Source organism: Agrobacterium sp. a22-2 (assembly GCF_012276985.1).
Lineage (GTDB): Bacteria > Pseudomonadota > Alphaproteobacteria > Rhizobiales > Rhizobiaceae > Allorhizobium.
The window spans coordinates 452457-507601 of the sequence record NZ_JAAXMM010000001.1 but is presented as its reverse complement, the minus strand read 5'-3'; the positions used below and the strand labels follow the sequence as shown (position 1 = coordinate 507601).

Genomic DNA, 55145 nt, shown 5'->3' with positions numbered 1-55145 from the left:
TTGCGCGCGAGCTCGACATGACCCCCGCAGCCGTCACGCGGGCGATTGCGGCTCTTGAAGAAGATCTCGGGGTACAACTCTTCGTGCGGACCACGCGCCAGGTATCGCTGACAACCGACGGCGCGATCTTCGCCGCACAGATCCAGCCGGCGGTGCTGGCGCTCGACAATGCGCGCAAGGATGTGATGAATGCCCATAAGGCGGATCATGGCCGCCTGCGGATCAGTGCGCCCACCTGGTTCGGCCAGCAGGTCCTGCCGCCAATCCTCTCGGCATTCAAGGAGCGCTACCCGAAGATCAGCTTCGAGATCTCGCTCGCCGATGGTCTCGTGAACATCATCGACGACGACTATGATCTGGCGATCCGCATTTCCGCGGCACCCTCGGACAAGTTCACGATATGGCGCAAGATCAGCGTCGTTCACCGTATCCTCGTCGCAGCGCCGGGCAGCCGGTTTTCCGACATGAAGCACCCGAATGAACTCATTCCTGACGATTGCCTGGCCTATAGCGGCGAGAGCAAGCGGGAGACCTGGGCACTGTCGGACGGCAGCGGCAGCGTCACGATCTCTGCAGGCCGCGCATTTAGCGCCAATAGCGGAGAGGTGCTGGCGAGCATGGCGGCCGACGGCGTCGGGGTCGCCATGCTGCCCAGGTTCCACGTGGCCGAGCAGCTGCGGACCGGACGGCTTGTCCACGTTCTGCGCGACTGGTCACCGCCGGACTTGTGGCTGACTCTCTATTATCCCCCGTACCAGGCGCTGCCGCCGCGCATCGCCTCGTTCTCGAAGTTCTTCGAACAGCAGGTCCCGGCGTTCATGTCGGCAATCGAATGAAGTGTGTTTGTTTTTAAAAGGTTTTCGAAAGGGCTATTGCTGCAGCCGACGGATCTGGCTTTCAACAGCTTCTATTGTCCAACAAAGGGGGGGCTATTCAGATCGCTGATCCGACACCGTCCGGTTTTGATGGCCATCGGTGGTGCCGGACACCTCGTGCAATGGAGCGCCACCAACAGGAGCTCCACCTTCGCTGCTCCAAATCGAGGTTCGGTGATGACGCTTCTCCAGACCGGCACCGTTTCTTCTGCCGATTGGTGACGTCTTGAACGCCGGAGTACCGCCAACAGAGCCGGACGATTGTGTCCGTTCCGGTTCTGCTGCCTTATCCACCGCATCAGTTCAATAGCTGACAGCGTGGCCTCCGCCACGCATGCCAAGACCGTACTGAGCCGCCCCCCAAGCCTTGCGTGAGGGGCATTACCCACCCCTCAATGCAATCCGAACAACCCCAAAAGTTCCTCGCGCTGCCGAACGAAGCCGGGTGCGCTGCGGTCGCGCGGACGCGGCAGGTCGATGTCGATCAGCCTTGGCTCGCCACCCTTTTCCCGCGGCAGGATCAGGATCCGGTCGGCCAGGAAGATCGCCTCTTCGAGATCATGGGTGACCAGCACGGTCGTCACGTCCTCGTCCCTCCAGATCCGCGCCAGTTCCTGCTGCATGCCGATCTTCGTCATGGCATCAAGAGCACCCAGAGGTTCGTCGAGCAGGAGAATTTCCGGCTGGACGGCGAGCGCGCGGGCGATTCCGACGCGCTGCGCCATGCCGCCCGACAGCTGGCGTGGATAGGCCATCTCGAAGCCCTTCAGGCCGACCAGATCGACATATCGCTGCGCGATCGCCTGAGCCTCACCGCGCGAAAGTCCTCTCGTCTCCAGTCCAAACCCGACATTGTCGATCACCGTCAGCCACGGCAAGAGCCGCGGTTCCTGAAAGATGACGGCCCGCTCGGTGCCGACACCACGGACACGCCTTCCGTCAATCAGCACATCGCCGCCGTCGGCCTCTTCCAGGCCTGCCAGGATACGCAGCAGCGTCGTCTTGCCGGAGCCGCTCGCCCCGACAATGGCAAGGCTTTCGCCCGAGCGGATGGTGAGATTGAGGTCTTTCAGGATCGGCAGAGGCTGACCGTTGAGGGTGAAGGTCTTGGAGAGGTGACGAACCGTCACCTCTCCGCGGATGCTGCTTGAAAGAGCCATGTCAACGCCTCAGTTGCTTGCCGTATCGGCGGTGTAGAGAATGTCCTTGGCGGCCAGTTGGTCCTGTTTCAGCTTGCCTTCGCGCACCAGGACGTCGATCCAGAACTGCAGGTCACGGTCGACGGCCTGACCGCCGGGACGCACGCCGTAACCACGGAAGAACTTGGCGATCTCGGGGTTTTCGCCGCGCTCGGCCAGTGCCTTGGCAAAAATTTCCTTGGTTTCCTCCGGATGCTCGCGGGCATAGTCGAGGGCGCGCTGCGACTGCTCGACGAAGATCTTGGCGGCCTCCGGGTGCGCCGCGATGAAGTCACGGCGCAGGACAATGAAGCCTCCGGCGATTTCACCCAGAATGTCGGTATCGTCGAAGATCGCTCGCAGGCCGCCATTCTGCTTGGCAACGCCCTCGAAAGTCGTCTGCCAATAGCCGAAGGCCGAAACGTCGACCTGGCCGGAGCGCAGCACCTGCTCAAGCTGCGGTCCGGGAACAACGATCTGGTTGGCGGCGTCGGTCGGCAGGCCGACGGAATGCAGCGCCTCGCGGATCGTATAGTCGAGATGGGCGCCGAGCGTGTTCACGGCAATGCTCTTGCCGGCGATGTCCTTGATCTCCTTGATCGGGCTGTCTTCGAGCACATAGAAGATCGACTGGACCTCGTTGTTGATGCCGTTCGATGGATAGGCGGCGACGAAGTCGTTGCCGCCGACGATCGAGTTCAAGACCGCCGATGTCGCGGCACTGCCGATCTCGACGTCGCCGGAGGCGAGCGCGATCAAGGATGCCGGGCCGCCGGTGGCGTAGCCGACATTCTCGATGGTGATGCCTGTGCCGTCGAAATAGCCAAGTTCGGCCGCGAATTCGTGAGCGGACAGTCCGCCCTGGCTGGCGAGATAGCGGAATTTGACCTCGTCGGCGGACAAGGCCGAACCGGAGAGACCAATGGCGATGGCGGCAGAGAGGAAGAGTTTGCGGGCGTGATGGGTCATGGGACGTATCCTTTCAAGGTTGATGTCGCGTCAGGTGGCAGGTCTTATTGGGGCAGCGCCCAGCGGCAGAGCTTGCGCTGCAGCAGAACGAGAGCGGCGTTGGCGGCGAGACCCATCAGCGCCAGAAGCAGGATGGCGGCGAACATCAGCGGGATCTGGAAATTGTACTGGGCGTTCATCACCTGGAAGCCGATGCCCTTGTTGGCACCGATCATCTCGGCGGCAATCAGCAGCAGCAGCGCCGTGGTCGCAGACAGCCGCAAGCCGACGAAGATGGCGGGAACGGAGGCCGGCAGGACGACGCGACGGAAGATGGCAAGGGAACCGGCGCCATAGGTGCGCGCCATCTCGATGAGCTTGGCATCGACCTCCTTCACCCCGCCGATCGTCGACAGCAGGATGGGGAAGAGGGTGGCCCAGAAGATGACAAACACCTTCGACGCCTCGCCGAGGCCCAGCAACAGGATGAAGACGGGATACAGGGCCAGGGCGGAGGTCTGGCGGAAGAACTGCAGCAGCGGGTCGAGCGCCTGCTCTATGGCGCGTATCTGCCCCATGAACAGGCCGAGCGGAATGCCAATGGCCACCGCAGCGAGGAAGGCAATTCCTGACCTTTGCAGGCTGATCGCAATGTCGTCGACCAGCGCGCCGGTGGCGATGCCCTTCCACAGGGCACCGACAATTTGGTCGAGCGGCGGAAAAACCGATGCATTGACCCAGCCGAGTGTGGTCGACACCTGCCAGACGACCAGGAAGCCGACGACCAGACCGTAGCGCGACAGAATCGGAGCGGCGATCGCGGCCGTCGGTGCCAACCAGCGTGGTACTCGGTTTTCCGGGCGAGAGAGGCTGATCCCGTAGGGGCGGCCGTGTTGGATCTCTTCAAAAGACATGGGAGATCCTCACTCTGCTGCCTGGACGGCCGAGGTTTCAGCAGTCCAGCGGTTGAGGGGGAAAGGCAGACCGAGGTTTTCCCGCAAGGTACGGCCCTCGTAGGCGGTGCGGAACAGTCCGCGGCGCTGCAGTTCCGGGATGACCAGATCGACGAAGTCATTCAAGCCGGTCGGCAGCCATGGCGGCAGGATGTTGAAACCATCGGCTGCCTCGTTCTCGAACCATTCCTGCAGCGTGTCGGCGATCTGCCCGGCCGTTCCAACGATGGTGAAGTGACCGCGGGCCGAGGCGACCCATTGGTAGAGCTGGCGGATGGAGAAATTGTTCTCGTCGGCGATCTGGCGGATCAGGGCCTGACGGCTCTTCATGCCTTCGGTTGGCGGTGCCGGCGGCAGCGGGCCGTCCAGATCGTAGCCGCGCAGATCCAGCGTACCGCCGGTCAGGCCATTGAGGAGACCGACACCGTCTTCCTCAAGGATAAGCGAGGTCAGACGGTCATATTTCTCCTGCGCTTCCGCCTCGGTGCGACCGATGAAAGGCGAGACGCCGGGCATAACGAGAACATGATCGGGGTTGCGACCCAAGCCGCGGGCGCGGTTCTTGATGTCTCGATAAAATTCCTGCGCCGTCTCGATATGCTGATGGGCGGTGAAGATCACCTCGGCTGTGGCGGCTGCCAGCCCGCGTCCGTCGTCGGATTGGCCCGCCTGGACGATGACCGGATGACCCTGGCGCGAACGCGACACGTTCAGAGGACCCTTGACCTTGAAGTGCTCGCCCTTGTGGTTCGTATCGTGAAGCTTTGTCGGATCAAAGAAGACGCCGGTGCCTTTGTCTCGGATAAAGGCATCGTCCTCGAAGCTGTCCCACAGCTTTTTCACCACCTCGACATGTTCGGCGGCGCGTTTGTAACGATCGGCATGGGGCAGCTGCGTGTCGCGGTTGAAATTCTGGGCGGTGGCATCGCCCGTCGTGGTAACGACGTTCCAGCCGGCGCGACCATCGGAGATGAGATCGAGCGACGCGAACTTGCGGGCGGTGGTGTAGGGCTCTTCATAGGTCGTCGACGCTGTCGCGATAAAGCCGAGATGGGTGGTGAAGGGTGCGAGCGCGGAAAAGAGCGTCACCGGCTCGAAGCCTGCCACCCGCGCATTGCCGCCTTCCCGCGCGCCACCGAAGCCGACAGCGAGACCGTCGGCAAGGAAATAGGCGTCGAACAGGCCGCGCTCGGCCGTTTGCGCCAGTTGCTTGTGAAATTCGAAACTGACAGCCCCCTCGACCGGCTGGTCGGGATGACGCCAGGATGCGATGTGCTGTCCGCCGCCGGGCAGGAATGCTCCAAGTCTGATCTTGCGTGTCATGGCTGGTCCTCTCTCTCAGATGATCGAATGACAATAGACTATATTATCCATAATTTTTATAGAGAAATAAAATCGCTAAGATTCCTGCTGCTGGCGAATTGATTTCCGAGGAGCGTCAACAAAACGAACAAACTTGCCGCGAGCCGCGAAAGGTCGCTCATCGTCGGTCAGAAGCGAAAGAGCGGGCTTGAACGATTAATTTAGGAAAACTATGTAATTTAGTAGAAATCCAATCTTGATGGCCAATGGCCGGAACTCCCAGCGATGCTCACCAACAAAGGCAAATATGGTCTGAAGGCACTGGTCGACCTGGCAGGTTTGGAACCGGGCAAAACGGCATTCGTCACCGATATCGCCACGCGCAACAATATCCCGAAGAAATTCCTGGACACGATCCTTCTGGAACTGCGCAACAATGGCATCCTGCGTTCCAAAAAGGGGCCGAACGGCGGTTACTCGCTTTCGAAGTCTGCCGATGAAATCATGATCGGTGAAGTCATCCGGGCGCTCGATGGGCCACTCGCACCGATCCGCTGTGCCAGCCGCACGGCCTTCGAAGCATGCGATGATTGCCGCGATCCATCCGGCTGCCAGGTCCGTATTTCGATGACCCAGGTGAGGGACGCCATCGCATTGATCCTCGACAACATGACGCTTTCGCAATTCGTCGCGCGCGACAACCCCTCAAAGGAGCTTATCGCGGGGGAGTGATCTGGCTGGAGCAGCGCTGGCACGCCATCTGCAACGCGTGACACAGGCGATCGATACGCCCGAGGTCGAGGTTTGGCAATTCCACCTGAATGCCGTCGATGATCGAAGCGACCTTCAGGACGATCGCATCGAGAAGCTCAAGCTCGACGGTCGACGTCGGTGCATTCCCGAGACTATCGGGCAATAGCGCGGCATCACCGGTCCCTCTGCAAATTGCACCTTGAAGGAAGGCCTGCATGAGCGCGGCAAGCTGGAGAGCATCCGGCCCCAATTCGAGAACGTTGTCAGGAGACACCGCAGCCTCCACCGGCAGAGCACAGCCATCCGGTGACTGTCGATCCTCCCATGCAAGGATCGCCGCAACGTCACCCATGCCGAGTGCCGATGCGATCAGGACGTGCCAGTCGGCTCCACGCAGTGCCGCTATCGAAGATCCAGGCTCGACCACGAAGGAGAGACCGGACTGTCCCAGGTGCGGCCTCGGGTGAGAGGATGGATCGGCAGAGAAATTGAAGATCTCGCCTACAATCACCCGGCGGTACACGGCTCTTCGCTGTTCCGTCGTGCCGCTGGTGCGCAAAAGCTCAAGGGCTGTCAGGTGGTGAGCGAAAAGTTCGGCTGCTCTCCTGTTCCAGATCGACAGCCTGCTGATTGCCTCGGCAACCACGACGTTGGAAATGTCCGCGCCATCGAAGACCGACGGGATCGATATCGCCAAGAGGCCCGACTGTGCCAAGATGCGAGCAATCTCCTGCGCATCCGATCCCGGTTTTTGAACGATCGATTCCGTCGCGGCGAGGACTTGGCCCTCGGTTGAGAGGATAGCGGGCACCGGGCGCAATCGATCGGACACCGACGTCATGGTTCAGGCCCTCCAGACAGGAGACTGTGTGTCATTAATCGACAGAATGATATCTCCCGTTCTGATACAATAGCGAACGTCCCTGGCCGAGACGAATGGCGAGAACCCTGCCAATGACGATCACATGGCTGTGTCTCTCGATTGCTTCCTCGACCTCGCAGTCCAGAGCGGCAACCGCATCTACCAACACCGGTGCGCCGCTTGCAAGCCTGGTCCATTCAGCACCCAGGTAGCGCTCGGCTCCCTTCAAACCACCGATTCCGGCAAAACGGTTTGCAAGGTCCTGGTGTTCCGAGCCCACGACATTGACGGCAAAATGGCGGAAGCGCTCCACGACGGGCCATGTCGAGGATGCCCTGTTGAGGGATACAAGCATGCGCGGCGGATCGACCGACAACGCCGTGGCAGACGTGACCGTCGCGCCCGAGCGCACATCGCCTTCGCCGGCTGTCACAACGCTGACGCCGCCGCCCAGGGTTCTCATGGCGTCTTTTAGACTGGCAGCATCGGCGGGCCGCTCAAAGACCGGAGGAGCCAGCGGCTCGGCCCATTCTGTCGCGATCAAACTGCTCATGGTTCCACTCCATTTTGGTTCATCGGGAGCAAAAAATATCAGCGAAGGATCCGACATGGTAGACAAGCGTTTTTATTCTACATATAATTTATAGAAAATATGTCTAACTCCGCCCATAGCTAACCTGAAGGAAGACTGCCATGTTGAAGATCAGGATGTCGTCTCCCCGGATCCGGTCCCGCGAATGCGCAACGGGATCACGGGTGATTGTCATTGGAGGGGGGTATACGGGCGCGACGGTCGCCAAGCTTCTCGTCGACAGAGGCTTCCGACACATTGAAGAGGTCGCCGTCTTTGAACCTCGCGAGCATCTCGGCAGTGGCCTGGCTTACGACACCCGCGACGCCGATGTTCGTCTCAATGTCGCAGCCCATCGCATGCGGGCCGTTCCCGGAGCCCCCTCGGCATTTGCGGATTGGTTGCAGTCGAGCGGTACTCTGTCCGTGGATCCCGCCGCCATCACACCGGAAGGGGTGTTTGCATGTCGACGCGACTTCGGGCGCTTCATGCAGCAGCAATTGGCACCGCTGGTCGAGGCCGGTTCGGTTCGCCATATTCGCGAGACTGTATCTGCCGTTTCCAGGCTGAACGACCGGTGGCATGTCACCGGTGCCGGCGGCACGACCCTCATGGCCGATATGCTTGTTATCGCGACGGGTCATCCTGCGGCATCGACACCACGGGCGTTGGAAAAGCTGGATCGGCGGACCGCCATGATGGTGAGGGATGCCATGGCTCCGGACGCCCTGACAGGTGTCTGTCGAAACAGCGATATTCTGATCATCGGCAGCGGGCTGACCGCCCTAGATGCGCTGTCTCGGCTCAAGGCCCGGGGGCATCACGGCAAGATCTCACTTCTCTCTCGCTCAGGGCTTCTGCCGCGTCCTCACGCCAGCGACGGCTTCACACCTTATGGGAATTTTGAGGACGCCACTCTGACCAGCGCCCGGCAGGTCCTGGCAAAGGTGCGCGCCACGATATCGGCCGCGGGAGCGCAGGGCATCCCTTGGCAGTCGGTTTTCGATGCTTTGCGGCAACAGACCCAGACGGTCTGGCAGCGTCTTCCGGAAAGCGAGCGTCGGAAACTGCTTCGTCGTCTGCGCCGATGGTACGACGTTCACCGGTACCGGATGCCGCCACAGGTATCCGCCCTTCTCAGACAAGGATTGGCCACCGGTCAGGTTGAAACCCATGTCGGGGAGTTGGCCGCGGTACGGCTGGATGAGCAAGGCCTGGTTGCCAGGATCAACACGCGAGACGACTGCGACACCGTTCATCGCTGCGGCCACATCCTGCTCGCGACTGGCCCCGATTTCCGGGACTACTGTGCTCACCAAAAATTCCTGCTCGCCCTTCACCGAGATGGGTTCGTTCAATCCGACCCGCTGGGCCTGGGAGTGGTCTGCGATACAGCAGGTCGCACAATCGCGGTCGACGGCTCCCCGAACAGCCGTCTCTTCGTCGCGGGTCCTCCCGCACGTCCGGCATTTGGCGAGTTGACCGGTGTCCCGGAGATCGCGGCTCAGGCGGCAAATCTGGTGGACGTGGTGCTGAAGACCCTGGCGAGGCGGAACCGCACATTCTATATCGGTCGGCAGGACTAAGAACGGTCCCATACTTTTCTTGTTCTCCCTCGCGAAGAGTATGGCAGCAGCTGAACGAGGGCGGTTTTGAGGATTGTTCTCAGCCATTTGTACTCGCGGAACGAACGCACACTGCTCTTGCGCGCATACCCGGAGCGGCCAATCCACTTCCGGCTACAAATCGGTCATTCATTCAAGCGAAGTTCCATACCCGGTTGCTGTTGTGACAAACAGGTTGCTAACAGAAGGGTTGCAGGTTCATCTCCCCTCAAGGCGAAGACAAGTCTGCTTTTCTCGGTGCGGGACGCAACTGGCCAGAGTCTCTGTCGGTAGTCGCCACGTTTTTTCGGGCGTTGAAGGAGGGGATGAAGCCGGTCCATCAAAAGTTCGTCTGACCCCATCGGGAGAACCCTCGTGTTACGGAAGAAGGCAGTTGAAGCCGACCCCGACAGTCCGGGGCGCGGTGCAGTCATTCCGAAGTACCGGGCGCGCTTATGGATCTGTCGAAAATCAAAACTCTGATCGATTTTGTCGGAGGATCGAACGTTACCGAACTGACGGTGACCGAAAAGGACGTGACCGTCCGCATCTTCCGTAACTCCAAGCCCGGTTCGGAGGCAGTATTAGGCTCCCCGAACTCGCAAGACGTGTTCTCTGGGCAAGGCGATGCTGCGGTCGCTGCGCAACCTGCCGCCTTTCCAGTCACGGCCCCCGTCTTTGGCGTGTTGCACCGCTCGCCAGCACCTGGGCAGGCGCCGTTCGTCAGGCTCGGCGACGCGGTGGAGGAAGGCCAGACCCTGTTCGTCATCGAAGCCATGAAGGTGTTCAACGCGATCGCGGCGCCGCGCGCTGGGCGCATTGCCCGCCTCACCGATATCGACGGCGGCGAGGTCGAGACCGGCGACGTGCTGGCGGAGATCGCGTGATGGCGTCACCGCTCGGCGAGACCTCTGTATCCGGCATGCGCTTCGATACGGTCCTGATCGCCAACCGAGGCGAGATCGCCACGCGCATCCAGCGCGCGTGCCGCGATCTTGGTCTCAAAACGGTGTGTATATGTTCCGAGGCCGATCGTGAGGCCCCCTACGGCAAGACCGCCGACAGTTTTGTCTGCATCGGTCCTTCCAGCGCTGCGAAAAGCTACCTGAACCAGGACGCCATTCTTCTGGCCGCGCGCCTCACAGGTGCTGGGGCCATTCATCCGGGCTACGGCTTCCTGTCGGAGAATGCGGCCTTCGCCGAGGCGGTGGAGAAGGCGGGGCTGGTTTTCATTGGCCCTGATTCCAGGTCGATCGCAATCATGGGTGACAAGATCTCGGCAAAGCGGGCGATGATCGCGGCCGGCGTCCCTTGCGTTCCGGGTCCCGACACGGCACTTCCCGACGATCCTGCAGCGGTTGAACAGATCGCGCTGGAAATCGGCTATCCCGTGATCATCAAGGCGGCCGGCGGAGGCGGCGGGCGCGGCATGCGTGTCGTGCCGGAGGCTGGACTGCTGCACGATGCCGTCACACTGACACGCGAAGAAGCCCGGCAGGCCTTCGGTTCGCCAGCCCTCTACATGGAAAAGTTTCTCCAACATCCTCGCCATATCGAAATCCAGGTGCTTTGCGATCACCACGGCAATGCGGTCTGGCTGGGCCATCGCGACTGCTCCATGCAGCGGCGCCATCAGAAGGTTGTCGAAGAAGCGCCGGCACCCGGCATTGCGCCCGAGATCATCGGACCGGTCGGGGCGGCCTGCGTGAAAGCCTGCCAGCAGATCGGATATCGCGGTGTCGGCACCTTTGAATTTCTCTATGAGGACGAGGCGTTCTACTTCATCGAGATGAACACGCGGCTGCAGGTCGAGCATCCCGTCACGGAGTTGACGAGTGGATTCGATATCGTCCAGGAGCAGATCAAGGCCGCGCAAGGCATTCCCCTCGTCATGACCCAGGAGGATGTGACATGCGAAGGCCATTCGTTCGAATGCCGTATCAACGCCGAAGATCCCGAGAGCTTCATGTCGTCGGCCGGCATCATCACCGGTCTTACACTTCCGGAAGGCGAAGGTATCCGGGTCGATACCCATATCCACGCGGGCTACAAGGTGTCGCCCTACTACGACTCGCTGATCGCCAAGGTGATCGTCCATGCGCCGACGCGTGCGCAGGCCATGGAGAAAATGCGTGAAGCGCTGGCCGACACCTGCGTCGAGGGGATCTCCACCAACATTCCCTTCCTGCGCGCCCTGTTCGAAGACAGAGTCTTTGCGCAAGGCGAGACGGACATCCATTATCTGGAACAATGGCTGAAATTGCGGAGCAAGCCATGAGCGCGATCGATTTCAGCGATCCGGAAACCATCGCCTTCCTGACCGAGGCCCTGACGGCGGCCGGTGTCGATGGCCTGGAAATCTCCGACGCTTCAGGACAGGTTCGCATCGTCATCTCGGCTGAGAGTGAAAGCCGGACCGCGGTGATGCCACCCGCTCGGGCTTTCGTGGTCAAAGCGGCGATGACAGGCATTTTCTGTTTGCAACGGCCAGGCTGCACGGCCGTATCGGCAAACCTGCCGCGTCCGGTCACGGCCACCGAGGTGCTGGGCTTCCTTCGGATCGGCCCTGTTCTCATTCCTCTCACGGCCGGCCGAACCGGTCTTTTGACCAGAAGGGTCGTCCAGCCGGATGCGCTGGTTGGTTTTGGCGACGCCCTGTTCGAGATCGAGGCACAACAATGACAGCCACGCCGAACAAACAGAACCTGCCCTACGAGATCATTCCGGCTGGCAAGAGCCGTGCCCGCATCTCCTTGATCGGCACGAGATCCTTCTTGCTGGAGGCGCCCGGCGACTTCGATCTGGCGGCGCAACGCCGGATCTGGGCTTTGACGCAGACGCTTAAAGGTTGGACGGATGTGGCCGAAATCATTCCCGGCATGACCAACCTGCTGGCCATCTTCAGGGAAACGCCGGAGGATCCGGACGGGGTCGTCGGCCGACTGCTTTCGGCATGGGACACTTCCCAGAGTATCGACCTCGTCGGCAAGACCATCGAGATACCCGTCCACTATGGCGGAGAGTTCGCCACGGATCTGGCGGCGTTGTGCGACCTTTCCGGGCTCACCGACCGGGAGGTCGTACGGATCCATCATCAGGCGACCTACCGGGTCTTCGCGCTCGGCAGTGCACCGGGCTTCGGTTATTTGCATGGCCTCGATCCGCGGCTCTACATGCCGCGCAAGACAGTGCCATCGCTGAAGATGGCAAAGGGCTGCGTGACCATTGGCGGCATGCAGACGGGGGTCGCCATGCTGACCGGTCCCAACGGCTGGAATTCCATAGGCTTTGCCGAGTTGCAGATGTTTGATCCGTTGTCGCCGACGCCGGCCATGATGGCGCCCGGCGATGCGGTGCGGTTCGTGCCGGAGAGGATCGAGCTATGATCGAAATCATCGAAACCGGTCTTTTCAACACCGTGCAGGATCTCGGGCGCCCGGGCTACCGCGACATCGGCGTTTCGGCCAGTGGCGCCATGGACCCGCTGGCCGTGAGGATCGGCAACAGTCTCGCCGGCAATGACGAGAGCGCAGCGGTTCTGGAAATCCAGACCTTCCCGTTCCGCCTGCGTTTTAAGCAGCGCACGGTCTTCGTCGTCTCCGGCACCGATGGAAATCCACTTCTGGACGGGATCGAACTCATGTCGTGGTGTGCCTATGGCGCCGAAGCGGGGCAGGTTCTGGAGTTGAGGCAGCCGCCGAAACTGGCGCGTGCCTATGTCTGCATCGCCGGCGGCCTCGATGTGCCGCCGGTCATGGGCTCGCGCAGCACCTCGCTGCGTGGCGGCTTCGGTGGCCATGCCGGACGGCCGTTGGAAAAGGGCGACCGGATCGCGGTCGGAGAGAACCCCGATATTCTTCCGGTGCCGGCCTCCGGCATCGCGGTGGTTGATCCGGTGGCGGCATTAAGCGATGTCTTTCCGCAATCTTCCGATGGAGCCTTGCTGATCCGCGCCCTGCCGGCCGGCGAACATGGGCTTTTTGCCGATGACGGTGCCGCTTTCTGGAACCAGACCTGGCGGATTTCGTCGCGCAGCGACCGCACCGGCTACCGCCTGTCCGGAGATCCCATCTTGCCGACGGAAAACGTCGAGATGCGCTCCCATGGCGTCGTGCCGGGTGTGATCCAGGTTCCGCCCGGCGGCGAACCGATCGTGCAGATGAGCGATGCCAACACGGCCGGCGGCTATCCAAAAATTGCCGGTGTTATCGAATGCGATCTGTGGCGCCTCGGCCAGGCCCGGATCGGCAGCCGGTTGCGCTTCGTGCGATCCACGCATGCAGAGGCGCGCGCCGTGGAGCGGGCCGTCACCCGATACGTCGAGGATGTCAGGGCCACATCCCAAATGGTCAAACGCGCCCTGAAGGCGATGGCCTGAAACACTCACTGTCCACAGGAGAGCGCGATGAAGATCGATCTGAATTCCGACATGGGCGAAGGATTTGGTCCTTACCGCTTGTGCGATGACGAGGCGATGATGAAAATCGTGTCGTCGGCCAATATTGCCTGCGGTTTTCACGGCGGCGATCCCGAGACGATGGCGCGCATGGTTCGGCTGGCCAAGCAGAATGGCGTCGGCATTGGGGCACATCCCGGATTGCCGGATCGCCTGGGGTTCGGCCGTCGCGAAATACCGTTCCAGCCGGACGAATTGCGCCAGCAGATGCTCTACCAGCTCGGTGCCCTGATGGCGATTGCCCGGAGCGAGGGCGTTGAGGTGGGGCATTTCAGCTTCCATGCGGCCATGGGCAACATGGTCAACCGCGACCCCGCCCTTGCCGACCTGATGATGGATGCCATTGCGGCCGTCGATTCCCGCATCGTCGTTTTCGTGACGGCCCGTAGCGAGATCGAAAAGGCGGCAAAACGCGCCAAACTCAAGACGTTGGCGCTGTTCCTGGCCGATCGCGCCTATGATGCAAGTGGAGCGCTCGTTGCCCGTGGTTTGCCGGGCGCGCTGGTCAAGGATGAAACCTCCGTGCGCACACGCGTGCGCCGCTTTCTTGTCGATGGAACCGTCGAGGCGATCGACGGAAGCGTCATCGCCATGCCGGCACGCTCGATTCTCGTCCACAGCGACACGCCCGGCGCGCTCGAGCTTGCGCGGATCGTTCGCAGCGAGATCGAAGCGGCTGGCGCTACTCTCTCACCGGCCAGCGAACTCGCCAGCTGAAACAAATCAGGTCGTCCCACGGCGACCTCATTACAATCTTCCATCGAAAGATCACACCGATGTCCATTACCGCCGACCGCCTGAAGAATGTATCCATCTCCGCCTCCGCCGCCATGACCCAGCGTGCCAGGGAACTGGCTGCCCAGGGCATCAAGGTGGTCAGCCTGTCTTCCGGGGAGCCGGACTTTCCGACGCCGACCCATGCCATCGAGGCGGCCCATGCGGCCGCACTGAAGGGTGATACCAAATATCCGCCGATGGACGGCACGGCGACGCTTAAGGCGGCAATCAGCCGGAAGTTCAAGCGCGACAACAATCTCGACTATGATGCCAGCCAGATCGTCGTATCGGGCGGCGGCAAGCAGGTGATCTTCAATGCGATGCTCGCCACCTGCAACCCCGGTGACGAGGTCGTCATCCCTACGCCATCCTGGGTCAGCTATGCCGATATCGTCAAATTCGCCGGCGGCGTCCCGGTTGCTGTACCCTGCTACGAGCAGGCAGGATTCAAGCTGCAACCGGAGGACCTGGAAGCCGCGATCACGCCGCGCACCAAGTGGCTGTTCCTGAACTTTCCCAACAATCCGACGGGGGCCGCCTGCTCGCGCGCGGAAATGGCAGCGATTGCGCAGGTGATGCTGCGCCATCCGCATGTGTTTATCCTGACGGACGATATCTACGAACATCTGGTCTATAATGATTTCGAGTTCTGCACGATTGCAGAGGTCGAACCTCGGCTCTACGACCGCGTGCTGACCATGAACGGGGTCTCCAAGGCCTATGCCATGACCGGCTGGCGGCTTGGTTTCTGCGCCAGCGGCTCCAAGGAACTGATGGCGGCGATCAGCAATGTGAACGGCCAGAACGGCGGCGGGATATCCACTCTCACCCAGGCAGCAGCTATCGCCGCACTCGACGGCCCGCAGGACCTGCTCAAGGAGCGCGCGGCGATCTACCGGGAGAGGCGCGATTTCGTCATCGAAAATCTCTCGAACGTGGAAGGCCTGTGCTGCCACAAGCCGGAAGGTGCCTTCTACCTTTATCCAAACATCTCGGGCCTGATCGGCAGGACCAGCAAGGGCGGGCGCAAGATCGGCACCGATGTGGATTTCGTCATGGCCCTGGTTGAAGAACACCATGTCGCCACCGTCCAGGGTGCCGCCTATGGCATGAGCCCCTATTTTCGCATTTCCTATGCGACGAGCATGGAGATGCTGACCGAGGGCTGCGCCCGCATCGCAGAATTCTGCCGGGACATGCGCTGAAACTGCGATCGGGCGAACAACCTAGTATTTCAAACCTTCTGTCAGCTCGACCAGAATGTCCCTGACCGCAAGGGCAGGCTCCGACAGCGGGTTCTGGTCGGAGACGCACAACGACAGCGTCTCCTCGATCCGCGGGGAGATGATCCGGCAGATCAGCGGTTCGCTGGTTTCCGTCACGATGCGGTCGGCAATGGCCTTCGGCATGATGGTGGCGCCAAGACCGGCCGCGACTGCGCGGGCCAGGGTCCGGACGATCTCGACCTCCGCCACCACTTTCATAGTATTACGCGTCCGGGTGAAAGCGGTATCCACCGCACGGCGGACGAAATTGTAAGCCGGCGGCAACAGAAGTGGCATGCCATCGAGCGCGGCCAGCGGCACCGGCTTACTGTCGGCTTCGATGCCGAAGTCGCGATGTGCAACCAGATAGAATTCCTCGCTCAGAATCGGATCGAACCGCACGCCCTTGATCGGTCCGGTCCCGTGGATAAGAGCCATTTCCAACCGGCCGTTCATGATCATCTGACTATAGGTCTGGCCGACGCTTTCGGTGAGATGCAGCAGGATACCGGGATGGCGTCGGCGCGTCTCAGCCAGGAGCTCGACGGACAGGGTGGCGGCACTGCTGAACGGGACAAGCCCGACGGAAACGCGGCCGGCCAGCGAATTGCCGGCGGCGGATGCATCCGCTTGCGCCTGTTCCATCTGGCGAAGAATGATCTGGGAATGGCGGTAAACCGCATGACCGGCATCCGTCATGCTGACGCCCTGCTGGCTGCGGATCAGCAGTTTCTGGCCGAAATGCTCCTCCAGTGCTGCCAATTGCTGGCTAAGCGCCGGCTGGGCGATATGCAACAGATCGGCGGCGCGCGTTATGCTGCCGCTATCCACGATCACGATGAAAGATTTGAGACGTCTGATGTCCATGAGGATCGGGTACTTTTCAATCTGCGCAAGCGCATATTTACAGACCCGCCCGCCTTTTGCAAAGCGACCCGACGGCAACTGAATCCGTTGGGAGGCCGTGGGTTTCGGCCCTCCATACAAGTTGCTTATTGCTCCAGAGATAATCGGTCTTAGGCAAGGAATTAAAGCTTCGCTAGTGTCTCACGCAACAACAAGGGGTTCAGAATGCCTTTCTCCGATTACAAGACCGCATTGGTGACCGGCGCATCCTCCGGGATCGGCGCTGCCGTCGTGGAGCGGTTTCGGCGCGAGAATATCGAAGTTCATGCCATCGCCCGCAGCGGCGATGCCCTTCAGCAACTGGCGTCCCGCACCGGCTGCATCCCTCATGTCATCGACGTCACGGATCGCGCGTCAATTGCCGAGCTGGCAAGCCGTGTTCAGTTCGACATTCTCGTCAACAATGCCGGCGTCGATCGGCCAAAGAAATTCCTCGAGGCCGACGAAGGCGATATCGACCTGCTCGTCGACGTCAATCTTCGTGCCGTGCTGCATATCTGCCGCCTGATCGTGCCGGGCATGGTGGCGCGTGATCGCGGTCATGTCATCAATATCTCCTCCATCGCCGGAAACTATAATTTCGGCGGCAATTCGACCTATCACGCGGTCAAGGCCGGCGTAGCCATGTTGTCGAACCAGTTGCGGCTCGATGCTTTCGGCAAGCGCGTGCGTGTGACGGAGATCTGCCCCGGACGGGTCGCCACCGACATTTTCAACCATGTCCACGGCAACGACCCCAGCATCCGCGAACGGTTCATCGACGGTTTCGAACTGCCTCAGGCATCCGACATCGCCGAGGCGATCGCCTTTGCGATTGCGGCGCCGGTATCGATGAACATTGGGCACATGGAGATCACGCCGACGCTTCAGGTCATGGGCGGCTTGCAGACGGCGCGGCCGCAGCCGGCTCGGGAGGAGCCGGTCGATGGTGGGGAGCGCAAGCCGTGAAAGGGTTCGATCTCTCGGCAATCCTGACCAATCCGGACTATACCGCGATGCTGCTGCACGGCATCGAAATGACCTTCGTGATCTTTTTCGGCTCGTGGCTGCTGGCGATGGCGCTGGCCTTCACCTTGCTTTGCATCCGGTTTTCCCCGTTCCGCTTCGGCGACAGGATTGTCGCCGTCTATGTCTCCTATCATCGCAACGTGCCGACGCTCGTGCAGCTGATGCTGTGGTATTTCGGCATATTCACGCTTCTGCCGGATTGGCTGACCGCCTGGCTGGTGGCCCACAACGCTGAAACCATCTTTGCCGTCCTCGGCCTCGGCCTGTGCCAGGCGGCCTATTTCAGCGAAGATCTGCGCTCCGGCCTGCGCTCCGTGAGCCCCGGGCAGATGGAGGCGGCCAAGGCGCTCGGCCATGGTTATCTCTCGGCGATGCGCTTCGTCATCCTGCCGCAAGGGGTGCGCAATGCCTTGCCGCCGCTGATCAATCACAGCGTTTCCCTGTTCAAGAACAGCAGCCTCGCCATCGTCATCGGCGCGCCGGAACTGACCCATGCCGTGAAGGAAGTCGAGAACCTGAGCTTTCGCACCTTCGAGATCTACCTGATCGGCACGGTACTCTACCTGTTCTTCTCCCTGTTGATCATGGGGGCCGGCGCCTATCTGTCGATGCGCGCGGATCCGGTACGGGGAGCGCGCGCGTGATCAACGATATCCTCGCGATCATCAGGGACTATTGGCTTCTACTGTTGATCGGCCAATATCCGAACGGCCCCCTCGGCGGCCTTGCCAACACGCTCATCCTCTCGGCGCTCAGCATCGCCTTGGCCTTCCCTGTCAGCATACTGTTTGCGCTGGCGCGGCTGTCGAAGTGGCGGCTCTTGCGGTGGCCGGTCACGGCATTGGTCTACGTCACCCGCGGCGTGCCGCTGCTCATGCTCATCCTCTGGAGCTATTTCCTGGTGCCGCTTTGGACCGGGGCGGACGTTCCAAGCTTCGTGACGATGCTGACGACGCTGGTCGTCTATCAGGGCGCCTTTCTCAGCGAGGTGGTGCGCGGCGGTATCGTGGCGCTCGGTCATGGCCAGATGGAAGCGGCCAAGGCGCTGGGACACAGCTATCTCGGCGCCATGCGGTTCATCATCCTGCCGCAGGCACTCTACAACATGATCCCGAGCATCATCTCCACCTTTGTCTCGACGATCAAGGACACGACGCTGGGCTATGTCATCAATGTGCCGGACCTCACGTTCGCGGCAAGCCAGGTCAACAACCAGCTGCTGACCCAGCCGTTCCAGGTCTTCCTCATCCTGGCCGTCGTCTACTACGCGATCTGCTGGAGCCTGACGCATGTCGCCAATGTCATCGAGCAACGGATCACGCGCAGGCGCGCCGGCATGACCAATCGCGCGGCACCTGTGTCGCTGGCGCCGTCCAAAATCGTATCGGAGCAGCCATGACCTTGTCAGCACCCCCGAGCCAAGATCTTCAGGCCATTCGCCTTTCGAATGTCTACAAGAGCTATGGCGACTACCCAGTCCTGAAGAACATCGATGCGGAGGTGGCTCGCGGCGAGGTGGTGGTGATCTGCGGACCGTCCGGCTCCGGCAAATCCACCCTGATCCGCACCATCAACCGCCTGGAGGAGATCAGCGCCGGTTCGATCAGCTTCGACGGTCAGAACATCCATGCGCCGATGCGGACTCGGGAGCTCAACCTGCTGCGCAGTCGCATCGGCTTCGTGTTCCAGAATTTCAACCTGTTTCCGCATCTGTCTGTCGTTGAAAACGTGTCGATGTCGCCCATCCGCGTGAAGGGTGTGGCGCCGGATGTCGCCTATGACAAGGCGCTGAAGCTGCTCGACCGCGTCGGGCTAGCCGACAAGGCGCAAGCCTATCCGGCCCAGCTTTCCGGCGGGCAGCAGCAGCGGGTGGCGATCGCGCGGGCGCTTGCCATGGAACCGCCTGTCATGCTGTTCGACGAGCCGACCAGCGCGCTTGATCCGGAAATGGTCGGAGAGGTTCTGGCCGTGATGAAGAGCCTGGCGGCGGAAGGCATGACCATGCTCTGCGTCACCCATGAAATGGGTTTCGCCCGCGAAGTCGCCGACCGCATCTGGTTCATCGATGCCGGTGAAATCCTCGAAACGGCCCCGCCCGACGAGTTCTTTAAAAATCCCCGCCATCCCCGTGCCCAGCGGTTTCTCGCCGACCTGCGTCACTGAGGTTCATGATCAATAACAAAGGAGAACAGCAATGAACTGGAAATGCATGACGCTTACCGCGGCTCTCGCCGGCGCTGCGGTCATCTCGCCGGCCAAGGCGGATCAACTCGACACCATCATGTCGGCGAAAACCCTGCGTTGCGCGACGTTTGCCGACGTACCGCCATTCGCCGCGCCCGATCCGAAGACCCGCGAAATGGCTGGCTTCGACGTCGACCTGTGCAATGCGATTGCCAAGGAACTTGGCGTCAAGGCCGAGGTCAAGCCGGTTTCGGTCGAAGCGCGCGTGCCGGAGGTAAAGCTCGGTCGTGTCGACATCACGGTTGCCAATCTTGCCTACACCCTCAGCCGGGCCGAGCAGATCCAGTTCAGCGATCCCTATTACCTCGCCAAGGAAATGCTGATCGTTCCGGCTGACGACGCAGGCCAGAAGAAGTCGGACTATGAGGGCCAGCGCATCGCATCGACCAAGGGTTCGACCTCGGAAATGTCGATCAAGCTCAACAAGTCGGAGCCGCTGACCTTCCAGGATACGGCGTCTGCCTATCTGGCCGTCCAGCAGGGCAAGGCCCGCGGCATGGTGGCCAACACCATGACGACGACCAAGTTCGTCAACGAATCCAAGACCAAGGGCAAGGAAATGCGGATGATCATGGATCCGATGCTGTTCCAGCCGATCGGCATCGGCATGGCCAAGGACAATCCGGCGCTGACCGCCAAGATCAACGAAGTGCTGCGCAAGCTCGACACCTCAGGCGAAATCAACAAGATCTGGGACAAGTGGCTTGGCCCGGATACCGAATACAAGATGACCCGCGCCGACAAGGTCGTTCCGCTCTCCGAGCTGAAATTCGACCCGATCCCGTAAGGCCTCGGCCCGACCACCACCAAATCGCAAACCAAACAAAAATAAGCGGCGGGACGTGCCCGCCGCCAGCTTAACCGTGGGAGGAATCCAGTGATCCACATCAAAGACATCGCCGAGCGGCCTGCAAAAGTCGATATCGACGCCCTTGCCAAATTTTCGCCGGCGACGATCCATGAAGCCCAGGGGCGCCGCGGCGCCTTGTCCTCGCGTCTGAAGCCCGTCGACTATCGCATGAAATTGTGCGGTCCGGCCTTTACCGTCAAATGTGCCCCGCGCGACAACATCATGCTGCAGTTGGCCATCAACTATGCCAAGCCCGGCGATATCATCGTCGTGTCGGCCGGCGAATATGAGGAAGCAGGATCTTTCGGCGATGTGCTTGCCAATGCCTGCCTGGCCAAAGGCATCGGCGGCCTGGTGACCGATACCGGCGTGCGCGACACGCTGCAGCTCCGCGATTTGGGTTTTCCGGTCTTCTCACTCAGCGTCTGTATCAAGGGCACTGTCAAGGAAACCATCGCTGCGGTCAACGATTCCATCATCGTTGGTGGAGAGATCATTCATCCGGGCGACATCATCGTTGGCGATGCCGATGGACTGGTGGTGGTGCGCCGTGGGGAAGCCCAGGAGGCTGCAAGGCTTTCGCAGGCACGCGAGGATGCCGAGGCCGGCTTTATCGAAGCCTACAAGCAGGGCAAATCGGTGATCGAAGTGAGCAATCTTGAGGCGGTTCTGAAAGCCAAGGGCCTGGTCGTCGACATTTGAACGCGGTCCACCCGCTTCCGACTTAAGTCAGCATTTTCTCATATCGTAAGGAGGTTTGAATGACCTTCCCACTTTTCGATCTTTCCGGGCATCGTGCCCTGGTGACGGGTTCATCGCAGGGAATCGGGTTCGCCCTTGCACAGGGGCTTGCCGAACACGGTGCTTCGGTCGTCCTGAACGGCCGTGACAGTGCCAAGCTGAAGGCTGCGGCCGAACGGTTGCGGCAGTCGGGGCATGTGGTTGTTGTGAGCGATTTCGACGTGACCGATGCCGATGCGGTGCAGCACGGCGTGGATAAGATCGAGCGAACTGTCGGGCCGATCGACATCCTGATCAACAATGCCGGCATGCAGTTCCGGACACAGTTGGAGGATTTTCCGATCGATCGCTGGGAGCAGTTGTTGAAGACCAATGTCTCCAGCGTGTTCTATGTCGGCCAGGCCGTGGCTCGGCATATGATCGGTCGGGGCCGGGGCAAGATCGTCAACATCGCCTCGGTGCAGAGTGAACTCGCACGTCCCGGCATCGCGCCCTATACCGCGACCAAGGGTGCTGTGAAAAACCTCACCCGCGGCATGTGCGCCGATTGGGCCAAATACGGCCTGCAGGTCAATGCGCTGGCGCCCGGCTATTTCAAGACTCCACTCAACCAGGCGCTGGTCGAGAGTGCGGAGTTCTCCGCCTGGCTCGAGAAGCGCACGCCCGCCGCACGCTGGGGCAATGTCGACGAACTGGTCGGTGCTGCCGTCTTCCTGTCGAGCAGGGCTTCCTCCTTTGTCAACGGACACACGCTGTATGTCGATGGCGGCATCACCACCAGCCTGTGATGCCTGAGATCGTGCTGGAACGGCCAGTTGCGGAGACGGCCGTGATCACCACCAACCAATTGCTCATGGCCATCCACAGGGCCGGCCAAACAGATGATCGGAGTACACCATGACCAAGCCCGAACTTTTGCTGATAGGCCCCTATCCGGATTGGGATCTCGTCGATCTCGAAGACCGCTACGTGGTGCACAAGATTTACGAGGCGAAGGATCGTGACGCCTTCCTTGATGCCCACGCGGCCAATGTCAGGGCGATCGCCACCCGTGGCGAACTCGGCGCTTCGGCCGAGCTGATCGGCAAGCTGCCGAACCTGGAGATCGTATCTGTCTATGGTGTTGGTTATGATGCCGTCGATCTCGCTTCCTGCCGCGCACGTGGCATCCGCGTCACCAATACGCCCGATGTGCTGACCAACGACGTGGCCGATCTTGGCGTGGCCATGATGCTGTGCCAGTCGCGCGGCATGATCGGCGCCGAGCGCTGGGTGCGGGATGGAAGCTGGAAAGCCAAGGGGCTCTATCCCCTGAAGCGCCGGATCTGGGGCGGCAAGGCCGGCGTGCTCGGACTTGGACGTATCGGCTCTGAAGTGGTCAGGCGGCTCAAGGGCTTCGATATGGATATCGCCTATAGCGACGTGTCTGCCAAACCCTATGCGGAGGGAATGACCTTCATCGCCGATCCCGTCGCGCTGGCAGACCATGCCGATTTCCTGTTTGTCACGCTCGCCGCATCTGCCGCCACCCGCCATATCGTCTCAAAGGACGTGATTGCAGCCCTCGGCCCGGACGGCATGCTGATCAACATTTCACGCGCTTCCAATATCGATGAAGAGGCACTGCTCGATGCGCTGGAGACCGGCGCACTGGGGTCGGCGGCGCTCGATGTGTTCGAAGGCGAGCCGAAGCTCAATCCGCGGTTTCTGGCGCTCGACAATGTGCTGCTGCAGCCCCATCACGCGTCCGGCACGATAGAAACCCGCAAGGCGATGGGCAAGCTGGTGCGCGACAATCTTGCCGCGCATTTTGCCGGTGCTTCCCTTCTTACCGCAGTCGTTTGAGGTCATGCCCATGAAAGCCGTCGTCATCCATGCCGCCAAGGATCTCAGAATCGAGGAGAGACAGGTCGAAGCGATTGGCTCCGGCCAGGTCGAGGTGGCGATCGAGGCCGGCGGCATCTGCGGCTCCGATCTGCATTACTACAATCACGGTGGCTTCGGCACGGTGCGGCTGCGCGAGCCGATGATCCTCGGCCACGAAGTGGCCGGCACGGTAAAGGCGCTGGGCGAGGGCGTATCCAACCTTGTGGTCGGCGACCGGGTCGCGGTGTCGCCGAGCCGTCCCTGCAACGCCTGTGAATACTGCCTCGCCGGCCAGCAGAACCATTGCCTGAACATGCGCTTCTACGGCAGCGCCATGCCGATGCCGCATATCCAGGGTGCTTTCCGCCAGCGACTGGTGGCCGAGCAATGGCAATGCCATAAGGTGGCGGACGGCATCTCGATCAACGAGGCGGCCATGGCCGAGCCCTTTGCCGTAACATTGCATGCGGTGGCTCGTGCTGGCTCGCTGATCGGCAGACGGGTGCTGGTCACCGGCTGCGGCCCGATCGGCGCGCTGGCCATTATCGCCGCCCGCGCCCATGGCGCCCGCGAGATCGTCGCGACCGACATGATGGATACCGTGTTGCGAAAGGCTTTGGAGATTGGCGCCGACCGCGTCATCAACGTCGCGGAGAACCCGGAGCAGCTTCACGCCTATGCGGTCAACAAGGGCTATTTCGACGTGCAATTTGAGGCATCGGGCAACGAGCGGGCAGTCCGTTCAGGTCTGGAGGTCCTCCGGCCCCGATCGGTCCTGGTTCAACTCGGCCTTGGTGGCGATGTCGCCATCCCCCAGAATATGGTGGTCGCAAAGGAGATCGAGATGAAGGGTACCTTCCGTTTCCATGAGGAATTCGCGCTGGCTATCGATCTGATCAATTGCCGCAGAGTGGACCTGAAGCCGCTGCTGACGGAGGTGTTCCAGTTAGAGGACGCCATCACGGCTTTTGAAACAGCTGCCGACAGGACACGGTCCATGAAGGTCCAGCTTTCCTTCTGAACGATAACGCCGGACTTTGCAGGTGAGGGTTTGGCAACGAGTGCGATTGCTCTCCTGCAGGGCAGGCGACCTGAAAACGTGAAGCTCGCCTGGTCCGCCTTCGCTCTCTGATCGCGACGGTATTTTTACGCATATTGCGGTCGACAATCCGGCCGCCGTCATCACGGTCGACGAACGGATCGTAGCTGCGGCTCGTCGACTTCTGATCTTCCCTGAAAGCGGCCGTCCCGGCGGATCGCGGAGACACGCGAACGGGTGGTTTCCGGTCCGCTCGACGTCGTCGCCTATGCAGTGGCGGCGACGACAGTTCGCATACTGTCGTGTCCTCCACGGGGCGCAGCAATGGCCGGACGCTCTTCCCGAAGACTAACGTCTCAGACTCAGTAATGTTGTCATTCCTCTTTTGACAACTTTAGGATCCGCTTGGCTATGCAAGAAAGTTGACCTCTGATTGCGTGAGGTGATCAGACCCACTACCGACGGTTCGAATGCCATCGAGGCGAAGGCGACGCCCGAGACGACAGCTCATTTTTGTGATTTCCGGCCCCGTGCGCTCGGTTTCATCGGGACGCTATGTCCATACTCGTTCCACCACGCCGTCAACGCTTCCATAGTGGGGCCGAGGCCGCGTGCCTTCTGGGTAATTTCATATTCGACGCGCGGCGGAACCTCCGCAAACACCGTCCGGGATACGAGTCCGTCAGCTTCGAGCTCGCGTAGCTGGGCTGTCAGCATGTGTTGGGTAATGCCGGGGATCGCTTTGCGGAGCTCCCCGAATCTATAGACCCGCTGGTTCAGAAGCCACATGATTTCCAGCTTCCATTTGCCCGACAACAAGGCGAACGCGCGTCGCATTTCTTCGTGCATGTTGATACCGCTATCGCTCATGGTCTGTAATTCCATACTATCAGCAAGTAATTCATCCTACTTGCAAGTATCCATCTTACACGACATTTTCAGATCATGCACCGGGTAGTGGTTGCGAAAGCGCTTCACCCACAACACGAAAACTCAAACATCAGGATGCTGCTGGCCCTCCAGCGGCAAGGGAAAATCTATGTCTGCATATTACGTATACTGGGTCAGCACGGCACTCTTGTCCCTGCTTTATCTCGCTTCCGCATTCATCTACGCCACGAAATCGGAGTGGGTACGGCGCGCCCTGGCCGATCTCGGTTACCAGGCCGCTTACCTCATCCCCTTGATGATCATCGTCAAGGTCCTGGGCCCCGCGGCGATCCTTACGCGCGTCAGTGTTCCCCTCAGTGATCTCGCCTATGCTGGCATTTTCTTCCATCTGATCCTGTCGGGCCTTTCTCATCTGGGCGTTCGAAAGCCCGCCGCTGCCCTGCCGGCCGTGATTGGTCTCGCGCTCCTGGTCACGTCATTTGTCACCCAGAACGAAGCCCGGGAAGTGCCGTCCCCGTATGTCCAGTCGATGCTGCGGCATTGAACCGTGCCGCCCCTTACCAAATCGGAGAAAATCATGGGAAGACTTGAAGGAAAGGTCGCAATCGTCACCGGTGCAAGCCGTGGCATCGGCCGTGCAACTGCCATGCTGTTGGCAACGGAGGGCGCGAAGGTCGCAGTTCTCTCAAGAGCGTATGAAGGTGTCGACAGGGTCGCCGCAGAGATTGTGGAAGCTGGCGGCACAGCAATGGGTGTTGTGTGCGACGTGAGCAAGATTGACCGGATCACAGTTGCAGTCGACCAGGTCGCAGCCGCCTATGGCCGGATCGACATTCTCGTGAACAACGCCTTCGATGGGGTTCTGTTGCACAAATTCCGATTGTGCCTGAAGGAGCGTTGAGAATTTTCATCGGGGCTTTTGATGAGCGATTTCGCTGCGCGGACCTTCGGCTCAAGTGGCGCCATTTTGAGGGTGAGATTATCCTTTGGGCGGTCCGCTGGTATTGTCGCTATGGCATCAGCTATCGTGATCTCGAACAGATGATGGGTGAGCGCGGCGTGCCCGTCGATCATTCCACGATTTACCGCTGGGTTCAAAAGTACGCGCCGGAGATCGAAAAGCGGCTGCGTTGGCATTGGCGCCGTCCGCAGTCAACGAGCTGGCGTGTCGACGAAACCTATGTAAAGGTCCGCGGGAAATGGACATACCTGTATCGGGCCGTCGACAAATTCGGCAACACGATCGATTTTTATCTGTTACCGACCCGCAATGCCAAAGCGGCCAAACGCTTTCTGGGCAAAGCCTTGAACGGCCTGAAGAACTGGGAAACGCCAACCGTAATCAACACCGACAAAGCGCCGACCTACGGCATTGCCATCGCGCAATGGAAGGCCGAAGACAAATGCCCTGGAGAGCTTGTGCATCGGCAGGTGAAATATCTGAACAATGTCGTTGAGGCTGATCATGGCAAGCTGAAACAGTTGATCAGGCCGGTGAGGGGATTCAAGACGCTGAAAATGGCCTATGCGACGCTCAAAGGCTTCGAGGTGATGCGGGCATTGCGCAAAGGGCAGGCAGCGATTTTCAATCTGCCCGGTGACATTCGCGGCGAAGCCCGCATCGTTGAACGGGCTTTTGGCATCAGACCGAGCGCGCTGACGGAAGCGGTAGCTCTACTCGCCCAGAGACTTGATCAGACCGCGTAACGACTGCAGGAGGGCGCGCACTTCCTTCAATATGAAATTTTTGCAACAGAGCCAACCTGAGAGTGGCCGGTAATAGTCAGTCAAATTTTCGCTCTTCAGGATAGACAATGCCCTTCACGCAAGGTCTCTATGGCTGCCTGTTTGAGGGTCTATAAAGTGAGCAAAGCGAACTATCGGGACATTGCCCGTCTTGCCGGAGTGGGAACAGCGACGGTTGAACGGGTCCTTAACGGCCGCGGCGGGGTTCGCCCCGGATTGGTCGAAAAGGTCATTGTTGCTGCGCGGAGCTTAGAATATCCGCGCACGCTTCCATCCACCCATCGGGGCCTTCTGCGCATAGAGGTGCTGATGGTTCGTCCCGAAACGACCTTCTACCGCCGCCTTTCACAAGCTTTCGAGAGAATTGCGGCTACCCTCGACCCGCTGGTAGTCGTGCACCGCAGTTTTGCCGAAGAGATGAATCCGGAAGAGATTGCCCGGCGGATCGTATCCAGCGATCTTTCACGTGCCGGGCTGATATTGGCAGTGCCCAGCAATCCGGTGATCAGCGCCGCGATAAAAAAGGTTGATGCGCAGGGATTGCCCATCGTCCACGTCGTTACCCGCGCTTCCGAGCGCGTGGGAGAGTTCATAGGCATTGACAACTATGCGGCCGGTCGAACGGCGGCGCTCTACATCAGCCGTATGGCCCGTCGGCCCGGCCCGGTCGCAGCGATTTGCCATCCGATTTATCAGGTGCATCGCGATCGGATCCGGGGTTTTTCGGACTATTTTCACGAAAACCCCGGCCCCTCCACTTTTGAATGGTTGGGATTTGGAGGCGACGAGGAACGTTCTAGCGCCGATCGGTTGTGGTCAGCATTAGAGATGTATCCTGAACTCGCCGGCCTCTACAACGCGGGTGGTGCCAATTCAGCCTTGATCGAGGTGCTTCGCCGATATTCGCGCGGGCGCGATGTGTTCTTCGTCGGGCACGAGCTGACGGATTATACGCGTTCGGCGCTACGTGACGGTATCATGGATGTGGTACTGGATCAGGCGCCAGAGGCGCAGGCACGGCGCTCGCTCGATGTGGTTCTCCGCCGTATCGGTTTGACCGACATCGAGCCGGATCTGGCCCCCATCCGGTTCATCACCATCACCAAGGAAAGCCTTCCATGATCTAATTAGATCAAGGAAGGCTTCGGCGTTCGGACGCGTCCCTGCTACTTTCATAGCCAGCAGGAGAGCCGAGCGTCGAAGGAGCGACATCGCACAGGACGCTTAAGACGCTCATCCAATAGCTGACAGATTTTTGCGGGCGCGACGAGGCGCCTTCCGAGGGAGAGCGCGATGGATGATCTGAAATATGGGACACGCAACAAGCGCGGTGACTGGGCGCCGAACGAGCCCATTCGAAATGCGCCGCTGTTCGTGTTTCCCACGCGGTTGATGGCGATCCTGAAGTGGTTGCCGCAGTATTTTTTTCCCTGGAATACGATCTTCGCTGCTTCGGCAGTGGCGTATTGGGCCTGGGTGATCCCGTCGGTAGACACGATGAACACGCTGAGCGTTGGCTGGATCGCCTGGCTCTATGCGGTCAACGTCATCTGCGTCTTCCTGTTCTACGGTGCTTTCGAGTTGCATCTGTATGTGCTGAAACGGCAGGAGAACCGCTTCAAGTACAACGGCAAGTTCCCGGCCGAAAATAAGAGCAACGCCTTCTGGTTCAAAAGTCAGAACCTCGACAACATCCTGCGCACATTCCTTTCAGGCGTGGTGATCTGGACCACCATCGAGGTCGGGATGCTATGGGCTTACGCCAACGGCTATGCGCCGTGGCTCAGCTTCGCGGAAAATCCGTGGACGCTCGCCTGTGTCGCGATCGTGGTACCGATCATCCACGAGTTCCATTTCTTCTGCATACACCGGCTCATCCACACGCCCTTGCTCTACAAATGGGTGCACTCGGTCCACCACAATTCGGTGAACCCTTCGCCCTGGTCCTCGCTGTCGATGCATCCGGTCGAGCATCTGCTCTATTTCGGAACGGCGTTCTACCATCTGTTGCTGCCCTCCAACCCGATGATCATGCTCTACCAGCTTCACTATGCGGGTTTTGGGGCAATTCCAGGCCATGTCGGCTTCGACAAGGTCGAGATCGGCGAGGACAGACTGGTCGATAGCCACGCCTATGCGCACTACCTGCATCACAAGTATTTCGAAGTGAACTACGGTGACGCCCTGATCCCGCTCGATAAGTGGTTCGGTACCTGGCACGACGGCTCCCCCGAGGGCGAGGCTCAGATGCAGGAACGCTATCGCAGGCGGAAGGAAAAACTCGCAGCCCGCAAGGCAAGCGTCGAAGTCAGGGGGGCAGCCGAATGACCTGGGTCGCAGCCTGCAAGCTTAACGACATCGAACAGGAAGGCGCCATCCGCTTCGACCACGGAGGTCGCACCTACGCGATCTATCGTGGGCCGGACGACAGCGTCTACTGCACGGCAGGCCTCTGCACGCACGAAGCGGTCCATCTGGCGGAAGGGCTGGTCATGGATTTCGAGGTGGAATGTCCCAAGCATTCCGGTGTCTTCGACTATCGCACGGGCGAAGCCCTCAGGCTGCCTGCGTGCGAGAACCTTAAGACATTCCCGGCCGAGGTGATCGACGGTGAGGTTCGCGTGGCCCTGAACTAGAGCTACCGAAACGACTAGGCCCGTTGGGCCTCCGGAATGGACCTGAGTGGTCCGGCACTCAACGGGAGGATGACATGAAAATTGGTTACACGGCGGCCATTCTGGCCGTCTTGATGGCGGGCACGGCGTCGGCCGAGACGATTAGCGTCTCAATGCAGAGCTTCGACAACAACTTCCAGACGCTGCTGCGCGAGGGGCTGCAGGCAAGGGCGTCCACGTTGAACGGCGTCAATCTTCAAATCGAGGATGCGCAAACCGACGTTTCCAAACAGCGCAGTCAGGTGGACAACTTCATCGCTGCGGGGGTGGACGCAATCATCATGACACTGGCGGATACGTCTGCTTCCCCTGGCATCAGCGAGGCGGCCGCGAAGGCGGGCATCCCGCTCGTCTATCTCAATCTCGAGCCCGAAAATGTCGACAAACTGCCGAAAAAGCAGGCCTATGTTGGTTCCCAAGAGACAGACGCCGGGCGTCTGGGGGGCGAGGCGGCCTGTTCGCTGTTGAAGGAAAAGGGCGAGGCGAGCAAGGCGCAGGTCTACATTCTGATGGGTGATCTCGCCCACCAGGCCTCGCGTGACCGCACGTCCTCGTTCAAGGATGCGCTCGCGGCGGGCGACTGCAAGGCCGCCACGATCGCCGACGAACAGTCGGCCGCCTGGGCGCGCACGAATGCCATGGACATGACCACCAACTGGATCACCGCCGGCCAGCCGATCGATGTCGTCTTCGCAAACAATGACGAGATGGCCATCGGCGCGATCCAGGCGCTCAAGGCATCCGGCGTGTCGATGGACGATGTCATCGTCGTCGGCATCGATGCGACACAGGATGCTCTGGCCGCGATGGCGGCGGGCGAATTGGACATGACGGTATTCCAGAATGCCAAACAACAGGCGGCAAGCGCCGTGGATGCAGCCGTCGCGCTGGCGCAGGGAAAAAGCGTCGACAAGGAGGTCTGGGTGCCTTTCGAACTGGTTACGCCCAAGAACATGGTCGAATACGCCAAGAAGAACTGATCCTCCCCGGCCGGCGCATTGATCCTGCGCGCCGGTCACCATTTTTACACGGAGAACACATGGACGGTATTGTCATCATCGGCGCTGGGGAAGCCGGCACCCGTGCGGCCTTTGCGCTGCGCGAGGCAGGTTTCTCCGCACCCGTCACACTTGTCGGCACGGAGCCGCACCTGCCCTATGAGCGACCGCCACTCTCCAAACCGCTGGAGGGTGCCGTTCAGATGAAGACGATCTGCACCGCCGAAGCGCTGCAGGCGGTCGGTATCGCCTACCTTGCGGGCGTGTCGGCGTCGCGCCTCGATCCTGCTTCCCGCTCCATACTTCTCAATGATGGGCGGACGCTGACCTATGACAAACTTCTCCTCGCCACGGGTGCACGGCCCAGGCAACTCGCCTGTCCCGGCGCCCAATGCGCACTGGACTTCCGCACGTTTGCGGATGCGATGGCGATTTTTTCACGCATTGAGGCCGGCAAGACTGTTGCAATCATCGGCGCCGGATTGATCGGCATGGAGCTTGCGGCAGTGTTGCGCGGCAAAGGCGTTGCCGTCAGCACTATCGAAGCAGCCCCGAAGCCGCTGGGGCGCGCTGTGCCGGTGCGTTTCGCCGAAAAACTCCATGCCAGACATGTGGCCGAAGGTGTGCGTTTCCACCTGGATCGGGGCGTTGCGGCAATTAGCGTTGATGGGGTCACTTTGACCGATGGCAATATGGTGCCCGCTGATCTTGTTGTCAGCGCCATCGGAGTTTTGCCTGAAATCGCGTTAGCGGAAGCGGCTGGACTGGCCACGGGAAATGGAATTCTGACCGACACGTATCTGCGCACCAGCGCACCAAACGTTTTCGCCGTAGGCGACTGCGCGGCGGTGTTCCGGCCGGGCACCGGCCATGTACGATTTGAAAGCTGGCGCAATGCTCGTGCTCAGGCCGAGACCGCTGCCCGCAATATGCTCGGCGCCGGTGAAGCATTTTCCGCGATACCCTGGTTCTGGTCCGACCAGTACGATCTCGGCCTGCAGGTTGCGGGCCTGCCGCAACCGGGCCACCAGAGGGTCGTTCGACCGGTAGGAGAGGGCGAGCTGGAATTCTACCTCGACGACGGTTGTCTTGTAGCCGCCGCAGGCCTTGGCCCCGGCAACAGTCTCGCCAAGGAGATCAAGCTTGCAGAGATGCTGATCGCCGCCGGGATAAGCCCAGACCCCGCCGCGTTGATGGATCCTGGCGTGAACCTCAAGGCGCTGCTGAAGAGTGCGCGGGCCGCGTGATGCAGAAGCTGCTGATCTTTCAATCGCTCTGGGCCATGGAGCGCCGGCATACGGACGGACACGAGCGCAGTCTCGACGAGAATATCGCGATGATCGCGGAGGCGGGGTTCGATGGCATCAGTGCGCACTACACGAACCGCCACGATGTTGTTCGCCTGAACGAAACTATCCGAGGCACTGGCCTGAAGATCGAAGGAGTCTGCTTTCCCCGCTGCGTCGAAGATTTGCATCTGGCGCTGGAGCTTGCCGCGGAATTTCCGGTCAGCCACATCAATTTACAACCGGATATCCGTCCACGTCGGATAGAGGATTGCCTGCCGCTGCTCGATGGATGGATGCGTCTTGCAGACGACGCCGGCATTCCCGTGTTCATCGAAACGCATCGCGATCGGATGACCACGGATCTGCTTTTTACGCTCGATTTGCTGGAGCATCGGCCCGATTTGCCATTGTTGGCCGACCTGTCACACTTTCTAGTCGGCCGCGAGTTCGCCTTTCCAGTCGATGACGAAAACCACGTACTGATCCAGCGAATTCTACAGAATGCACATGCCTTTCACGGCCGTGTCGCATCGCGCGAACAGGTGCAGATCGAGATATCCTTTCCACATCACCGTCCGTGGATCGATCTCTTCCTTGAATGGTGGGGCTACGGTTTCAGAAATTGGCGAAGCCGCGCGGGCGAGGATGAGGAACTGGTCTTTACCTGTGAACTGGGTCCAAAACCCTATTCGATCACGGGGAGGGACGGCAACGACACGACGGACAGGTGGGCGGAGGCTTTCCTGCTACGGCAAATGGTGCGTGAACTGTGGGACACTACTGCCCCTGGATGTCCCGAGAGACCAGGTTGTCCGCGCCGCTTTCCAAAAACTCAATGAACAATGAGGATCATGATGAAATCACGTGCCGCAGTCGCCGCTAGAAATTGTCGAGCTTGACGTTGCGCCGCCGCAGAAAGGCGAAGTGCTCGTGAGGATTACCCCACACAGGCGTATGCCATACGGATGCTTTCACGCTCTCGGGAACCGATCCGGAAGGAATCTTCCGGTTGTACTTGGCCATGCGGGCGCGGGCGTCGTCGTCGAGGTCGTAACGACCCGCAGGAGGGCGCGCACTTCCTTCAATATGAAATTTTGCAACAGAGCCATTTCAGAAGCATCTCGGAGCTAGCCCGATGCAGGTGGCGAAGACGGTGCGCGTGCAGCGAGCCAAGCACCCGCTGACAGAAACGGACCTTCCGATAACCGACATTGCGCTGCAATCTGGATTCGGGAATCTCAGACGCTTCAATGCGGTTTTTCAGGAGGTCTACAAACGCCCACCAACCGCTATCAAACGGACGCTGCTGCTGAGCAAATCCTGATTTTGCGCAGCTGATCTATTCGGCGGCAGAAAGCTGACAAATCGGGATACTTGCGGCGTCTCAAATGACTGGCGTTGGCGGCGGCCGATCCCGCAGCACGCCATCAAGCCAGCACCGCCCGCAAGCCCGGTCGAAATCATCCAGACCAAATCGTAATGCATGGTCAGGACGAACACATAACCGCCAGACCCAAGCACCCAAGGCCGTGCCAAGCGAATGGCCAGCGGAGAAATCGAGCCGAGCAATGCCGCCAAATTCATGCGATCAGTCAGCCAACCGGCCTCGATCATGTCGAGCATCGGCACTTGTGCCGCACACGAATGTTGGCGACCCAGCTGCGGTTCAAAGAACACTTTACCGCTATTCCCAACACGAATTTAACCACTCAACGAGAGTTTGGCTTCGCTTTTGCTGGTCGACATCAAGAGACTGAACAATATAGTAACCGAAACCAGTTTCCAATCGCTGCCCAAATGGTGCGATAAGCTTGTTGTTGTCTAGCGCGTCAATAATGAGTGGCAGACTTGCCAGGACTACGCCGGCCCCCTGTTCTGCAGCTTGTAGCGCCAAGTGCGAGTGATTGAAATGCAACCCATGCTCATGATTGATCAGGGGAGCCTTGAGGCCGGCAAACGAAAGCCAATCGTCCCATGTCGTCCCTAGATTATCATCGTGAAGCAAATTGTTCTTGTGCAAGATCTCAATCGGATCGTCGTAAAGAAGTTCCGGGCTACAGACTGGCAGTATGGCCTCTGGCAGAAGCAGGCTGCTAGTGAAATTCGTCCATTCCCCGCGACCATACAATATGGCGATATCGGCGTCCGTCGGACGATACGCTTCCGTGAATTCTCGGGTCACGATCCTGACTGAAAGTTTGGGATACTTTTCCTGAAAACTGGGAAGCCGGCTTACAAGCCAGCGGCTTGCGAGCGAATCTGTGGTCTGGATACGAAGCTGCTTTTGTTTTCCTGCCTGCTCCATGGCCTCAAGAGTTACCGTCTCAAGACTGTTGAGAATGGCTGAGACCTTCTCAAGATATGCGGCTCCATCCTCAGTCACCCGAACCGACCGCACGTCTCTTAGAAAGAGGGCAAAGCCAAGCCACTCTTCGAGACCGCGGATTTGATGACTGATTGCCGAAGGGGTGACATGTAATTTTTCAGCCGCAGCAGTGAACGTCCGCTCTTGGGCCACCGATTCCGCAGTCGCAAGGGATGAAAAAGGGGGCAATTTTCGTTTCACAACCTTGCCGCTCATACTGTGAGGTTCAACTCAATATAGCTGTAAAATTTTTCGTTTGTAAATCACTCCAGAAAGACGAAATCTAATCTCATTGCAACAGATATCCGAAAGAGAGGCATGCAATGAACAGCCATATTGGATCAAATATTGCTTCGCAGCCTTCTTGGGGAAACATTACTCCCCAATCATTCTGGGATAAGGCTGACGCTATTCAAGACAAGACCATGGTCGAAGCCGACAAGATCTTTTCCTATCTTGAAACGGCTCCTGCACCAATGATCCGCGAGATACTCGCGCAGTATCGTTACTTCACCGTTTACTATATCGCCGATCTTGCGCTGTTGATCGCACGGTTGGATGACGGCCCGATGCGCAGCTTCCTCGCGGATATTCTCTACGACGAGCTTGGCTGCGGCAAGGCAAAATTGGCACATCCCCAGCTGTACGACGATTTCCTTAAGACGATCGGTGTCGACGTTGCCGACCTCGATCGGAAAGCGCTCGCCAGCAATGTCCTGCTGCTGGACGAAGCGCGCCGGCAGCTGGTCGATGCTCGGCATGGCAGCGAATACGCCATCGGCTTGCGGGGGATGGGCGGAGAATGCGTGTGCCAGGTGTATATAGCCCAACTCCACAAGAGCCTCATGCAAAACCCGTACATCCAGGAGAATCGCGAGAGAATCGACTGGCGTTTCTGGGACATGCATGTCGGCGACCATGACATCGAGCATCGGGAAAAAACTCGAGCACTGATCGATAGTGAAGTGGTCGCCAGGGGAGGTGTCGGACTGCAGGAGCTGGGGCAGGGCTACGACCACAGCATGTCCCAGTGGAAGGAATTCTGGTCGAACATTTTCGCCATGCAGAACGGTGACCTTGCCAATGACAAGTTCAAGCGCACGGTCGTCAGCTCCTCCGTCAACGTGAAGGTTTGCGACGGGGCAGGATGCCCGACCAAGCTCTCCCTCATGAATTGAAACTCACCAAGATTGGGCGTTTAGGCAATGTCCGATACTACCGCACTCAATTTGGTATTCAACTTATAGGTGTATCATGTCAGAAGCGCTGCGGTATTCTCATGCCGGATGGGAAACTTACTACCTTGAACATCGTGACGAGAGGGCGTGGGGAGGAGTGCCCGACGGTTTCCTCATGGAGCATATCGACGAGGTTCTCGTCAGCGGGGCCTCCAATGTTCTTGACGTCGCTTCCGGCGATGGGCGCAATTCCGAACCCTTTCTCGAAAGGGGCTTAAATGTCGTCTCTGCAGACCTCTCGCCTGCGGCATTGTCCACTTTTGCAAAAAGGTGCCAAGCGTTGGGGGAGCGCAAACCATGTCTTGTCGCAGGTGATTTTCTGTCGATCGGGTTCATCCCTGAACAGTTCGACGCCATTGTTTGCTTCAACAGCATCCCTCATTTTGAATCTCCGTCCCAGGCTCTCTACAAGATCGCCGATCTGCTGCGAGCCGGCGGACGAGCGGCCTTTAACGCCTTCACACCCGGGGACGTGGCTTTCGGGCAAGGCGAAAAGGTTGGTGCAAACAAATATTACTATCGCGACACGCTGTTCACGTTCATGACCGAGGACGATCTAAAGTCGATCCTGCCTTTGAGCGTCGCAGTTGTCCATTCCGAGACACGCAAGTGGCAGGAGCCAGATCACGGCACCTATCGAAGAGGCACCCATACCCACGAAGCCTGCTTCTTCATCATCGAAAAGAAGGTGGGCTACGTTGGCTGATATTGGCAAATCCCCCCCACGCCGAGGTCAGTCAGAACAGCCTGTGCTCGGCGTCGCGGTAATCGTTGTTACCGTCTTTGCAATGGCTTTTGCGGACACGATTGTAAAGTATGTCAGTTCCCATATGCCGCTTTGGCAAGTGTTCGTTGTGCGCTCGCTGATTGCAGTTCCCGCAATCGGCGCAGTCGCATTCTTCGGATCATTTCGTAATTTTCGTCCCATCTCATTGGGTTGGACAATGTTGCGCAGTTTGTTGCTTGTCATGATGTACATCGCGATCTATGCGGGCGTACCTGTTCTCAGTTTGTCGACCATTGCGGCTTCGCTATATACAGGGCCGTTATTCATTACTCTGTTTTCGGCAATTCTAATCGGTGAGCCGGTTGGCAGAGGCCGCTGGGTTGCCATCGTTCTTGGCTTCATCGGTGTACTCTTCATTATTCGTCCAGGAAGCGACGCCTTCTCGCTGGCAGCGCTCATACCTGTTGCCGCCGCGGTCTTCTATGCGATAGCTGCGGTCATCACACGGACGAAATGCGCCGATGAAAGGCCAATCGTTCTCGCTTTGGGGTTGAACTATACACTGCTGATGGTTGGCACGGTCGCGACTATCGGACTCGCAGCCTTGAACTTATCGCCAGAGTCCCAATCCATCTATCCCTTCCTAATCGGTAACTGGGTCCCCATGGCGTCACGGGAATGGGCTGTGGTGACCATCTTGGCTTTTCTTATCGTTGGAATCGGAGTTGGACTGGCGAAAGCATATCAGGTCGGTCCGCCGGCCGTGATAGCCACGTTTGACTACTCTTATCTCATATTTGCAGCGTTCTGGAGTTATGCGTTCTTTGGAGATTTGCCGGACAAGCTCACAGTCACCGGGATCGCCTTGATCCTATGCTCCGGGTTTCTGGTTCTTAACCCAGCGGGCTTCAAGAAGCGAGATAACCTTGATCCTGCAGCTCCGACTGTCTCGGGGGAGTGAACATTTGCGAAGGTCAACACTATGTCCGTGAATCTATCACCTGGCGGTGCGATTTTTCGAGGAAGGGTTACGCAGGCTGCACAGCCCGGCAATGATCCATGCTGGGCCGATCTACAGCGTACGGCGACAGCATGGACCGAAACCGAACCCGCGCTCGCCCAAGTGTTGCATCATACCGTTCTGAGCGCGGATAGCTTCACCTCAGCTCTTTCGATCAGACTTTCATGTATTTTCGCGGGTGACAGCCTTCAAAGAGTATCATTGCGCGATCTGATATCCACCGTTCTCGCAGATCACGAGGAGATCGGAATAGCTGCTCGTGCAGATCTAGAGGCGATATGCGCGAGCGACCCTGCAACGAGGGATCGACTGACACCGTTTTTATTTCTGAAGGGGTTTGCTGCTCTTTCCTTTCATCGCGTCGCGCATCAACTCTGGCTTGATGGCCGATATCCTATTGCCTTGGCGTTGCAGCAGAGAATGTCGGTCACCGTTGGGGTCGATATTCATCCGGGCGCAGTATTCGGCAAAGGAATCCTTCTCGATCATGCCACGGGTATTGTGGTTGGAGAAACCGCGGTGATTGGGGATGACGTCACTATGTTCCATGGCGTCACCCTTGGTGGAACAGGCAAGCAGCGGGGGGATAGACATCCCAAGGTGGGCCGCGGAGCGTTCATCGGAGCGGGAGCCAACATCCTTGGAAATATTAGAGTAGGCGAGTGGGCGCGCATAGGCGCGGGGAGTGTTGCGCTGGCTGATATTCCGCCCTTTTCAGTTGCCGTCGGCATTCCAGTTCAGATTTCGTCTATAGTTTTTGATAAGGAGTGGCCTGATAAGCGCGCCTTCGAAGCAGCAACCGCCGGCGGGTTGGTGTTGGAACACAATTATCTCTAGCAGTCGTCTTTAAATGGTTTGGCCATCTGTTCCCACGCCACTCCCAGTCGCAGATGGCCTTTTTTCTTCTGTGCGTCATGTGGCGCGACACACCGCGAATGACCATGATCGGAGGATTGCAGAATTTGCTGTAGCCTGTTCGGCAGTCTACAAGCGAAGCGGCAAGGACTACGCGGGCAAGCCACGCCCCGTTGTCGTTGTGCAGGACAAGGCATTCGACGCTGCGGACTTCATCACCATCTGCGCCTTCACCACGGATGAGACAGACGCGCCGCTGTTTCGTCTGCCTGTGGAGCCCAACGAGCGCAATGGCCTGCATTCGCCGTGCCGGCTGATGGTGGACAAGATCACGACTGTTCCCAAATCCAAGGTGGGAATAAGGGTCGGTCGGCTGGACGACGAGGGTATCGCTCGGTTCAATCAGGCGGTTCTTGTCTTTCTCGGTCTGGCAGGTTCATCGAGGGCGAAGACGTAGCAGTCGAAGATTTCCGCTGGTCCTTCGACGCTCTGCGACACCCTTCGATAGGTGGTGAATTCCTGCTTTTCCTTGTCCTGTCTCTGGTTCTTACATGGTCTTTCCATCCGGGAAAGGCAGGTCGAACATGCACGGAGACGACAAGGGGCAGGGGGCAGCAAACGACAATGCACGCCCTGCAAACAACGCGGACGGCAGTGTCGAAGAAACGTGCCGCGGGTGAGGAGAACCTTGAACGAGTCGTTCTCGACATTGCCCGGCTGATCGGACGACAGATGGCACGGGTGGCGGCCAACGACAATGGCAACACCCGTGCGGGTAGAGATGACCCCGAGGCGGAATAGTCTCGCTGTCACCATAGTCACCCTGGCCGAGGGGGAAATCTCCGAACTGCATGTTGGCCTGAAAGGCACGATGAACGCGCTGTTCCTCAAAGACCTCGCGATGAAGACCCATCGCGGCCTGCGGGGCAGGGTGGAGAAGGGCAAGGCGGGCGGCGGGCTTTGCTACGGATACCGTGTCCTCAAACAGTTCGACGGTAACGGCGAACCGGTCCGGGGCGACCGTGAGATCATTGCCGAGGAAGCCGACATCATCCGCCGCATCTTCCGGGAGTTCGCCAGTGGCAAAAGCCCGAAGGCGATTGCGACGGATCTCAACAGTGAAGGCATTCCAGGTCCGCTTGGACGGGCATGGGGAGACACCAGCATTCGCGGCCATATCACGCGCGGCACCGGCATCCTCAACAACGAGCTTTATACCGGCGTTCTCGTCTGGAACCGTCAGCGCTTCATCAAGGATCCATCCACCGGCAAGCGCGTCTCCCGCCCCAACCCGGAAAGCCAGTGGGTCAAGACGGAAGTGCCACATCTGAGAATGATCGAAGATGACCTCTGGCAAGCAGTCCGGAACCACCAGAACCAGATATCGGCGATCTTCCGCCCGAACCCGGCTAATACGCTCGAAGGGCGGATGAAGCGGCTGCATCTGACGGTCAGGCTTGTTTCCCTCCTGCCCGGCCTTCTCACCTTCGGATGCTGCGGCGGCAAGTTCGGCATCATCACGCCGGGGCGCTATGCCTGCCTCAACCACCACAGGCGCGGCATCTGCGACAATGGTCGGTCCATCACCCGCGAGAAGATCGAGGCGCGGGTTCTCTCCGGTATCAAGGACAGACTGGTATCCTCGCAAGCGGTGGCCGAGGTTGTAAAAGCCTATGCCGAGGAAATGAACCGGCTGAACCATGATCGGCGCGCCCAGGCGGCAATCGACCGGAAGAACCTTGCGAAGGTCGAAAAGGCAATCGCCGGGATTATCTCCGCCATTGAGGACGGCATGTACCAGCCGTCGATGAAGGCGCGTATGGACGATCTCGAACGGCAGAAGGCCGACATCACCGCCCGCCTGTCACAGTCCCCGGACGACATCCCGGATATCCACCCCAACGTCGCCAACCTTTACCGGCTGCGGGTGGAACGTCTGACGGAGGCGCTTGCCGATCCAGATGGCGGCAGGCAGGCAGCTGAGGCGCTGCGCTCGCTGATCGGCGAGATCGTGCTGACCCCCGGCACCAAGCGCGGCGAGGTTCATGCGGAGCTACGCGGCGAGCTGTTTGGTATTCTCGGCCTTGCCAATGCGGAAGCTGGAGGGCCGCAGAACAGCCCTTTTATGCCATTCGTTGAAGCGAGCCCCCGCAACCACTTCAGACATAAATCAATTACCGCTCCCATCTAGGGGCGGTTTTTGCGTTCTAGGGGGGGAGATCGCGACTGGGTTGCCGCGGCAGCCGAACTGCAAGTTCCCCCGGCGTCGGATACTGGCATCACCACGTCATCTTGCGCTTATCCGGCGAACGGATCGGACGGCCTGTCATCGTAACAATGAACTTTGATACGCTCTCTGAGCGTTCACTAATGGTGTCTCGGTCGGCCGCTGAAGCGACACAGGAAAGTGCTGCCGGGCCATCTCAGCGGGAGGCCCGATCGCAATTTGTCGGCGGTTAGTTGAGGAAGCGGCCGAGATATTTGAATAGCCAGTTGCGTCGAACGTAGTTAAGTTTGTGACGAAGAATAAAACTCAAGCTGGGTGGGTGAGCATGAGCAATTTCAGAATAGCACTCTATTTTCTATTCCTCCTGCCGTGTACTGAGTTGGGCCAAGAGACGTCGCCAGAACCCGCCGAAATTACCATCAAGCAAATAGTCTGCGGCGGATCGCTTGCGCCACCAAAAGCCTTTGTAACCAATCTCCTGACTGGAAGGGGAACAAGTACAGTCGCTTTGGACGAGTCTCGCGACACCGTCCCACCTTGCGGCGGATCGTTGCCGAAAGTCGACTTGATCCAAGCCATTCCGATGAACTGGATAATCCCACAATTGGTTAAGATCATCTCGGATGGCGGGCAATGCTCAGGAGCACTCGTCTCGATTGATCCAACCGTGGGCGCGAAGGCAATTGTTACAGCCGCACATTGCGTTTATAGCAACGGCAATTTCTTCAAGAATGTCCGCGTATATCCGGGTTACAACAACGGCACGAATCCGAGATTCGGCGAGATACGCGGAACCGAAGTCCTTGCTTTCTCCCGATACATCGCAGATCGGCAGACTGCCCACGACATCGCGGTTATCAATCTCGAAGAGGGCCTTACCTGATCCAAGCTACAGCGCCTACGGACTGATGCCTTACGGCATAACCTGCAATAACGATTCCCGTAACTTTTTCCGACCGCACTACAATCCCGCGATACAAAATCTAAAAATTCAAGCCTACGCGGGTGGCGCGATAACGTCCTGTTATGATGGTATGTTGGTCAGCGGCGTTTCGACAGGTGGTGGATCGAGTGGATCGGTCGTCGTTGATCAATACGCACGGGCCATTTTCGGTGTTCACTCCCCTTTCGATGCAAACTATTCATTCGAGGCACCGCTGACCCCGGCCAAGATTTGTGCTGTCGTCAATTTCCTGCCGGATACTGTCGGAGCGGCCTGTCCAATAAACCCTTGATGAGGAAAATGCGGCCACACCAACTGCCGATAGAGCTTGCCAGTGCTTGCGAGCAGCGGGGTAGCACCGCTACCATACGGCCTTGTTCATGAGTTCCATCATGGCAGCCGGACGCCCGATCCGCGCGGTGTGCCAAAGGTTCCAGATATTGTCGGTCCCTGTGGTCTTATTGATCAGGTCAGGGTGAAAACGTGGGATTTGCGATAGTGGCCGTCTTAGGCCGTCCATGACTGGCTTGGTGTAATATCTTCCGTGAAAAAGCCACTGAAGGCAGGGCTCGCCGGGCAATGGTCAGGTTTCAGGTTTCAGTACACGAGTCGTCGGCCTGAGGCGAAGGGCGTTATCCCGGATAGCCGTGAGATTGTCTGATGCTGCTTCGAGAGTGCCGGACCCTGCGGCCAACAGAAGAACTATCGGTAGAGCCTCGGAGAACCTTGTTTCTGCCGGATCATCATGAAACTGCGTGCCAATACTCTCGTTCACCAGACCCACAAAATTGGAGATCTTGCGTCTGTTCCACGCTGCCATGATCTGGTCCTGAAGGACGATCACTCTCATTGTTACCCCCCAGCCCAAAACGGCAGGAATTTTCTCGCAGACGGTGCATACGACATACGACAAGCATGAAGAAAGAAGCAGCCGCGCCGACGACGTACCAGAGGGCGATGAGATAGTTTACGCGCACAGGCTTCATCGTACGAACTACCCAATCGGCTCAAGTGGGATGCTCGCCGAAGAGGCTATCACCTCAATTGCCGCTCTCGATGCGGAAACCTTCATCTGGGTCGCCTGCGAAAAGAAGGATGTACGCACCATCAAGGGCGTCTTGAAGGCCCGAAATCACGACCCGAAGCTAAAGTATGTGGCGTGGTACTGGGAGCGGGGCGTGTCAGCCGACGACTGCCCCCCGAACTGCAACGCGGCAGGTGCCGATAACCGAATGGCGATATCCAGCCGCTCGCCCCGCCGAGAAATGCGTCTCTATGACTCCAGCTCATCTCCGCGCCTCTCATAACACCGGAACTGATCGTCGTCGCCATCCCAAAGAGGCCGCAAAACAGGGATGCACGGGCCCCACCTGACCGTTTGAAAGGCGATTTCGCCGACCCATAGGAACTGCTCGCCGCCTCGGCCGGATGACGAAACTGTTACGACGCTACAATCATAAAATGCGTCCCCGCCATTGTAGATTGCGGCTATCGCACCAATCTAGTTGAAAGAAACCGCCAAACGAGTGCGGGAAGGCTGTTCAATCGTTAGTACCAAGAAAGGCGACCCGGCCGATGGATCCTCAAAATCCCTTGCCCACTCCGGGATCCATGCTGTTGCGTGCCTCCCCTGCGTCGCGCGAGCAGACACAGGAAAAAATGACAGAAACTACCACGGAGATCGGCGCTGCTGTAGGGCTTCGGACTACAAACGCTGGTATCGGAACGGTTTCTGCCACTCTCGTAGATCGCGTGTCGAGTTGGCTGACACAGGCAGCGCTTTCCAGCATGTGCCTCGAAGATCTCGTCCGTGGGGCCTGTGAGCGCATTTCGGCTGCCGGTGTGCCGATTGCCCGGGTCCATCTGTCGTTTGCAATGCTCCACCCGCTTTACGATGCGCTTGGTTTCACCTGGCGTCCGCAAAGCGGCCTGACCATCCAGGGCTACCGGCATGATGCCGGTAGCCCTGAGACATTTCTGCTTAGTCCCTATTACGCGCTCCTGAGCAACAATCTTAGTCATTTACGCCGGCATATTCTGCTTGACGGGGACGCGGAATTCCCCGTTTTCGAGGACCTGCGCAAGGAAGGCATGACCGATTACCTGGCATTCCTGCAGCCATTCGGCGACAAGTCGGTGCAGGGCATGATGGGTTCCTGGTCCACGCGCGCCAAGGACGGCTTTACCGATCCGATGATCGAAGCCCTGCTCCATATCCAGAACCATCTGGCCGTTGCTGCCAAGATGGCAGTGCTCGATAAGCTCTCCAACAACATGCTGACCACCTATCTTGGAGGGGACGCAGGAAAACGCGTCCTCAACGGACAGATCCGCCGCGGCGACGGCGAGACCATTCGGGCTGCACTTGTCATGGGCGACATGCGCCATTCCACCATGCTTGCCGAGAAGGAAGGGCGACAGGTCTATATCGACACGCTGAACGACTTCTTCGAGGCGATCGCCACGCCGTTCAACCGCCATGGGGGCCAGATTCTCAGTTTTCTCGGCGATGGCTTCATTGCCGTCTATCCGTGCGACCGTCATCGGGAGCCCTCGCAGGAGGCCTGCCGCGCAGCGATGTCCGCGGTCAGACAGGCGCAGACCCGGGTCGAGGAACTCAACCAGCGGCGCCAGAAGAACAAGCAGTCGTGGATCCACTACGGGATCGGTCTGCATGTCGGCAACGTGATGTTCGGCAATGTCGGGCTGGAGGAGCGACTGACCTTCTCGGCCTTCGGCTCTGCGGTCAACGAGGTTGCACGCCTTCAACTGCTCAGCAAGAAATTTGATTCAGAAGTCATCGCAAGCCAGGCATTCGTCAATTATTCTGGCGGCGACTGGACGACGCTCGGCCAGGAGAAACTCCGCGGCGTACGCCAAAAGGTGACGATACTGAGCCCTCGTCCGCTTGGCCCGGAGCAGCGCGTCGAAGAAGTGGTCGAGGATCTGCGCCGGCACGCATTGTCGGAAGCGGAAAGGTTGATCCTGCTGCATCGCGATGCGGCTGCCGGGAAACCCTCGTCGCCGATGCTGAACAAGCTGATGCGATAGCGATCTGGACGGCAAGGTCGGCGCACGGCGCCACAGGTCGACATGATGCGCCCGCCGCCGGACTATGCTAGGCTTCTCGCCATGCAGGAAAATTCCGACGACAGCTTCTATCAGTCATTGCCGGTGCTGACCCGCTTCGAGGGCGTGGCGGACGCATCCAATTATATGCCATTGCCGGAAGGATGGGTTCTTGCGGTCGCCGACATCGTCGGCTCCACCCAGGCGATTGCTGAGGGACGCTACAAGGCGGTCAACATGGCCGGAGCCAGCATCATTTCGGCGCTCCTTAATGCGTTCGGCGCGCACGACCTTCCCTTCATCTTCGGCGGCGACGGAGCGATGGTGGCTGTGCCCGGCCGATACGCAGACAGAGCAGCCGAGGTCCTGGCTTCGATCCGTCTGTGGATCCGGGAGGAAATGAAATTGGCCATGCGGGTTGCCCTGGTGCCGATGGCCGACATACGCTCGGCCGGTTTCGACGTCGGCATCGCGCGTTTTGCCGCAAGCGAGTCGGTATCGTATGCGATGTTCAACGGTGGCGGAGCCAGTTGGGCAGAGCAGCAGATGAAGGCCGGGCTTTACGACGTCGCAGAGGACGGGGTTGGTCCGCCCGACCTCACCGGCCTCTCCTGTCGCTGGAACCCCATTGCCGCTCACAATGGCGAAATCTTTTCCATCATTGCCAAGCCGACATCCTCGTCCACCATGGTTCAGTTCCAGGAACTCGTCGCTGCCATAGTCGCGGTAACGGCAGAACAGAGCCGGGACGGTCATCCCATGCCGGAGGAAGGCCCCGGTTTCGCTTTTTCGCGTGAAAGCATTCAAGCCGAAGTCGTAACCGTGCCGCGCAGGGAACGGGCAGCAAAATTGCTATCGATCATTACACAACTGGGCCTCACCATTGTCCTGCATGCATTCAATGTAACAATCGGACGGTTCAATGCGCGCCGCTATACACGCGACGTCGCGGCCAATTCCGACTTTCGTAAATTCGACGACGGCCTGAAGATGACCGTCGATGTCGATCAATCGCACCGTCTGCGGATCGAGGCTCTGCTTTTGGATGCGGAAGCCAAGGGGGTCTGTCGTTACGGTCTGCACCGGCAAGACAGTGCGCTTGTGACCTGCTTTGTACCGACACCGCTTTCCCGCCACCATATTCATTTCATCGACGGCGCGAGCGGCGGCTACGCCCTCGCCGCAAGCCGTCTGGCTGCAAAACATCCCGCTGCGGTGGCGTCGCCTTAACCGCCTGTTCGAATTGACTTGATATCGGGTTTTCATGACCGAGAGCCCCTCTCGCCCACTTCAGACACCACCGTTTTCCCGCTGAGATCATTGCCCATGCCGTATGGCTCTATCATCGGTTCCGCCAGACGGGCATGAGTTCGCGTTCGAAGATGGAACGACGCATCGCGCGCGTGCTGTCGGCCATCGTTGCGTTGGTCAGCCATTTCTCGCCGAACTGGCCGAAGCTCTTTGCTTCCTTGTTCCGGCGCTTCTCCCGCTGCTTCTCGATGGCGGGGGACCGCCCCTCGGCGATTGCCCGGCGCGCATCGATGCATAACTCGCGAGCCCTGGCGAGCGATATTCCGTCACGAGCATATCTGCCGAGATAGACAGTCTCCCGCCTGCCGTTCAGCCGATAGTCGAGCCTGAACGAGATGGCACCCGACGGCGCGACGCGCACATACATGCCGTCACGATCAGATACCTTGTACATTTTGGCTTTTTGTTTCAAGCACTTAAGTGCTGCGTCGGTCAATATTTCGGGTCTCCTCGCGGAAAAGTACCGTCACGCGGTTTTTGGAGGCCGATGGCGTAGAAAACGCTTATACTTCAGCGTCTTATATCGAAAAAAGTACCGTCACAAGCCTCATTACTCTTGACGGTACTTTCGTTTTTCCCGTTGATCAATGGGGGCGAGGCCCGTCAGCGAGGCCGCCAAATGCCATCTATGCCCACCGATAGATGTCGATAGGCATAGGAGGAATTTATTGTTTTCAGTGCGTTATGTCGTATCGCAGCGTAAATTCGGTGGCGTTTGGATAGGCCTGAATCATTCCCACTCGATTGTGCCCGGCGGCTTGCTCGTCACGTCATACACAACGCGGTTGATGCCGCGGACTTCGTTGATGATGCGGGTCGCGGCGCGGCCGAGGAATTCCATGTCGTAATGGTAGAAATCCGCCGTCATGCCGTCGACCGAGGTGACGGCGCGTAGCGCGCAGACGAATTCATAGGTGCGGCCATCGCCCATCACGCCGACGGTCTGCACCGGCAGCAGCACGGCAAAGGCCTGCCAGATGGCATCGTAAAGCCCGGCCTTGCGGATTTCGTCGAGATAGATGGCATCGGCTTCGCGCAGGATGTCGAGCTTTTCGCGGGTCACGCCGCCCGGGCAGCGGATGGCGAGGCCCGGACCCGGGAAGGGATGGCGGCCGATGAAGCTGTCGGGAAGACCCAGTTCCTTGCCGAGAACGCGGACCTCGTCCTTGAACAGTTCGCGCAGCGGCTCGACGAGCTGCATGTTCATGCGTTCCGGCAACCCGCCGACATTGTGGTGCGACTTGATGGTGACCGAAGGGCCGCCGGTAAACGAGACGCTTTCGATGACGTCGGGATAGAGCGTGCCCTGGCCGAGAAAATCGGCGCCGCCAAGCTTCTTGGCCTCGTCCTCGAAGGTTTCGATGAACAGGCGGCCGATGATCTTGCGCTTGGTTTCCGGGTCGGACACGCCTTCCAGCTCGCCGACGAAGCGATCGATCGCATCGACATGGATCAGGTGCAGATTGTAGTGCTGTTGGAACATGGCGACCACATCGGCCGCCTCGTTCTTGCGCATCAGGCCGTGGTCGACAAGGATGCAGGTCAGTTGGTCGCCGACCGCTTCATGGATCAGCAGCGCCGCCACGGAACTATCCACGCCGCCCGACAATGCGCAGATGACGCGCTTGTCGCCGACCTGGTCACGGATCGCCTGGACGGCCTTGGCGCGATAGGCCGACATCGTCCAGTCGCCCTTGATGCCGGCGACATTGTGGACAAAATTGGCGATCAGCTTGGCGCCGTCCGGCGTGTGCACCACTTCCGGATGGAACTGCACGGCGTAATATTTGCGGGATTCGTCGGCGATAAAGGCGAAGGGCGCGTTGGACGAGGTGGCGAGCACCTTGAAGCCTGGCGGGATGGCGGTGACGCGGTCGCCATGGGACATCCAGACCTGGTGGCGCGAACCGACGGACCACAGCCCTTCAAACAGCGCGCATTCTTCCTCGATTTCCAGGAAGGCCCGGCCGAATTCGCGGTGATGGCCGCCCTCGACCTTGCCGCCCAGCTGCGCGCAGATGGTCTGCTGGCCGTAGCAGATGCCGAACACCGGCACGCCGCTGTCGAAAATGATCTGCGGTGCGCGCGGGCTGCCGTCTTCGAGCGTCGAGGCCGGGCTCCCGGACAGGATAATCGCCTTCGGCTTCAGCCGATGATACCCCTCTTCGGCGGACTGGAAGGGGACGATCTCGCAATAAACGCCGGATTCGCGAACGCGCCGGGCGATCAGCTGCGTCACCTGGCTGCCGAAATCGATGATGAGAACACTGTCTGGAAGAGCTGTCTGGGTCATGACGAGCCTTTAATGAAAAGTGCCCGTTCTGGCAATCTCAGAATTGTACCGGTGCAATAATTTCAGCCGGACCGTTAAGAAGATCAGAACCAGAAAACGCCGTCTTCAAGGGCGGTGAAGAGATTGTCGACGGCAAAGGACAACTTGCGGTCGACGACGTGCAGATATTCCTTCCAGTCGTCGATATGGTTGAGCTCGCTCCGGCCGTCGGAAATGCCCCTGAGGCCGATCAGCGGCAGGCGGTGCATCTGACAGGCGCGCAGCACCGCAAAGGTCTCCATGTCTACCATATCGGCATCGATGGCCTCATAGGCCTTGCCCGAGATGATGTTGGCGCCGGTCGAAAGGCTCGCATCGGGAATGCCGGGAATGCGCAGCGGCAGTTCAATCGCTGCCGGCAGATCGAGAAACGGCGTGCGGCCCTTCTCGAAGCCGAGCGGAGAGGCATCCATGTCCCGATAGGAAACCGAGGAGACCTGGTAGACTTCGGTCTGCTCCAGCCGACTGGAACCGGCCGAGCCGAGCGACACGACCAGATCCGGCAGCTCGTCTTCCGTCTCGAGCTGGGACAGCGTCCGCGTCACCGTTACCGCCGCCTCGATCGGGCCGACGCCGGTGATCAGCGGCGCGATGCGCGAGCGCAGGAAGGTGCCGTATTCGGCATCCACCGCCATGATGAACAGGATGGATTTCCCCGAGACCGATTTCAGTTCGAATTTCATCCGCTAATGCCTTCTCGTCCGCGTATGACCATCATCGTGCTCGTCATGGAAGCAATGAGCTTTGCCGGCCCATCGCTGATCGCATAGCCGCGCCCATCGGCAACGATGATGGTGGATCCCGGCTTGGTGATTTCGCCGCGAAACAGAAATCGCTCGCCGCGGCCCGGCGACATGAGGTTGACCTTGAACTCGATCGTCAACAGCGATGCCTCGGGTTCGATCACCGTGTAGGCGGCATAGCTGCAGGCGGTATCGAGGGCCGCGGAAATCACGCCCGCATGCAGGATGCCATGCTGCTGTGTGAGTTTCATGTCGAAGGCCAGCTCGATTTCCACGACGCTCTGGCTCACTCTTGTGAGTTCAGCCCCGATCGTCTGCATGGCGCCCTGGCGCGCAAAACTCTGTCGAATCCGCTCGTGAAAATCCCCGTAACTGCTCTCGTTCATGCCTGCTTCCCTCTGTCAGCGGGAAATTGGCATGCCGCTCAAGCTTCGGCAAGCAGGCGGCGCGGATAATTCAATTGAGCATGAAGATTGCCGTGTTCAGCATGGTCGCGAAGGCGACCCAGCCGGCATAGGGCACGAACAGCAGCGCCGCCATCTGGTCGATCCGCCGGGCCTTGACGATGAAGACGAGGATCATTGCCAGCATCGGCAGGATGACCGCCAGGCCAAGCGCCGGACTTTCCAGCCCGAAGAAGAACGGCGACCAGAGCAGGTTGAGCGCCCATTGTGCAAACCAGATCTGCATGGCGATGGAGGACGGCGCCTTTAGCCAGATCCGCGCACCTGCAAGGCCGATCAGCACATAGAGCACGGTCCAGGCCGGCCCGAAAACCCAGGCTGGCGGGTTAAACCATGGCTTTTGCAGGGATTGATACCAATCGCCTGGAATGTTGGTGAGGCCCGAGAGCAGGCCCATGCCGGTAACGAGCACGACGAAGACGGTGTAGACCATGACATTGCGCATTGGGGCAAGGTAGGGCCGTTTTGCAGAAAGCCAAGGCGTTTTATGCTTTTGCCAGCAGAACGATGTGCTGGTCAAAGGCGACATCGCTACGGGTCTGAAGAAAGCGACCGCCATAGGAGGATACCGCGAAGCCGTCCTGCGCCGGAGCGATCCCGGCCGCATCGACCACCGCCTCTTGGCCCAGTACGGCGCCGGTTCGCCCGTCAAGCGTCACCGCAAGCCCACCCTTCGGCGAGGTGATACCAACCAAGCCGTCCTGCCGGTTGACGGCAATAGCCCCGACATAATTGGCAAGGCCCGTGGTGATGTCGTCGGGCAGCGGCACGAAGGTCAGGTCTTCGCCCTTGGCGAAATGTCCGACCAGTGGCGGCAGGTCGTTGCGCGGCCCTTCATACTGGCAGGCAAACCAGATCCGGCCATCGGCGGCGGTGTCGATGTGGCGTGTCGACAGTCGTCGCAGTTCGGCCGGCAGCCCATGCCGCTCGATGAGCGCGCCGTTCCGGGCATCCAGCAGTACCAGCGAGGGTTCCATCCGGTCGAGATTGAGTTTGGTGCGGCCGAAATCAGGATGGGTTTCGATGCCGCCATTGGCGATGATCAGGGTCTGCCCGTCATCGCTCACCGACATGTCGTGGGTGCCGACACCATGGGCGTCGAATTCGCCGATGCGCTGGAACCCGGCCTGTGCATCGTAGAGACCGATCATGCCGCGATTGCCGTCGAAATCGTTTTCGCTGGCATAGAGCAGGCGGCCATCCGGCGAGAAATGGCCATGCCCGTAGAAATGCCGGCCGGCCGGCGTCGCGATGATCACCGGCTCGGACCGGCCCTTTGGGTCGAAGACCACGGCAAAGGTTCCGGGCCGGCGGGCAAAGGCCACCGCCCGACCGCTGGCGGCGTCAAAGCTCAGGCCATGGGCGCGGTCGGGAAGGTCGATTTGGGCGAGGATTTCGCCACGTTCGTTGATCAGCCCCACCCCATAGTATCCGTCGGGTTCGCGCAGACCCGAGGCATAGACGGCGTCGGTCCGCTCAAGGGCAGCCCCGGATCGCGGCGTCAGGCTGGCCAGAAATCCGACGCCGGCGGCTTTCAGGAAATCACGCCGGTCGATCAGCGCGCTGCGTGGCATGGCATCAGTCTCCGTCGGAGAAGGAAAAGCCCGCGCCAAGGCCGATGGCGCCGCCATAGCCGTCGTTGAGGCGCACGATCAGGTCCTTGCCGTTCAGCAGCAGGAAATCGAGCTTGGAGCGCTCCTTGGTGTCCGTGACGGCCAATTCGACATCGGGTGAAACGTTGCGGGCCACGCGGATCAGGGATTTCGCTACGAAATCGATCGAGGAAACCACCGAGCGCACGTCGTCATTTAAGAGCGACACCATGTCGGACTGGTGCATCAGGGCGCGTACCCCCTCCAGATTGTCGGCGACCGAAACGAAGGTCAGGCCGGATCGCCAGTAGATCGCCTGGCGTGGAAAGGTGTTCTTTTCCTCGCCCTTGTAGAAGGTCTCGATGCGCTGGTCGCGCACCGCTTCGGCGCCGTGCACCAGAATGCCGAGCAGGGCGGTAATCGCCTCGCGACCGTCCCGGAATTCCGGATTGTCGGGGCCGGGATGCTTCCACGCCTCCTGGATGCCGCCGGTCCGGTCCCATTCCTCGTTCAATTCTTCAGCCAGGCGTTCGAGGTTGCCGGCAATGGCGGCACCATAGCGGCAGCGATAACTGTTCTCCTCCTGGCCAAGCGTGTCGGCTCCACTGCCGTAGAGCACGAATTCCAGAGCCCCAAGGCCCTGCATGGCGACGCTCTTGTCCTTCAGGCCGTCAACCGTCGTGGCGCTCTCGTCCTTGGTGGCAATGGCGGCTTGGACCTGCTTAAGGCCGGTGCTCTTGCGATCGGGATAAAACAGGATGCGCTCGAACCGGTTGCCCTCGATGACAGGGCCGACACGCAGCACTTCGATATTAGACCACGCCGCAACAGTATCCCGGAACGCAGCCTCGGCGGCCTCGGTCGCTTCTGGTGAGGGAGTGGCGCACAAGGCGCTCATCGTCGTCTTCAGGACTGTCGTCGATCGGTGGAAGCGCTGATAGCCGGGGCGAATAAAGCCATCCACGGCCTTTTCCAGCACGGCCGGCACTGCGTCCAGGTGAAGCGCTGGCGGCGACAGGGTCGCATCCTGCGCTGCCGCGCTGAAGGCTAGGCCGAGAAAACAGGTGAGAAAAGGCAAGATCCGCATCAAAGGGACTCCAGGAATGTGATCAGCGACTGCCGGTCGGCAGAGGGCAGGGCAGCAAAGGCGTCGCGGGCCTTTTGCGCTTCCCCACCGTGCCAGAGAATGGCTTCGGTCAGAGTGCGCGCCCGTCCGTCATGCAGGAAGAACGTGTGGCCGTTGACGGTTTCGGTCAGGCCGATCCCCCAGAGCGGCGCGGTGCGCCATTCGCGCCCATCCGCCAGGCCGACCTGCTGCCCGTCCGCCAACCCGTCTCCCATATCATGCAGGAGAAAGTCGGAATAGGGCCAGATCAGTTGGAAGGCGTGCGCCTTGTTCGCCGCATCCCGCCGCGTCACATATTTCGGCCGGTGACAGGAGATGCAGCCGATCTCGTAGAAATGTTGCTTGCCGGAGAGGACCGCGGCATCGCCAGTGTCGCGGCGCTGCGGCAGAGCGAGATTTTCCGAATAGAAGGTGACCAGGTCCATGACTGGGTCGGGGGCCTCCGTCTCGCCGAGACGCTTTTGCACGCCGGTCGGCATCTCGAGGCATTTGGCCTGGGCGGGAGTACAGTCGCCCCAGTGTCGTGGTGCATCAGGCGTGGAAATGCCGATATCGCCGGCAAAAGCGCTGGAACTCTGGTCGCGCACCGAGGCATTCTGCGCCTTCCAGCCGAAACGGCCGATCTTCAACTCGCCGGTGCGGTGATCGCGTGCCTTGGCGACCTTGCCGGAAATGCCGTCTCCATCCTCATCCAGCGGGTCGGCATTGGCGAGAATATCGTTGTCATGGATCGCCTCGACCAGACCGAGGCCCGGCATAGGGTTGGCAATGCGCGGCGAGAGCACCGTCTCGGGATCGAGCGGGCCATATTGCGGATCGCTGACCGCATATCGCGGCTTGCGCAGGCTGACGGTTTCGCCGCCGGCCAGCACGACCGGCTCCTCCGTATAGGTGATCTCCATCCGCCCTTCGGCAGCCATGCCGGGCACCGCCAGATCCTGCAATTGCGCGCCATAGACCGGATCGGGAAAGTTGACGACCTTCAGATCGGCCAGTGCCTGGCGCTCCGCGTCGGTGCGCGCCGGCCGCGCCAGCCGCAGGAACATCGAGGTCGAGTCGGTGCCACCTTCCGGCGGATGGCCTCGCCCATCTTTCAGGTGACAGCTCTGGCAGGCCCGTGCGTTGAACAGGGGCCCAAGTCCGTCAGAGGCTTGTGTGGAGGAAGGGGAAGACACCCAGAACTTGCGAAACAGCGCATTGCCGAGCTTGAAGCTCTCTTCTTCCTGAAAGGTGAGGTTCGCCGAGAAATGTGAAAAGGCGTCGCCATTGACCGGGTTTGTCGAGGTTGCGGCTCCGCCCTGCATCACCTCGAAAAGTTCCGGCTTGGAAAAATCGCTGGCCGGACGGGTGACCATATCCACCCGCTTCCTGTCCTTCGGCGTCAGATCCGCTCGCTCACCTCCCGTGTCGCCGGCGGTGACGGCGAAGAGGGGCATCAGGGACAACAGGACCGGCAGAAGCGCCAGCCGCACAGGACGAAGGAACAGGGTATTCATGAGAATTCGGGCCGCCGGAGATATCCGACGGCCCGCCTTTTATTATTGGAAGACAGCGTTAGGATTATCCAGGCTGTCGGAACCTTCAAGCTCGATCGCGCCGAGATCCAGCGACGCAATGACGCGCTCGATGGTCTTGGTCTGGTCGATCAGGCCGTCGATCGCGGCCTGCACCGTGGCATTGCCCTCGGCATTGCCTTCGCCGATCATCTGGTCATAGGCCTCGACCGTTTCGGCGCGCTTGACCATGGCCGACATGGCGTCGATCGTTTTGCCGAGCTTAGCCTTCATTTCCGTATCCAGCGCCGCGTCTTTTGCCGCCACCAGTTCGGACAGCGAGGGGCCGGTCAGCTTGGTGCCGTCGACACGGGTATATTCGCCCGTATAGGCCGAGACGATGCCGACCGCATCGTTGAAATGCGAGGCATGGGTATTGTCGGAGAAGCAATCATGCTCCTCTTCCGGATCATGCAGCAGCACACCGAGCTTCATGCGCTCGCCGGCCAGTTCGCCGTAGGAGAGCGATCCCATGCCGGTCAGGATTGCCGCAATGCCGGCCTTCGGGTCGGCTTCCACTGTCTTGGTGGCTTCGCCTGAGGGCTGCCAGGCGGCAACCATTTCCTCGAGATTGGCGACCAACAGCGACGAGGCCGCCTTCAGATAGTCGGCGCGGCGGTCGCAATTGCCATTGGTGCAATTCTTGGTGTCGAAATCCGTATAGGGACGCGCGCCGGCGCCCTTGCCGGTGCCGTTCAGGTCCTGGCCCCACAGCAGGAATTCGATGGCGTGGTAGCCGGTCGCGACGTTGGACTCGACTTCGCCGGCTTCATGCAGCGTCTCGCCCAAAAGTTCCGGGGTGATCTTGGTGGCGTCGATTTCCTTGCCAGCCAGCTTCAGCTTGGGGTTGGCGATGACGTTTGCAACATAAAGCGCATTGCTGTCGCTTTCGGTGCCATAGGCCGGGTCGACATAGTCGATCAGACCTTCGTCGAGCGGCCAGGCATTGACCTTGCCTTCCCAGTCGTCAACGATGGCATTGCCGAAGCGGTAAACCTCCGACTGCTGGTAGGGAACGCGCGCCTTGATCCAGGCGGCCTTGGCGGCCTTCAGCGTCTCGTCGCTGGGCGTTGCGATCAGCGCGTCGACGGCCTTGTCGAGATCCTTGGCGGTTGCCAGAGAATCCTCATATTTTGCCTGCGCGAGCGCCGCGTAATGCTTGACCACGGCGGCAGCATCGGTGGCTGCATGAGCGGGAGCAGTCGTGAAGGCTGCAGACGCAACCAGAAGCGCCACAGCGGCGCGGATAATGGTTTTCCGGGACATTGCCTCTCCTCTGACGCCGCGGCGCCATTCCTTGAAACGAACAGGCCTGTCATGGAGCAAAAATAAACTGGTGTCAAACAATCCAGTATGAGGCGTTTTGACGAAAATTGCCTTCCGTCAAAACGCGGCGTTTGTGGATTTCCGGAGCCCTCAAGCCTTGCGGCGCATTCGGCAGAAGAAGAAGCCGTCCGTATCGGTGCTGGCGGGACTGAGCGTCAGGGTCCTGCCGTTCCTCGACAGTGGCCGCGGGCCGCTGGCGCCGAACAGCCTGTCCCAGGTATCCAGCGCCGTGACGATCTCGAAATCCGGATGGGCCTTGCAGAAGGCATCGACCTGACGGTCGTTTTCTTCCGGCAGGACGGAGCAGGTGACATAGAGTAACTCGCCGCCCGGCCGCACATAGGCGGAGGCATCGGCAAGCACGGCCTGCTGCTGCGAAATGCGCTCGTCGAGATTGCGCTGGGTCAGCCGCCATTTCGTGTCCGGCCGGCGTCGCCAGGTGCCCGTGCCGGTGCA

Annotated in this window: 59 protein-coding genes and 5 pseudogenes (2 of these 64 cut by a window edge); 43 read left to right on the top strand and 21 right to left on the bottom strand. The window is 59.7% G+C overall.

What is annotated here, in order from left to right; all coding sequences use genetic code 11:
* Positions 1 to 836 carry the 3' portion of a LysR family transcriptional regulator gene (locus tag HFC70_RS02505; protein WP_168471607.1) on the top strand. 64 nt of this gene lie to the left of the window's left edge, so only the last 836 of its 900 coding nucleotides appear in the window; the start codon falls outside the window, past its left edge; its stop codon occupies positions 834 to 836.
* Between the two features lie 431 nt (positions 837 to 1267).
* On the opposite strand, the gene HFC70_RS02500 is transcribed toward HFC70_RS02505, so the two are convergent.
* Genes HFC70_RS02500 through HFC70_RS02485 form a run of 4 tightly spaced genes read right to left on the bottom strand, consistent with a single transcriptional unit; the run spans position 1268 to position 5277 of the window.
* The gene (locus HFC70_RS02500; RefSeq protein WP_168471606.1) at positions 1268 to 2035 is read right to left on the bottom strand and encodes an ABC transporter ATP-binding protein; all 768 of its coding nucleotides are present in this window, start codon (positions 2033 to 2035) and stop codon (positions 1268 to 1270) included.
* A gap of 9 nt (positions 2036 to 2044) precedes the next feature.
* Positions 2045 to 3022, bottom strand: a complete 978-nt coding sequence (locus tag HFC70_RS02495) for an ABC transporter substrate-binding protein (protein WP_168471605.1) — start codon at positions 3020 to 3022, stop codon at positions 2045 to 2047.
* 44 nt (positions 3023 to 3066) lie between these two features.
* Complete coding sequence (locus HFC70_RS02490) at positions 3067 to 3915, bottom strand: ABC transporter permease (protein WP_168471604.1); 849 nt, start codon at positions 3913 to 3915, stop codon at positions 3067 to 3069.
* A 9-nt stretch (positions 3916 to 3924) separates the two neighbouring features.
* Positions 3925 to 5277, bottom strand: coding sequence for an LLM class flavin-dependent oxidoreductase (locus HFC70_RS02485; protein ID WP_168471603.1), 1353 nt, complete (start codon positions 5275 to 5277; stop codon positions 3925 to 3927).
* Positions 5278 to 5541: 264 nt separating this feature from the next.
* On the opposite strand from HFC70_RS02485, the gene HFC70_RS02480 reads away from it, so the two are divergent.
* Positions 5542 to 5988: an Rrf2 family transcriptional regulator gene (locus HFC70_RS02480; RefSeq protein WP_168471602.1), complete on the top strand. Its 447-nt coding sequence runs from the start codon at positions 5542 to 5544 to the stop codon at positions 5986 to 5988.
* On the opposite strand, the gene HFC70_RS02475 is transcribed toward HFC70_RS02480, so the two are convergent.
* Complete coding sequence (locus tag HFC70_RS02475) at positions 5972 to 6850, bottom strand: acyl-CoA dehydrogenase family protein (protein ID WP_168471601.1); 879 nt, start codon at positions 6848 to 6850, stop codon at positions 5972 to 5974. The two genes, HFC70_RS02480 and HFC70_RS02475, sit on opposite strands and share 17 nt — an antisense overlap.
* Before the next feature lie 34 nt (positions 6851 to 6884).
* The gene (locus tag HFC70_RS02470) at positions 6885 to 7424 is read right to left on the bottom strand and encodes a flavin reductase family protein (protein ID WP_168471600.1); all 540 of its coding nucleotides are present in this window, start codon (positions 7422 to 7424) and stop codon (positions 6885 to 6887) included.
* A gap of 140 nt (positions 7425 to 7564) precedes the next feature.
* On the opposite strand from HFC70_RS02470, the gene HFC70_RS02465 reads away from it, so the two are divergent.
* From HFC70_RS02465 to HFC70_RS02430, 8 genes are all read left to right on the top strand, one after another.
* Entirely contained in the window at positions 7565 to 9028 is a 1464-nt protein-coding gene (locus tag HFC70_RS02465; RefSeq protein ID WP_168471599.1) for an FAD/NAD(P)-binding protein, read from the top strand.
* A 473-nt stretch (positions 9029 to 9501) separates the two neighbouring features.
* The gene (locus HFC70_RS02460) at positions 9502 to 9933 is read left to right on the top strand and encodes an acetyl-CoA carboxylase biotin carboxyl carrier protein subunit (protein WP_168471598.1); all 432 of its coding nucleotides are present in this window, start codon (positions 9502 to 9504) and stop codon (positions 9931 to 9933) included.
* Entirely contained in the window at positions 9933 to 11324 is a 1392-nt protein-coding gene (locus HFC70_RS02455) for an acetyl/propionyl/methylcrotonyl-CoA carboxylase subunit alpha (protein WP_168471597.1), read from the top strand. The genes HFC70_RS02460 and HFC70_RS02455 overlap by 1 nt, the downstream gene beginning before the upstream one ends.
* Positions 11321 to 11728 carry an acetyl-CoA carboxylase gene (locus HFC70_RS02450; RefSeq protein ID WP_168471596.1) on the top strand — a complete coding sequence of 136 codons (408 nt, stop codon included), beginning with the start codon at positions 11321 to 11323 and terminating at the stop codon, positions 11726 to 11728. Before HFC70_RS02455 ends, HFC70_RS02450 begins: the two co-directional genes overlap by 4 nt.
* Positions 11725 to 12432, top strand: a complete 708-nt coding sequence (pxpB, locus tag HFC70_RS02445; RefSeq protein ID WP_168471595.1) for a 5-oxoprolinase subunit PxpB — start codon at positions 11725 to 11727, stop codon at positions 12430 to 12432. Before HFC70_RS02450 ends, pxpB begins: the two co-directional genes overlap by 4 nt.
* A complete protein-coding gene (locus HFC70_RS02440) occupies positions 12429 to 13424 on the top strand; it encodes a biotin-dependent carboxyltransferase family protein (protein ID WP_168471594.1) in 996 nt (331 codons plus the stop codon). Before pxpB ends, HFC70_RS02440 begins: the two co-directional genes overlap by 4 nt.
* A 27-nt stretch (positions 13425 to 13451) precedes the next feature.
* Positions 13452 to 14219 carry a 5-oxoprolinase subunit PxpA gene (locus tag HFC70_RS02435; RefSeq protein WP_168471593.1) on the top strand — a complete coding sequence of 256 codons (768 nt, stop codon included), beginning with the start codon at positions 13452 to 13454 and terminating at the stop codon, positions 14217 to 14219.
* 59 nt (positions 14220 to 14278) lie between these two features.
* Complete coding sequence (locus HFC70_RS02430; RefSeq protein WP_168471592.1) at positions 14279 to 15484, top strand: pyridoxal phosphate-dependent aminotransferase; 1206 nt, start codon at positions 14279 to 14281, stop codon at positions 15482 to 15484.
* A 21-nt stretch (positions 15485 to 15505) separates the two neighbouring features.
* Here the strand turns inward: HFC70_RS02430 and nac are convergent, their stop codons facing one another.
* The gene (gene nac / locus HFC70_RS02425; protein WP_168471591.1) at positions 15506 to 16411 is read right to left on the bottom strand and encodes a nitrogen assimilation transcriptional regulator NAC; all 906 of its coding nucleotides are present in this window, start codon (positions 16409 to 16411) and stop codon (positions 15506 to 15508) included.
* 204 nt (positions 16412 to 16615) lie between these two features.
* On the opposite strand from nac, the gene HFC70_RS02420 reads away from it, so the two are divergent.
* The 10 genes and pseudogenes from HFC70_RS02420 to HFC70_RS26895 all read left to right on the top strand — a co-directional run bounded on the left by HFC70_RS02420 (position 16616) and on the right by HFC70_RS26895 (position 24550).
* Complete coding sequence (locus tag HFC70_RS02420; protein WP_168471590.1) at positions 16616 to 17398, top strand: SDR family oxidoreductase; 783 nt, start codon at positions 16616 to 16618, stop codon at positions 17396 to 17398.
* Positions 17395 to 18102: an amino acid ABC transporter permease gene (locus HFC70_RS02415; RefSeq protein WP_168471589.1), complete on the top strand. Its 708-nt coding sequence runs from the start codon at positions 17395 to 17397 to the stop codon at positions 18100 to 18102. The genes HFC70_RS02420 and HFC70_RS02415 overlap by 4 nt, the downstream gene beginning before the upstream one ends.
* Positions 18099 to 18857, top strand: coding sequence for an amino acid ABC transporter permease (locus tag HFC70_RS02410; RefSeq protein ID WP_168471588.1), 759 nt, complete (start codon positions 18099 to 18101; stop codon positions 18855 to 18857). The genes HFC70_RS02415 and HFC70_RS02410 overlap by 4 nt, the downstream gene beginning before the upstream one ends.
* Positions 18854 to 19621 (top strand): amino acid ABC transporter ATP-binding protein, encoded by a 768-nt coding sequence (locus HFC70_RS02405; protein WP_168471587.1) that lies wholly within the window; start codon positions 18854 to 18856, stop codon positions 19619 to 19621. The genes HFC70_RS02410 and HFC70_RS02405 overlap by 4 nt, the downstream gene beginning before the upstream one ends.
* A 31-nt stretch (positions 19622 to 19652) precedes the next feature.
* Positions 19653 to 20489 (top strand): ABC transporter substrate-binding protein, encoded by an 837-nt coding sequence (locus HFC70_RS02400; RefSeq protein ID WP_168471586.1) that lies wholly within the window; start codon positions 19653 to 19655, stop codon positions 20487 to 20489.
* A 90-nt stretch (positions 20490 to 20579) separates the two neighbouring features.
* Positions 20580 to 21254 (top strand): 4-carboxy-4-hydroxy-2-oxoadipate aldolase/oxaloacetate decarboxylase, encoded by a 675-nt coding sequence (locus tag HFC70_RS02395; protein WP_168471585.1) that lies wholly within the window; start codon positions 20580 to 20582, stop codon positions 21252 to 21254.
* 59 nt (positions 21255 to 21313) lie between these two features.
* Complete coding sequence (locus HFC70_RS02390; RefSeq protein ID WP_168471584.1) at positions 21314 to 22081, top strand: SDR family oxidoreductase; 768 nt, start codon at positions 21314 to 21316, stop codon at positions 22079 to 22081.
* A 109-nt stretch (positions 22082 to 22190) separates the two neighbouring features.
* On the top strand, positions 22191 to 23138 hold the full coding sequence (locus tag HFC70_RS02385; RefSeq protein WP_168471583.1) for a 2-hydroxyacid dehydrogenase: 948 nt from the start codon (positions 22191 to 22193) through the stop codon (positions 23136 to 23138).
* Between the two features lie 10 nt (positions 23139 to 23148).
* The gene (locus HFC70_RS02380; protein WP_168471582.1) at positions 23149 to 24180 is read left to right on the top strand and encodes an L-idonate 5-dehydrogenase; all 1032 of its coding nucleotides are present in this window, start codon (positions 23149 to 23151) and stop codon (positions 24178 to 24180) included.
* 78 nt (positions 24181 to 24258) lie between these two features.
* Positions 24259 to 24550: pseudogene (locus HFC70_RS26895) on the top strand (type II toxin-antitoxin system RelE/ParE family toxin).
* Between the two features lie 155 nt (positions 24551 to 24705).
* Here HFC70_RS26895 and HFC70_RS02375 read toward each other — a convergent pair.
* The gene (locus HFC70_RS02375; protein ID WP_168471581.1) at positions 24706 to 25083 is read right to left on the bottom strand and encodes a helix-turn-helix domain-containing protein; all 378 of its coding nucleotides are present in this window, start codon (positions 25081 to 25083) and stop codon (positions 24706 to 24708) included.
* A 154-nt stretch (positions 25084 to 25237) separates the two neighbouring features.
* On the opposite strand from HFC70_RS02375, the gene HFC70_RS02370 reads away from it, so the two are divergent.
* The 11 genes and pseudogenes from HFC70_RS02370 (at position 25238) to HFC70_RS02320 (ending at position 33121) form a co-directional block, all read left to right on the top strand.
* A complete protein-coding gene (locus tag HFC70_RS02370; protein WP_168471580.1) occupies positions 25238 to 25633 on the top strand; it encodes a DoxX family protein in 396 nt (131 codons plus the stop codon).
* A gap of 33 nt (positions 25634 to 25666) precedes the next feature.
* Positions 25667 to 25948, top strand: a pseudogene (locus tag HFC70_RS02365) (SDR family NAD(P)-dependent oxidoreductase); the annotation flags it as partial.
* A gap of 50 nt (positions 25949 to 25998) precedes the next feature.
* The gene (locus HFC70_RS02360; RefSeq protein ID WP_168471756.1) at positions 25999 to 26796 is read left to right on the top strand and encodes an IS6 family transposase; all 798 of its coding nucleotides are present in this window, start codon (positions 25999 to 26001) and stop codon (positions 26794 to 26796) included.
* Between the two features lie 156 nt (positions 26797 to 26952).
* Entirely contained in the window at positions 26953 to 27957 is a 1005-nt protein-coding gene (locus HFC70_RS02355) for a LacI family DNA-binding transcriptional regulator (RefSeq protein WP_168471579.1), read from the top strand.
* Positions 27958 to 28128: 171 nt separating this feature from the next.
* The gene (locus HFC70_RS02350) at positions 28129 to 29163 is read left to right on the top strand and encodes a sterol desaturase family protein (RefSeq protein WP_168471578.1); all 1035 of its coding nucleotides are present in this window, start codon (positions 28129 to 28131) and stop codon (positions 29161 to 29163) included.
* Positions 29160 to 29471, top strand: a complete 312-nt coding sequence (locus HFC70_RS02345) for a MocE family 2Fe-2S type ferredoxin (RefSeq protein WP_168471577.1) — start codon at positions 29160 to 29162, stop codon at positions 29469 to 29471. Before HFC70_RS02350 ends, HFC70_RS02345 begins: the two co-directional genes overlap by 4 nt.
* Positions 29472 to 29545: 74 nt before the next feature.
* Positions 29546 to 30490, top strand: coding sequence for a substrate-binding domain-containing protein (locus HFC70_RS02340; RefSeq protein ID WP_168471755.1), 945 nt, complete (start codon positions 29546 to 29548; stop codon positions 30488 to 30490).
* Positions 30491 to 30549: 59 nt separating this feature from the next.
* Complete coding sequence (locus HFC70_RS02335; RefSeq protein ID WP_168471576.1) at positions 30550 to 31755, top strand: NAD(P)/FAD-dependent oxidoreductase; 1206 nt, start codon at positions 30550 to 30552, stop codon at positions 31753 to 31755.
* Positions 31755 to 32636 carry a sugar phosphate isomerase/epimerase gene (locus tag HFC70_RS02330; protein ID WP_210259105.1) on the top strand — a complete coding sequence of 294 codons (882 nt, stop codon included), beginning with the start codon at positions 31755 to 31757 and terminating at the stop codon, positions 32634 to 32636. The genes HFC70_RS02335 and HFC70_RS02330 overlap by 1 nt, the downstream gene beginning before the upstream one ends.
* Before the next feature lie 15 nt (positions 32637 to 32651).
* A pseudogene (locus HFC70_RS02325) lies at positions 32652 to 32847 on the top strand (alcohol dehydrogenase catalytic domain-containing protein); the annotation flags it as partial.
* 85 nt (positions 32848 to 32932) lie between these two features.
* Entirely contained in the window at positions 32933 to 33121 is a 189-nt protein-coding gene (locus HFC70_RS02320; RefSeq protein ID WP_246735615.1) for a helix-turn-helix domain-containing protein, read from the top strand.
* Here the strand turns inward: HFC70_RS02320 and HFC70_RS02315 are convergent.
* A complete protein-coding gene (locus HFC70_RS02315; protein ID WP_168471574.1) occupies positions 33067 to 33420 on the bottom strand; it encodes a hypothetical protein in 354 nt (117 codons plus the stop codon). The genes HFC70_RS02320 and HFC70_RS02315 overlap by 55 nt on opposite strands.
* A gap of 61 nt (positions 33421 to 33481) precedes the next feature.
* Positions 33482 to 34378, bottom strand: coding sequence for a LysR substrate-binding domain-containing protein (locus HFC70_RS02310; protein WP_168471573.1), 897 nt, complete (start codon positions 34376 to 34378; stop codon positions 33482 to 33484).
* Positions 34379 to 34485: 107 nt separating this feature from the next.
* Between HFC70_RS02310 and HFC70_RS02305 the strand changes: the two genes are divergently transcribed.
* The 8 genes from HFC70_RS02305 (at position 34486) to HFC70_RS02270 (ending at position 41113) form a co-directional block, all read left to right on the top strand.
* Complete coding sequence (locus HFC70_RS02305) at positions 34486 to 35340, top strand: iron-containing redox enzyme family protein (protein ID WP_168471572.1); 855 nt, start codon at positions 34486 to 34488, stop codon at positions 35338 to 35340.
* A gap of 76 nt (positions 35341 to 35416) precedes the next feature.
* Positions 35417 to 36106, top strand: coding sequence for a bifunctional 2-polyprenyl-6-hydroxyphenol methylase/3-demethylubiquinol 3-O-methyltransferase UbiG (locus HFC70_RS02300; protein ID WP_168471571.1), 690 nt, complete (start codon positions 35417 to 35419; stop codon positions 36104 to 36106).
* Positions 36099 to 37088: a DMT family transporter gene (locus HFC70_RS02295; protein ID WP_210259104.1), complete on the top strand. Its 990-nt coding sequence runs from the start codon at positions 36099 to 36101 to the stop codon at positions 37086 to 37088. Before HFC70_RS02300 ends, HFC70_RS02295 begins: the two co-directional genes overlap by 8 nt.
* 21 nt (positions 37089 to 37109) lie before the next feature.
* A complete protein-coding gene (gene cysE, locus HFC70_RS02290; protein ID WP_168471570.1) occupies positions 37110 to 37985 on the top strand; it encodes a serine O-acetyltransferase in 876 nt (291 codons plus the stop codon).
* 115 nt (positions 37986 to 38100) lie between these two features.
* Complete coding sequence (locus HFC70_RS26890) at positions 38101 to 38460, top strand: type II toxin-antitoxin system PemK/MazF family toxin (protein WP_368669510.1); 360 nt, start codon at positions 38101 to 38103, stop codon at positions 38458 to 38460.
* Between the two features lie 197 nt (positions 38461 to 38657).
* Positions 38658 to 38804 carry a hypothetical protein gene (locus tag HFC70_RS02280; RefSeq protein ID WP_210259128.1) on the top strand — a complete coding sequence of 49 codons (147 nt, stop codon included), beginning with the start codon at positions 38658 to 38660 and terminating at the stop codon, positions 38802 to 38804.
* The gene (locus HFC70_RS02275; protein ID WP_246735614.1) at positions 38785 to 40194 is read left to right on the top strand and encodes a recombinase family protein; all 1410 of its coding nucleotides are present in this window, start codon (positions 38785 to 38787) and stop codon (positions 40192 to 40194) included. The genes HFC70_RS02280 and HFC70_RS02275 overlap by 20 nt, the downstream gene beginning before the upstream one ends.
* A 361-nt stretch (positions 40195 to 40555) precedes the next feature.
* Positions 40556 to 41113: a serine protease gene (locus tag HFC70_RS02270; RefSeq protein WP_168471567.1), complete on the top strand. Its 558-nt coding sequence runs from the start codon at positions 40556 to 40558 to the stop codon at positions 41111 to 41113.
* Between the two features lie 643 nt (positions 41114 to 41756).
* Here the strand turns inward: HFC70_RS02270 and HFC70_RS02265 are convergent.
* A complete protein-coding gene (locus HFC70_RS02265; RefSeq protein WP_168471566.1) occupies positions 41757 to 42023 on the bottom strand; it encodes a hypothetical protein in 267 nt (88 codons plus the stop codon).
* A gap of 43 nt (positions 42024 to 42066) precedes the next feature.
* Here HFC70_RS02265 and HFC70_RS02260 point away from each other — a divergent pair, with 43 nt between their 5' ends.
* The 4 genes and pseudogenes from HFC70_RS02260 to HFC70_RS26885 form a co-directional block, all read left to right on the top strand.
* Positions 42067 to 42480 carry an SIP domain-containing protein gene (locus HFC70_RS02260; RefSeq protein WP_368669502.1) on the top strand — a complete coding sequence of 138 codons (414 nt, stop codon included), beginning with the start codon at positions 42067 to 42069 and terminating at the stop codon, positions 42478 to 42480.
* A 352-nt stretch (positions 42481 to 42832) separates the two neighbouring features.
* Positions 42833 to 44224 carry an adenylate/guanylate cyclase domain-containing protein gene (locus HFC70_RS02255; protein ID WP_168471565.1) on the top strand — a complete coding sequence of 464 codons (1392 nt, stop codon included), beginning with the start codon at positions 42833 to 42835 and terminating at the stop codon, positions 44222 to 44224.
* Positions 44225 to 44305: 81 nt separating this feature from the next.
* On the top strand, positions 44306 to 45472 hold the full coding sequence (locus tag HFC70_RS02250) for a DUF3095 domain-containing protein (RefSeq protein ID WP_168471564.1): 1167 nt from the start codon (positions 44306 to 44308) through the stop codon (positions 45470 to 45472).
* Between the two features lie 41 nt (positions 45473 to 45513).
* A pseudogene (locus HFC70_RS26885) lies at positions 45514 to 45594 on the top strand (IS6 family transposase); the annotation flags it as partial.
* Here HFC70_RS26885 and HFC70_RS02245 read toward each other — a convergent pair.
* The 10 genes and pseudogenes from HFC70_RS02245 to HFC70_RS02200 all read right to left on the bottom strand — a co-directional run.
* Positions 45588 to 45992: pseudogene (locus tag HFC70_RS02245) on the bottom strand (Arm DNA-binding domain-containing protein); the annotation flags it as partial. The pseudogenes HFC70_RS26885 and HFC70_RS02245 sit on opposite strands and share 7 nt — an antisense overlap.
* A gap of 291 nt (positions 45993 to 46283) precedes the next feature.
* The gene (gene guaA / locus HFC70_RS02240; RefSeq protein ID WP_168471563.1) at positions 46284 to 47846 is read right to left on the bottom strand and encodes a glutamine-hydrolyzing GMP synthase; all 1563 of its coding nucleotides are present in this window, start codon (positions 47844 to 47846) and stop codon (positions 46284 to 46286) included.
* 83 nt (positions 47847 to 47929) lie between these two features.
* Positions 47930 to 48568 (bottom strand): 5'-methylthioadenosine/S-adenosylhomocysteine nucleosidase, encoded by a 639-nt coding sequence (locus tag HFC70_RS02235; protein WP_168471562.1) that lies wholly within the window; start codon positions 48566 to 48568, stop codon positions 47930 to 47932.
* Positions 48565 to 49014, bottom strand: a complete 450-nt coding sequence (locus HFC70_RS02230; protein WP_168471561.1) for a PaaI family thioesterase — start codon at positions 49012 to 49014, stop codon at positions 48565 to 48567. Before HFC70_RS02230 ends, HFC70_RS02235 begins: the two co-directional genes overlap by 4 nt.
* A gap of 70 nt (positions 49015 to 49084) precedes the next feature.
* Complete coding sequence (locus tag HFC70_RS02225; RefSeq protein ID WP_168471560.1) at positions 49085 to 49537, bottom strand: TspO/MBR family protein; 453 nt, start codon at positions 49535 to 49537, stop codon at positions 49085 to 49087.
* Between the two features lie 40 nt (positions 49538 to 49577).
* The gene (locus HFC70_RS02220) at positions 49578 to 50666 is read right to left on the bottom strand and encodes a DUF1513 domain-containing protein (RefSeq protein WP_168471559.1); all 1089 of its coding nucleotides are present in this window, start codon (positions 50664 to 50666) and stop codon (positions 49578 to 49580) included.
* A gap of 4 nt (positions 50667 to 50670) precedes the next feature.
* Entirely contained in the window at positions 50671 to 51771 is a 1101-nt protein-coding gene (locus HFC70_RS02215) for an imelysin family protein (RefSeq protein ID WP_168471558.1), read from the bottom strand.
* A complete protein-coding gene (locus HFC70_RS02210) occupies positions 51771 to 53246 on the bottom strand; it encodes a di-heme oxidoredictase family protein (protein ID WP_246735637.1) in 1476 nt (491 codons plus the stop codon). The genes HFC70_RS02215 and HFC70_RS02210 overlap by 1 nt, the downstream gene beginning before the upstream one ends.
* A gap of 102 nt (positions 53247 to 53348) precedes the next feature.
* Positions 53349 to 54629, bottom strand: a complete 1281-nt coding sequence (locus tag HFC70_RS02205) for an imelysin family protein (RefSeq protein ID WP_168471556.1) — start codon at positions 54627 to 54629, stop codon at positions 53349 to 53351.
* 150 nt (positions 54630 to 54779) lie between these two features.
* Positions 54780 to 55145 carry the end of an RsmB/NOP family class I SAM-dependent RNA methyltransferase gene (locus HFC70_RS02200; protein ID WP_168471555.1) on the bottom strand. 924 nt of this gene lie beyond the right edge of the window, so 366 of the gene's 1290 nt are visible here — the last part of the coding sequence; its start codon lies off the right edge, out of view; the stop codon is at positions 54780 to 54782.

Bases quoted from the DNA above. Each gene is read 5' to 3' on its own strand.
- HFC70_RS02480 (WP_168471602.1), top strand. From the start codon at position 5,542: ATGCTCACCAACAAAGGCAAATATGGTCTGAAGGCACTGGTCGACCTG.
- HFC70_RS02210 (WP_246735637.1), bottom strand. From the start codon at position 53,246: ATGCCCCTCTTCGCCGTCACCGCCGGCGACACGGGAGGTGAGCGAGCG.
- HFC70_RS02320 (WP_246735615.1), top strand. From the start codon at position 32,933: ATGCAGGTGGCGAAGACGGTGCGCGTGCAGCGAGCCAAGCACCCGCTG.
- HFC70_RS02215 (WP_168471558.1), bottom strand. From the start codon at position 51,771: ATGCGGATCTTGCCTTTTCTCACCTGTTTTCTCGGCCTAGCCTTCAGC.
- guaA (WP_168471563.1), bottom strand. From the start codon at position 47,846: ATGACCCAGACAGCTCTTCCAGACAGTGTTCTCATCATCGATTTCGGC.
- HFC70_RS02390 (WP_168471584.1), top strand. From the start codon at position 21,314: ATGACCTTCCCACTTTTCGATCTTTCCGGGCATCGTGCCCTGGTGACG.
- HFC70_RS02270 (WP_168471567.1), top strand. From the start codon at position 40,556: ATGAGCAATTTCAGAATAGCACTCTATTTTCTATTCCTCCTGCCGTGT.
- HFC70_RS02500 (WP_168471606.1), bottom strand. From the start codon at position 2,035: ATGGCTCTTTCAAGCAGCATCCGCGGAGAGGTGACGGTTCGTCACCTC.
- HFC70_RS02465 (WP_168471599.1), top strand. From the start codon at position 7,565: ATGTTGAAGATCAGGATGTCGTCTCCCCGGATCCGGTCCCGCGAATGC.
- HFC70_RS02275 (WP_246735614.1), top strand. From the start codon at position 38,785: ATGACCCCGAGGCGGAATAGTCTCGCTGTCACCATAGTCACCCTGGCC.
- HFC70_RS02495 (WP_168471605.1), bottom strand. From the start codon at position 3,022: ATGACCCATCACGCCCGCAAACTCTTCCTCTCTGCCGCCATCGCCATT.
- HFC70_RS02345 (WP_168471577.1), top strand. From the start codon at position 29,160: ATGACCTGGGTCGCAGCCTGCAAGCTTAACGACATCGAACAGGAAGGC.
- HFC70_RS02460 (WP_168471598.1), top strand. From the start codon at position 9,502: ATGGATCTGTCGAAAATCAAAACTCTGATCGATTTTGTCGGAGGATCG.
- HFC70_RS02265 (WP_168471566.1), bottom strand. From the start codon at position 42,023: ATGAGAGTGATCGTCCTTCAGGACCAGATCATGGCAGCGTGGAACAGA.
- HFC70_RS02255 (WP_168471565.1), top strand. From the start codon at position 42,833: ATGACAGAAACTACCACGGAGATCGGCGCTGCTGTAGGGCTTCGGACT.
- HFC70_RS02250 (WP_168471564.1), top strand. From the start codon at position 44,306: ATGCAGGAAAATTCCGACGACAGCTTCTATCAGTCATTGCCGGTGCTG.
- HFC70_RS02330 (WP_210259105.1), top strand. From the start codon at position 31,755: ATGCAGAAGCTGCTGATCTTTCAATCGCTCTGGGCCATGGAGCGCCGG.
- HFC70_RS02470 (WP_168471600.1), bottom strand. From the start codon at position 7,424: ATGAGCAGTTTGATCGCGACAGAATGGGCCGAGCCGCTGGCTCCTCCG.
- HFC70_RS02375 (WP_168471581.1), bottom strand. From the start codon at position 25,083: ATGGAATTACAGACCATGAGCGATAGCGGTATCAACATGCACGAAGAA.
- HFC70_RS02475 (WP_168471601.1), bottom strand. From the start codon at position 6,850: ATGACGTCGGTGTCCGATCGATTGCGCCCGGTGCCCGCTATCCTCTCA.
- HFC70_RS02420 (WP_168471590.1), top strand. From the start codon at position 16,616: ATGCCTTTCTCCGATTACAAGACCGCATTGGTGACCGGCGCATCCTCC.
- HFC70_RS02310 (WP_168471573.1), bottom strand. From the start codon at position 34,378: ATGAGCGGCAAGGTTGTGAAACGAAAATTGCCCCCTTTTTCATCCCTT.
- HFC70_RS02400 (WP_168471586.1), top strand. From the start codon at position 19,653: ATGAACTGGAAATGCATGACGCTTACCGCGGCTCTCGCCGGCGCTGCG.
- HFC70_RS02220 (WP_168471559.1), bottom strand. From the start codon at position 50,666: ATGCCACGCAGCGCGCTGATCGACCGGCGTGATTTCCTGAAAGCCGCC.
- pxpB (WP_168471595.1), top strand. From the start codon at position 11,725: ATGACAGCCACGCCGAACAAACAGAACCTGCCCTACGAGATCATTCCG.
- HFC70_RS02205 (WP_168471556.1), bottom strand. From the start codon at position 54,629: ATGTCCCGGAAAACCATTATCCGCGCCGCTGTGGCGCTTCTGGTTGCG.
- HFC70_RS02430 (WP_168471592.1), top strand. From the start codon at position 14,279: ATGTCCATTACCGCCGACCGCCTGAAGAATGTATCCATCTCCGCCTCC.
- HFC70_RS02335 (WP_168471576.1), top strand. From the start codon at position 30,550: ATGGACGGTATTGTCATCATCGGCGCTGGGGAAGCCGGCACCCGTGCG.
- HFC70_RS02450 (WP_168471596.1), top strand. From the start codon at position 11,321: ATGAGCGCGATCGATTTCAGCGATCCGGAAACCATCGCCTTCCTGACC.
- HFC70_RS02380 (WP_168471582.1), top strand. From the start codon at position 23,149: ATGAAAGCCGTCGTCATCCATGCCGCCAAGGATCTCAGAATCGAGGAG.
- HFC70_RS02435 (WP_168471593.1), top strand. From the start codon at position 13,452: ATGAAGATCGATCTGAATTCCGACATGGGCGAAGGATTTGGTCCTTAC.
- HFC70_RS02485 (WP_168471603.1), bottom strand. From the start codon at position 5,277: ATGACACGCAAGATCAGACTTGGAGCATTCCTGCCCGGCGGCGGACAG.
- cysE (WP_168471570.1), top strand. From the start codon at position 37,110: ATGTCCGTGAATCTATCACCTGGCGGTGCGATTTTTCGAGGAAGGGTT.
- HFC70_RS02305 (WP_168471572.1), top strand. From the start codon at position 34,486: ATGAACAGCCATATTGGATCAAATATTGCTTCGCAGCCTTCTTGGGGA.
- HFC70_RS02405 (WP_168471587.1), top strand. From the start codon at position 18,854: ATGACCTTGTCAGCACCCCCGAGCCAAGATCTTCAGGCCATTCGCCTT.
- HFC70_RS02350 (WP_168471578.1), top strand. From the start codon at position 28,129: ATGGATGATCTGAAATATGGGACACGCAACAAGCGCGGTGACTGGGCG.
- HFC70_RS02370 (WP_168471580.1), top strand. From the start codon at position 25,238: ATGTCTGCATATTACGTATACTGGGTCAGCACGGCACTCTTGTCCCTG.
- HFC70_RS02340 (WP_168471755.1), top strand. From the start codon at position 29,546: ATGAAAATTGGTTACACGGCGGCCATTCTGGCCGTCTTGATGGCGGGC.
- HFC70_RS02225 (WP_168471560.1), bottom strand. From the start codon at position 49,537: ATGCGCAATGTCATGGTCTACACCGTCTTCGTCGTGCTCGTTACCGGC.
- HFC70_RS02385 (WP_168471583.1), top strand. From the start codon at position 22,191: ATGACCAAGCCCGAACTTTTGCTGATAGGCCCCTATCCGGATTGGGAT.
- HFC70_RS02230 (WP_168471561.1), bottom strand. From the start codon at position 49,014: ATGAACGAGAGCAGTTACGGGGATTTTCACGAGCGGATTCGACAGAGT.
- HFC70_RS02490 (WP_168471604.1), bottom strand. From the start codon at position 3,915: ATGTCTTTTGAAGAGATCCAACACGGCCGCCCCTACGGGATCAGCCTC.
- HFC70_RS02235 (WP_168471562.1), bottom strand. From the start codon at position 48,568: ATGAAATTCGAACTGAAATCGGTCTCGGGGAAATCCATCCTGTTCATC.
- HFC70_RS02455 (WP_168471597.1), top strand. From the start codon at position 9,933: ATGGCGTCACCGCTCGGCGAGACCTCTGTATCCGGCATGCGCTTCGAT.
- HFC70_RS02440 (WP_168471594.1), top strand. From the start codon at position 12,429: ATGATCGAAATCATCGAAACCGGTCTTTTCAACACCGTGCAGGATCTC.
- nac (WP_168471591.1), bottom strand. From the start codon at position 16,411: ATGGACATCAGACGTCTCAAATCTTTCATCGTGATCGTGGATAGCGGC.
- HFC70_RS02315 (WP_168471574.1), bottom strand. From the start codon at position 33,420: ATGCTCGACATGATCGAGGCCGGTTGGCTGACTGATCGCATGAATTTG.
- HFC70_RS02300 (WP_168471571.1), top strand. From the start codon at position 35,417: ATGTCAGAAGCGCTGCGGTATTCTCATGCCGGATGGGAAACTTACTAC.